Here is a 57,066-nt window from a genome sequence, read left to right on the forward strand (position 1 = left end):
GGCTGCGGGAGAGGTCGGTTGTTCGCCCTGCGGAAGGGATTGGGAAACAGCCGTAAGCCAACCCGCAAGCGTCCCGAGAAGCGTCAGAAGCGGCGGTTCGAGCGCCTCGCGCAGCGTTTCGGGAAACGGCTCGCGCAACACGCGTCCGAGCATGGCGATATCGTGACGAAGTCGCCTCAGGGTGCGCACGAGCGATTCCGGATCGGGGCCATCGGCGAGGCGGTTCTGCCGTTCCACGCTGGCCTCCGCCGCGCGTGCCTCGGTCTGGGCGATCTGAACGCGGAGGTCGTTGTGAAGCACCCTGAGCGCCTCGACGGGCACGCCGCGCGCCCCGGAGGCCTGAAGCAGGCATACGATCGCCGCCATGTCCGCAATGGACTTGCTCGCCGAGCCAACGAGAAGCGCATGCGCCCGCGCGGGCAACACGACGAGCGCGACGAGGACGGCCGAGAGGCTGCCGACGCTGATTTCAAGGACGCGCTCGATCGCGGCGTCAAACGGGTCCGTCGGCGGCAGGGTCGATCCCATGAGCACGATGATGGCGGTGATGGGGGCGACGCGCCAGTCGGGACGGAACGCGGTCAGGAGCGCGAGCGGCGCCACTGCCGCAACCAGCGCCAGGGCGAGCGCCGCCATCGTGCCGTGCGGGATCAGGACCGCCACGACCGCGCCCCAGAACGCGCCGCCGACGGTGCCGAGCAGCCGGTACATCCCGGCGCGATACGAGCCGCCGATGCTTCCCTGAATGACGATGACAGCCGAAAGCGCCGCCCAGTAAACCTGAGATAGATTGAGTATCGCACCGACAAGGATGCTGAGCAGCGCAGCGATCGTCATGCGCAGGCTGAACTTGAACTTGCCCCTGTTTGCCAGAAAGAACGCCACCATCTCTTGCCGTCGCCTGTCACCCGTCGATGCCGCCGAAAAGACGCGAGCCGGAACCTCGGCTTCAGAGCGCCGCGACCGGCGAGACAGCACGCCGCTCGCATGCGCGCGTCATCGGTGGTAAATTGAAGTCCCTATAACCGGACCCGTACATCATTCCATGCACAGACTCATCGACGGCGTTCTGCGTTTTCAGACAGAAATCCACGGTAAGCGCAAGGAACTGTTCAGCGAACTCGGCGAGCGCCAGAAGCCTTTTGCCGTGTTCATCGCCTGCTCCGACAGCCGCGTCGTGCCCGAGCTGCTGACGCAATGCGATCCGGGCGATATCTTCGTGATTCGCAACGCGGGCAACATCATCCCGTCCTATGGCCCCGCGTCGGGGGGCGTTTCCGCCAGCATCGAATACGCCGTTCAGGGGCTCGGCATTCCGAACCTCATCGTATGCGGCCATTCGGATTGCGGCGCGATGAAAGCCATCCTGCGCGAAGACAAGCTCGACAAGATGCCGGCTGTGGGCGCCTGGATCAAACACGCAGCCGCCGCGAAAGAGATCGTCGAAGCGCGTTTTTCGCCCGAGGAGGCCGAAAAGAAGCGCCTGGATGCCCTCGTGCATGAAAACGTGCTGTGCCAGCTCCGCAATCTGGCGACGCACCCCGCGGTAGCGGCGAAGCTTGCGGCGGGCCAGCTCAGTCTGCACGGGTGGGTCTACAATATCGACAGCGGGACCGTGGACACGTTCGACGCCGAAAAGCAGGAGTTCGTGACGTTGACGAGAGATTCGACCGCGCAGGCGACGCCGAAGCTCATCGTGCGGTACGCGCAGTCCGGGAAATAGCGAAAGGGCATCGGCCCGAAGCGGCTACCTTTGCCGGGTTGTGGGGTGATCCCACAGCCCGGCCGGAACGTTTAGGCCACATCGCCCTTGTCGAGGCCGCCGATGTGGTACTGCGAGTAAAGCTCAAGCCCGAGCTTCTCGACGAGGCCGAGCTGCGTCTCAAGGAAGTCGATGTGCTCTTCCTCGTCGTGCATCAGTTTCTCGAACAGATCGCGCGACACGTAATCCTTCACGGAGTGCGAGTATGTTGCGGCTTCCTGATAGAGCGCGCGCGCGCCGATTTCGGACTGAAGGTCGGCTTCGAGAATTTCCTTCACCGTCTGGCCGATCCGCAGCGGATCGAGAACCTGCAGGTTCGGGAAGCCGTCGAGGAAAAGGATACGCGCGGTGAGCTTGTCGGCGTGCTCCATCTCCTCGATCGATTCCTTGCGCCAGTACTTGGCAAGGGAGAGGAAGCCCCAATTGTCGAGCATGCGATAATGCAGCCAGTACTGATTGATCGCGGTCAGTTCGGATCTGAGGCCCGCGTTCAGATATTCGATGACTTTTGGGTCGCCCTTCATTCTGTTCTCCGAGTGTGAGGCAGGCTGGCTGCGGTGGGAATCGCGACGCGATCATGCAGCAGAATCTCGGAAGGGCCGTTTCAAAATCAATGCTGGAAATGGACTAATTCTAAAGAGCTCACAGAAAATTCAACGGCGTGGCAAATACCTAGCCGCGCAGGAAGCCCGATCAGGCGACTTTCGCGACTGCCGTTTGCTCCATCGCATGACGCTCGGCCTTGCCTTCGTCCATCGCATCGCGGAGCGACCGCGTGCAGCGACCGCACTTCGCCGTGCAGCCGAAATGCCGATGGACCTGACATGGCGTGCGCGGCGGGTTCGGACTCGACATCGCCGACCGAACCGCTTCATCACTCAACACGTTGCAGGAACAGATGATCATTGTGCCGGTTAACTTCGTTTTCACTTGCCCATACCGATTAAATACGCAAGCGATCCGATCTTCGCAATAAAAATCAGCGTTTATAATCGTTCTAAGAAATCAATACTCCGAACACGGCGAAACAAGACTGCCGGTCGAGACAGAAGAAACGAAATTATAATAATTCTAAGTTGGGAAAGCTGCCGACATCTTCACTGTAGCCTTCGCGACAAAAGCCGACAAAAGCCATTCGACGGCGCAAGGCGGGCGTCCACCCGCAGACATGCAAGGGCGGCACCGCGCCCGCGTCGGCGTAGGAAGGCGGTGTCTCGGCATAAGGGACAGGGCGGCGTCGGAAAGGGCGATCCCGCGCCCGCCGTCAAGCGTCGGCGGCCGCCTCTTCATAGGCGAGCGATGCCTCGAACCAGGCATCCTCGGCGGCCTTGAGATCCTTCAGCAACGCCGCGCGGTCGAGCGTCAGCGCGCGGGCCTTGTCCGGCTCGCGTTCGTAAAACGTGTGATCGGCGAGGCGCTCGTCAATCGCGGTCATCTTCTTCTGGAGATCGTGAACCCGCTTTTCGAGATCGGTCATCTGCTTCTTGAGCGGCGCCAGTTCGGCGCGGCGCTGCGCGGTCTGGCGGCGCTCTTCCTCGCGGCTTTTCTTCGCCTCCGCCGGGCGTTCGCCGCCGCTGGCCTTCGCGGCCTGCTTCGCCGCCGCGAGGCTTTCCGCGCGATAGCTTTCGAGGTCGCCGTCGTAAGGCGCTACCGTGCCGTTGCGGACCACCCAGAGGCGATCCACCGTCGCTTCCAGCAGATGCCGGTCGTGGCTGATGAGGATAACCGCCCCTTCGTAATCGTTCAGCGCATGGATCAGCTCCTCGCGGCTGTCGACGTCGAGATGGTTCGTCGGCTCGTCGAGGATCAGGAGATGCGGCGCGTGGAAGGTAGCGAGCGCGAACAGGAGCCGCGCCTTCTCGCCACCGGAGAGCTTTTCCGACGCCGTGTCGGCCTTGTCGGCGCCGAAGCCGATGGACGCCACCCTCGCGCGCTTCTGCGCTTCGGTCGCGTCGGGCATGAGTTCGGCGATGTGATCGTAGGCCGAGAGCTTCGGCCGAAGCTCGTCGAGCTGATGCTGCGCGAAATAGCCGTATTCCAGCTTGTTCGACGCGCGCCGTTGGCCGTCGATGGGCGCGAGCTTGCCGCAAAGCAGCTTCGCGAGCGTGGACTTGCCGTTGCCGTTCGATCCGAGCAGCCCCACGCGGTCGTCGGCGTCGAGGCGCAGGTTGATGCCCCGCAAGATGGGGCGCGCCGGATCGTAACCGACGCTCGCGCCCTCGATGCGGATCAGCGGATTGCCGAGCGGGCGCTCGGGCGACGGGAAGCGGAACGGTACCACCTGCGCGTCGACCTCGGCGGCGATGGGCTGTAGCCTCGCCAGCGCCTTGAGGCGGCTTTGCGCCTGTTTCGCCTTCGTGGCCTTCGCGCGGAAGCGCTCCACGAACGCCTCCATGTGGCGGCGCTGGTCGTCCTGGCTTTTCTTCAGCTTCAGTTGCAGGCGTTGCTGCTCGCGGCGCGTCTCCTCGAAGCGGTCATAACCGCCCGTATAGAGGGAAAGCCGCTTGTCGTTGAGATGAAGGATGCTGTTGACCGCGTTGTTCAGCAAATCGCGGTCATGGCTGACGATCAGCACGGTATAAGGGTAGCTTGCGATGAAGTCTTCGAGCCAGAGCACGCCTTCGAGGTCGAGATAGTTTGTCGGCTCGTCGAGCAGAAGGATGTCGGGCGCGGCGAACAGCGCGCCCGCGAGCGCGACGCGCATACGCCATCCGCCCGAGAATTCGCTGCACGAGCGCTGCTGAGCCGCCTCGTCGAAGCCGAGCCCCGAAAGGATGCGCGCCGCGCGCGAAGGCGCGGAATGCGCGTCGAGGTCGGCAAGGCGCGTGTGGATTTCGCTGATGCGATGCGGGTCGTGCGCCGTCTCGGCCTCGGCGGTCAGCGCCGCAAGTTCCGTATGCGCGGCGAGCACCGTATCGAGCAGCGTTTCCGGGCCGCCCGGCGCTTCCTGCGAGACATGAGCAAGGCGCGCGTTCCTTGGCAAGCCGATGCTGCCGCCGTCGGGCGCGATCTCGCCGGCGATCAGGCGCAGAAGCGTCGTCTTGCCGGTGCCGTTGCGCCCGACGAGACCGACCTTGTGCCCTTCCGGTATCGCCGCCGTCGCGTTCTCGAACAGCGGCCGTCCCTCGATGCGGAATGATAATTCATTGATATGCAGCATGCGCAGACCATGCTGCGGTTACGGCGCTTGTGCAAGCGCCGAGATTGGGCATTTCAGCCGGAAGCAATGTCAAATAAATCGCAGAAGAGGTGCGATCCAATAAGGATCGCACCTAAGACCCTCTGCACATTGTAGCGCAGTCAGTTTTTTCCCGAACTGATGGCCCGTAGCGTGATGGCTCTCTCGCGGTCTTTGGTGCTCTCGCCGGCTCTGTACGGTTACGGGCGGAACGGATGGCAAAGTATCGCCTTGATGGCAGCACCGCCTTCCATCGGCTTGTGTTCCGGTGCTGTTGATGTGGCTCGTTCAGCAATCTCGTCAAGACGTCTGAGGGGGCGGGAGGATGCGGGGGCTTGAACTCCCGAGCGAGAAAGTGGTTTATTGGCCACAGCTAGAAGCCCACAACACGCAAGTTTCGCCGCCGGGCGAGCAAAAACGTCCGGCCCTCACAATATTGAGCGGCATGTTATCTCAGTCTCTCCCCATAGAAACCACCTCCCGCCGCGAAACGGCATCCAGCGGCGACAGTTGGAAAAGCTTCGAGGTTTCGCCCGGCGATCCGCAAACGCGCCTGCTTGTCCTTTGCGATCACGCGACGAACCTGATGCCCTCCGAATACGGGACGCTCGGTCTCGACGACGTGCAGCTCAACCGGCACATTGCCTATGACATCGGCGCGCTCGGTGTCGCGCGCGAGATCGGCCGCCGCCTTGGCGCCACCGTCGTCTCGACGCGCTTTTCACGGCTGCTCATCGATCCCAATCGCGGCGAGGACGATCCGACGCTCATCATGCGCATTTCCGATGGCGCGCTCGTTCCCGGCAATGTGCGCGTCGACGAAACCGAGAAGGAGCGGCGCATCCGTGCCTTCTTCCGGCCCTACCATGCCGCCGTCGCCGCCGAGATCGACGCCGTGCTCGCGCGCGGGCAGATCCCCGTCATCTTCTCGATGCACAGCTTCACCAATGTCTGGCGCGGGGTGCCGCGCAAATGGCACGCGGCCGTCTTGTGGGACAAAGACCCGCGCCTGCCGGTTCCTGTGCTGAAGCAGCTTCGCGAGCGGACTGGCCTCGAAATCGGCGACAACGAGCCCTATTCCGGGCATCTGCGCAACGATACGATCTTCCGTCACGCGACGCTGCGCGGCCTGCCGAACGTGCTCGTCGAGGTTCGCCAGGATCTCATCCGCGAGGAGGCCGGGCAGATCGAATGGGCCGCGATCCTCGCCGACAGTCTCGCCGCCATTCTTGCCGATCCGGCGCATGCGGAGCCGCTCTCGCGCCTCGAATATCATGAATCGCGCTCGGACGCGGAAGCCGACCGCGTGATGGAGCGCGTCGAAAAGGGCGACGTGGAAGCGGCAAGCGGCGAGGAAACCGCAGGCGGAGACTAGCTGGCCTGCTGAGTCGCCCGATGACGCAACCCTGTATGTTGCGCATGTCCACAGCCGCGACCGGGAGGTGGACGGCTGGCGCTGCCACGTTGAACGCAAAGTCTCACGGCTATAGTGTCGCGCCTCAAAATCGGTTCGGGCGCGCGGGGCGTCCCGGGCCTTGAGACAATGCGAATTTCGCCGTGACCGAATGGCTTCGGCGGGAAGAACAGGAGAGCGGCGTGGACGACGCATCAGGGTTCGACGGCGGAGCGGATATCGGGTTGAGCGGCGGCAGCATCGACAAGTCGGCGAAGGAGCAACTCCGTACGGTCGTCGAGCGCATCGAGCGCCTTGAAGAAGAAAAAGCCGCGCTCGCGGGCGACATCAAGGACATCTATGCCGAGGCAAAGGCAAACGGCTTCGACACCAAGGCGCTGAAGAAGATCATTTCGCTGCGCAAGAAGGACGCGCAGGAGCGGCAGACCGAGGAAGCCATCCTCGCGACATATATGCACGCGCTCGGCATGCTCGAATAAGCTGCGCGCGGGCTTCGGTCCGCGCTTCAGAGCGAGGATCGTCTGGAGTGCGTCCGGTAGAACGTGAAACGATTTCGGTCGCGCGTCGAACAGGGAGATGGGTCGCGCTTTCGGTTCCATCGAGGGCCGATTCTATGGCCGCCGTTCGCCGCCGGAGAACACGGCTTTCGCGATGATGCGGCCCGCATTCGCCGCCTGCGTTCGGAGTTTCCGCCAGTCGAAGCCCTTGTCGATGTCCTGAAGCGTGCGCACGAGTTGTGCGCGCTGCGCCTCGGGCATCTTCTCCGTGATCGCGGCCCAGATGGCATCGACATTATAGAGGCCCACCCCGGTATCGAGGCAGGCGGCGATGGTGTCCTCGTCGGAAAAGCCAAGGTCGGCGTCCGCCGCTTCGAGCGCGCCGCGGATCGAGGCCGACTTTGGGTTCGACGCATCGTCGAGATCGTAGGGCGGTGACCACGCGCGCGCGGGCCGCAAGCGATCCACGTGGCTCAGCACCAACAGCATCGGCGGGCGGCGGCGGTTCGGCCGTTCGGCGAAATGTGCCCGGATGGCTTCGAGCGCGCGCGCGTCGAGGTCGCGGTCGGGGCGCATCGCGCTCGCCACCCAAACGACGAGATCCGCGTTCGCCGCTTCCTCCACCAGCACCTGCAAGGGCTCGGCGGTGCTGTCGAGGCCGGGGCTGTCGAGAAGCAACGCCTGGGGCACGCCCTCGCGTTTCAGTTCATAAGCCGTGAAGCCGTTCGTGAGCGGAAGCACGTCCGAGCCCGCGCGGATTTCGGAAAGAAGCGCGTTCACGAGGCTCGACTTGCCCGCGTTGACCTGCCCGCCGATGAGGAGGCGCAACGGCTCGGCCTCCACCTTCGCGGCGGCGCGGCGGTCGCGTTCCGTGGCCTCGGTCACATGCGCCTGAAGGTCTTCCGGTTCGACACGCAGGCGTCCGCCGTAAAGGTCGATGGCGGCGCGTCCAACCTCTTTGACATAGGCCCGCGCGAGCCGCTTCGCGAGTTCCTCGCGCCCCCAGCGATACATCTGGTTCGACATGCGCTCGCGCAGTTCCTGCGTGACGGCGGTCGCCGGGTTCAGCATGCGGATGATGCGCCAGATGTCGTAACCCTTCTGCGCCACATCGATCAGGGAGCGATACTCATAAATGCGGATCATCTGCCCGATGGTGAGCTTGTCTCCCAGCGGGATGTTGTTCGCCACCACGGGCTTGAGGCGCACGGCAACCTGCTCAACGATGGTCAGGGCTTCCGGCGCGGTAAATTCCCACAGCGGTTTTTCCTGCTCGGGGTGGAGTTTCCGCGCGACCGCGTCGATGGTCCGCTTGCCGAGCGCCCAGAATGCGGACCAACTCGTCAGATCGTCCACCTTCACCGTGTCGGCGACATCGAGCACCGCATCCCACGCCTGCGTCTCGCGCGGGCTCCAGCTATCGGCTGCGGCGTCCTCAGGAAGCTCCACGTCGCGCGGCCCGCGCAGCGGAATGTCGAGGCGACGGAACATGGCGAGCTGAAACAGAAAGGCGAGGCCGACAAAGGCGAAAGCGCCCGCGACCCAGTAAAGCGCGTATCCCTTTTCCCACAGCCACAGGCCGCCAAGCGGGATCAGCGTCAGCGAGGGCAGCGCAAAACACAGCGCGACGAGGGCGACGCGAAGCCAGAGCAGATTGTCCTTGCCACCGCTCATGCGCGAGCGCCTTCCGGCTTGCGGTCGTCCTCCGACTTCGCACGAAACCGGAAAGCTTCCGACAGCGCGGCGGCATAGGCTTCGGCCACGCCTTTCGGGTCGCTCTGCCCGAGACGGCGACGCGCGAGGAAATAGCAGGCCGCCTTGCCGATGGCGAATGTCGTGGCGAAACTCGTGGCGGCTGCCGCCGCCGCGCCCGCCGTCTGCCCGTAGCCCGGAATGAGTTTCGCGAGCTGGCGCGCGCCGAACGCCGCCGCCATGCGCGTCACGACCGCCGCGCCGAGGCATGCGCCGAATTCCGACAGCGTGCGGCGATTCCATTCCACATCGTAAATCCGGGCAAGGCTGTGCAGCATCTTGGCCTGGACCACGGGAACGGCGACCGCGCCTGCCAGCGGAACCACATCGGCGGCGGCAGCGGCGCTTGAATAGCCGACGATATGAGGATGAGCCTCGCGCGACAGGGTGTCTCCGGCCCTGCTGCTGCTATCCTTCAGGGCCGCGACGATGCTGGCGGGCGCGGCTTTTTCGAGCGCCGCCAGAAGCTGGGGCAGGCCGTAATTCACCGGGTCGAAACCGTCGTCCTGCTGTGTGAAATCGATGGGCACGAACAGCACGAGACCGTCGCCCGGCAGACCGGCAAACAGCCCGCGCTGGTGAGCAAGGCTTCTGGCGAGGTCCGGGGGCACCGGACCAAGCACCTCAAGCGCGGCGCCCGGCTCGCCGTAGGGATATGCAGCAGGATGGCCTTCACCCGTCTTGTAGCCATCGTGCAGCGTGGTCTGCGCGACGACGACGGGCCAGCCGGGATGACGCGCGCGCGCCGCCGTCACCGCGCTCAAGACCGCATCCTGCTGCGGATCGAGCGCCTTCATCACCGCAAGAATCAGATGCGACTGGCTCTCATGCACCGCGATGTCTTCGGCGGGATCGTACCCCGTTTCACCGAGGCCGCGCGTATCGAGGAAACGAATCACCGGGGCATCGGCGGGGAAGTCGAAGATCTGCGCGGTCCTCGTGCAAGGCTTGTAGCCTTGCCCGACCTCCGCCGCAGTTACGCCCGTGAGCGCGCGGACGATGGACGTCTTGCCGGACTGTACCTTGCCGATGAGCCAGATGACCGGTGCCCGGCTCTTCGCAAGCTCCGCCACCCTCTCGTCGGACGGGCCACCCGCTGCCTGCGGCGTGAGCACATTGTCGCGCACGACATTCCAGCTTCGCGCCAGGGTGCCTTCAAATTCTTCTCGCCAGGTCATCGCCGCCGGTTCCGCTCATGAAACGAGCTATCATTTTGCCCCGTGAAACACCGGCGAAGCGGTGTTTTCTCAAGGATGCGCGATATTATATAGGGACTAACGACGCCGTTACAGGTCCGGCCGCATCGGGTCGCTGGCCGGTCGTTCGCCCGCTGGCGCGGCGGAGTTTCGCCAGCCTTGCGGGACATTGCAGACTTGTCACGGTTCTAAAATTCTGGCACGCTTCAACCCGTTGGCGCGATAGCCTGGGCAATGCTCGGCCCGTGAACCATTTGTTCAGGAAACAAATGCGTTTCGGGATCGGGCTTTTGCGTGCCTGAATGACAACTGGGCAGGGGACGACACGAAATGACTACGGGCGGCATTGACAGCGGAAAATACGGTAGCGAAGCGGCAAAGACCGCGACGCGAAAACATCGCCGCTAGAAGCCGCGCGCGCGGTACGGTTCGATAGCGCGCCCGACGAACGATATAGAACCGACTCCTCATTAAAAATCCCTTGCGAATTCCTAGAGCCATGACCGATACCGCGATGCCTTCTTGTAACAGCTCCCATTCCGCCCACGGCTTTCCCGAGCCGCAGGGGCTCTATCATCCCTCGCGCGAGCACGACGCCTGCGGTCTCGGCCTCATCGCCAATATCAAGGGCGTGAAGAGCCACGCAATCGTGCAGGACGCGCTCAAGATCCTGCTCAACCTCGAACATCGTGGCGCGGTGGGCGCGGACCCGCTCGCAGGCGACGGCGCGGGTATCCTCGTGCAGCTCCCGCACGATTTCTTCGTCGCGGAAGGCGAAGGGCACGGCTTCAAGCTGCCGGAGCCCGGATATTACGGCGTCGGCCAGCTCTTCATGCCGCAGAACCCCGAGGTTCGCGCGAAGTGCGAAACCGTTGTCGAGACGGTGCTCGCCGAGCAAGGCTTGCCGTTCATCGGCTGGCGCGATGTGCCGGTCAACAATGAGTCGCTGCCGGAGATCGTGACCGCGACCGAGCCGTTCCAGCGGCAGGTCTTCATCGGCCGCCCGCATTGCATCTCGGACGAAAGCGCCTTCGAGCGCGCGCTCTACGTTGCGCGGCGCATCATCTCGAATCGCGTGCGTGCCGAAATCGGTGCGGACATCAACTTCTATCCCGTGTCGTGCTCCTGCCGGACCATCGTCTACAAGGGCATGTTCCTGTCGTATCAGCTCGGCGAATATTACAACGACCTGCATCATCCGCTGTTCGCGTCAGCGCTCGCGCTCGTGCATCAGCGTTTCTCCACCAACACCTTCCCGTCCTGGAAGCTCGCGCACCCTTACCGCATGGTCTGCCACAACGGCGAGATCAACACGCTGCGCGGCAACGTGAACTGGATGGCGGCCCGGCAGGCGAGCGTCTCGTCGCCCCTGTTCGGAGGCGAGATCCAGAAGCTCTGGCCGATTTCGTATGAGGGCCAGTCCGACACCGCCTGCTTCGACAACGCTCTCGAATTCCTGACGCAGGGCGGCTACAGCCTCGCGCACGCCATGATGCTGCTGATTCCCGAAGCCTGGGGCGGCAACACCCTCATGGACGAGAAGCGGCACGCCTTTTACGAATATCATGCCTCGCTCATGGAGCCGTGGGACGGCCCGGCAGCGATCGCGTTCACGGATGGCAGGCAGGTCGGCGCGACGCTCGACCGCAACGGCCTTCGCCCGGCCCGTTACGTCGTCACGACCGACGACCGCGTCATTCTGGCTTCCGAGGCAGGCACGCTGCAGGTGCCGGAAGAGAAGATCGTCCACAAGTGGCGGCTTCAACCCGGCAAGATGCTGCTGATAGACCTCGACGAAGGCCGCATCATCTCCGACGACGAGATCAAGACCGAACTCGCCAGCATGCGTCCGTATCAGGAGTGGCTGAAGCACGGGCAGGTGCGCGTCGAAAGCCTGCCAGCCGTTACGTCGTCGCAGCCGAAGACGAACGTTTCGCTGCTCGACCGTCAGCAGGCGTTCGGCTACACGCAGGAAAGCTGGAAGTTCCTGCTCGCGCCGATGATCGAGACGGGACAGGAAGCCATCGGCTCGATGGGCACCGACACGCCCATCTCCGCGCTGTCGTCGCGACCGAAGCTGCTCCACACCTATTTCAAGCAGAACTTCGCGCAGGTCACGAACCCGCCCATCGACCCGATCCGCGAGGAATTGGTGATGAGCCTCGTGTCGTTCATCGGCCCGCGCCCGAACATCCTCGACCTTCAGGGCACATGGAAGCTGAAGCGGCTTGAGGTCTCGCAGCCGATCCTCACGAACGAAGAGCTGGAGCGCATCCGTCACATCGCGGATCACCCCGACACGCCGTTCCGCACGGTCACGCTCGACGCGACCTACGGCGCGGACCTTGGCGCACCGGGCATGGAGCGCGCGCTGGACCTCCTGTGCAAGCGCGCGGAGACTTCAGTCCTTCAGGGCTGGAACATCATCATCGTATCCGACCGCGAAGCCAGCGCCGACCGCATCCCGATCCCGAGCCTGCTCGCGACGAGCGCGGTGCACCATCACCTTATCCGCAAGGGCCTGCGCACGTCGGTCGGCCTTGTGGTCGAAACGGCCGAGGCGCACGAGATCCATCAGTTCGCGGTGCTCGCGGGCTTCGGCGCGGAGGCCATCAACCCTTATCTCGCCTTCGAAACGATCGAGGCGAAGCTCGGCGAGCTTTCAAAGCCGATATCGAAGAAGGAAGCCGAGAAGCGCTATGTGAAGGCCATCGGCAAGGGACTGATGAAGGTGATGTCCAAGATGGGCATCTCCACCTATCAGTCCTATTGCGGCGCGCAGATCTTCGATGCCGTTGGCCTTCGCTCTGACTTCGTGAACAAGTATTTCACCGGTACGCAGACAGCCATCGAGGGCGTCGGGCTGGAAGAGATCGCGCGCGAAACCGCCGAGCGTCACCGCCTTGCGTTCTCCGACGCGCCGGTCCTCAAGGACACGCTCGATGTCGGCGGCGAGTACGCCTATCGCGTGCGCGGCGAGGATCACGCCTGGACGCCCGACACCGTCGGCGACCTTCAGCACGCTGTGCGCGGCAATTTGCCGGAGAAATATCGCTCTTTTGCGAAGAACCTCAACGAACAGGCCGAGCGCCTGATGACCATTCGCGGCCTGTTCCGCATCAAGGAAGCGGCCGAACTCGGGCGCGCGCCTGTGCCGGTCGACGAAGTTGAGCCGGCGAGCGAGATCGTGAAGCGCTTTGCCACGGGCGCGATGTCCTTCGGCTCGATCAGCCGTGAGGCGCACACCACGCTCGCCATCGCGATGAACCGCATCGGCGGCAAGTCGAACACGGGCGAGGGCGGCGAGGAAGCCGACCGCTTCAGGCCGCTCCCGAGCGGCGACAGCATGCGTTCGGCCATCAAGCAGGTCGCCTCGGGCCGCTTCGGCGTGACGACGGAATATCTCGTCAACTCCGACATGATGCAGATCAAGGTGGTGCAGGGCGCGAAGCCGGGCGAAGGCGGCCAGCTTCCGGGCCACAAGGTGGACGAAACCATCGCGAAGGTGCGCCACTCGACGGCGGGCGTGGGCCTCATCTCGCCGCCGCCGCACCATGACATCTACTCCATCGAGGATCTGGCGCAGCTTATCTTCGACCTGAAGAACGTGAACCCCGAAGCCGACGTCAGCGTGAAGCTCGGTTCCGAAGTGGGCGTGGGCACGGTTGCGGCGGGTGTCGCCAAGGCGCGCGCGGATCACATCACCATCGCGGGCTTCGAGGGCGGCACGGGCGCGTCCCCGCTGACATCGATCAAGCATTGCGGCAGCCCGTGGGAAATCGGCCTCGCCGAAACGCAGCAGACGCTGGTGCTCAACCGCTTGCGCGGCCGCATTGCGCTGCAAGTCGATGGCGGCATCCGCACGGGCCGCGACGTGCTCGTGGGCGCGCTTCTCGGCGCGGACGAGTTCGGCTTCGCGACCGCTCCGCTTATCGCGGCTGGCTGCGTGATGATGCGCAAGTGTCATCTCAATACCTGCCCCGTGGGCGTCGCCACGCAGGATCCGGTGCTTCGCGCGCGCTTCAAGGGCACGCCGGAGCATGTGATCAACTATTTCTTCTTCGTGGCGGAAGAGGTGCGCGAATACATGGCGGCGCTCGGCGTCCGCTCCTTCAATGAGCTTGTCGGCCGCACAGACTGGCTCGACAAGGAGAGGGCGATCCAGCACTGGAAGGCGCAGGGCCTCGACTTTACGAAGATGTTCCACAAGCCGGAAGTTCCGGCGGGTGTCGCCAGCTATCACACCGAGCGTCAGAACCATCCGATTGCGCATGTGCTCGACCGGAAGCTGATCGAACTTGCGAAACCCGCGCTCGAAGAGGGCAAGGCCGTCAAGCTCGAAGTGCCGATCGTGAGCGCCGACCGCTCGACGGGCGCGATGCTGTCGGGCCGCGTCGCCAAGGCTTACGGATATGCGGGCCTGCCGGAAGACACCATCTGGATTTCGCTCAAGGGCACGGCCGGGCAGAGCTTCGGCGCGTGGGTCGCGAAGGGGGTGACGCTCGATCTCGAAGGCGAGGGCAACGACTATGTCGGCAAGGGGCTTTCGGGCGGCAAGCTGATCGTTCGCCCGCCGTCGAACACGTCGGTTGTGCCGGAAGAAAGCATCATCGTCGGCAATACCGTGCTGTATGGCGCGATTTCCGGCTCGTGCTACTTCCGTGGCGTCGCGGGCGAGCGTTTCGCGGTGAGGAATTCGGGCGCGGTGGCGGTCGTCGAAGGAACCGGCGATCACGGCTGCGAATATATGACGGGCGGCTGCGTAGTGGTTCTCGGCAAGACGGGCCGCAATTTCGCGGCGGGCATGTCGGGCGGCATCGCCTATGTGCTCGACGAGGATGGCTCGTTCCCGAAGCGGTGCAACATGGCCATGGTGGAGCTTGAGCCCATCGATCCCGGCGACGTTTCGCCCTTCAACCAGGCGAGCGGCGACACGCTGGAGCGCTTCAACTTCGTGCATCTCATGCAGGACATGACGCTCGACGACGAACTTCGTCTCGTCCGCCTCATCGAGAACCACCGCCGTTATACGGGGTCCGAACGCGCCAAGACCATTCTCGAAAACTGGTCCTTGTACCTGCCGAAATTCGTGAAGGTGATGCCGACCGAATATCGCAAGGCTCTCGAAAACCAGAAGCGGCTTAAGGTTGCGCCGACGCCGCCTGAGCAGGCGGAGATCTCCATCGGCGTGACCGCCGCAGGTTAGCAACGCGTAGCGGGCGCTTGGCGTTGCCCGCCTGTACGTTCGCACGATCGAGACTGTCGCGAAGGCCTCATCGCCGGACGACGACACAGGACTTCAGGATTTCGGCTGTTTTCGCATAGGCAGCCGAAATTCATCACCGCAGCGCCGGCGCCGGGTGGCGACGGAAGTCTGCGACGGGGCGGCGGCAACGCCGGGCAACAGGATAGACGGCTGGCGCGTGCGCGCCGACAGCATGCAGCGCGGGTAAGACAATGGGAAAGATCACCGGTTTTCTTGAGATTGAGCGCGAAGAGCGCGATTACGCACCCGTCGCGGAGCGCACGCGGCATTTCCGCGAATTCGTGCTGCCGCCGACGAGCGAGGACGTAAGCCGCCAGGCCGCGCGCTGCATGGATTGCGGCGTGCCCTATTGTCATCGCGGCTGCCCGATCAACAACCAGATCCCGGACTGGAACGATCTCGTCTATCACGACGAATGGGAAGCGGCGGCGAGAAACCTCCATTCGACGAACAATTTCCCCGACGTGACGGGGCGCATCTGCCCGGCGCCTTGCGAGGCTGCCTGCACGCTCAACATCGACGACGTGCCCGTGACCATCAAGAGCATCGAGTGTGCGATCGCCGACCGCGCGTTTGACGAGGGCTTCATCGTGCCGGAACCGGCCGAGGTGAAGACCGGCAAGCGCGTTGCCGTGGTCGGCTCCGGCCCTTCGGGACTTGCCGCCGCGCAGCAGCTTGCGCGTGCAGGGCACGATGTGCATGTCTACGAAAAGAACGCAATGCCGGGCGGGCTTCTGCGCTATGGCATCCCGGATTTCAAGCTTGAGAAGCAGGTCATCGAGCGGCGTGTCGCGCAGATGCAGGGCGAGGGCGTGACCTTCCATTGCAGCGTCCATGTCGGCGTGACGCTTTCCGTTGCTGAACTCGAACGTGACTTCGACGCCGTGCTGCTGGCTGGCGGTTCCGAGCGCCCGCGCGATCTTCCGGTGCCGGGGCGCGAACTGAAGGGCGTCGAGTTTGCCATGAGCTTCCTCACGCAGCAGAACCGGCGCGTTTCCGGCGAGCCGCTCGGCGATGTCGAGCCGATACTCGCCACGGGAAAGCGCGTTGTGGTGATCGGCGGCGGCGACACCGGCTCTGACTGCATCGGCACGTCGATCCGGCAGGGCGCGGCCTCGGTGACGCAGATCGAAATCATGCCGAAGCCTCCGGTCAAGGAAAACAAGGATCTGACCTGGCCGCAATGGCCGCTCAAGTTGCGGACCTCTTCGAGCCAGGAAGAAGGCGCCGTCCGCGACTTCAGCGTGATGACGACCCGCTTCGAGGGTAACGACAAGGGCGAGGTCGTGCGCCTTCATTGCGTGCGCGTCGACGAAAAGATGAAGGCCGTTCCCGGCAGCGAGTTCGTGCTCGATGCAGACCTCGTGCTGCTTGCCATGGGCTTCGTTTCGCCTGTCAAGGAAGGGCTGCTCGCCGACCTCGGCGTGGAGCTCGACGGGCGCGGTAACGTCAAGGCCACCGACCGCGACTACGCGACGTCGCGCCCGAAGGTCTTCGTGGCGGGCGACATGCGGCGCGGGCAATCGCTTGTCGTCTGGGCGATCCGCGAGGGCCGTCAGGCTGCGCACGCGATCGATCTCGCGCTGATGGGAACGACGCTTCTGCCGCGATAGGGAGTTGATCCGGGCCTCTCTCGGTTGAGGCATTCGCGGCGATCTGATCGGATCACAATCCGGTCGGTAAGAGGGTCGTTGTTGACGTTTTGAGGCGGGTTCAACCCGATCGGATCCGGCTCCGATCTGTCGGTCGCCCTCCCGGAAACTGCGACGCCGTTTCAAGCCGCCGCGGCTCGCCGAGCGGCGGCAACCTCGCCCCTGAGGCTCAGCGCTTCGGCGACGTGAATTGCATGAACGCCCGCGCTTGCATCGAGATCGGCAACGGTGCGGGCAAGCCTGAGCGTGCGGTGATAGCCGCGCGCGGAGAGACCGGCCACGTCCGCAGCCTTCTCGAGCAGCGCAAGCCCCTCCCGGCTCAGGGCGCAAAAATCGTCGAGCAGGGCCGCCGGACAATCCCCGTTTATCGCGATCGCGTCATTGCCAATGATGGAATAGCGCTTGATCTGGATGGAGCGGGCCGCAGCCACGCGCGCCGCGACCTCCCGGCTTCCTTCCGGTGCCGGCGGCAAGGCCAGGTCGGTGGCTTTGACCGGTGCAACGGGAATCTGGATATCGATCCGGTCCCAGAGCGGCCCGGAGATGCGCCCTCGGTAGCTCTCCTCGCAACGGGGCCCCAGCTTGCACGTCATTCCGGGCGTCCATGCGTGGCCGCAGCGGCAGGGGTTCATTGCCGCCACAAGCTGGAAGCGCGACGGATAGCGAATGCGATGGTTGACGCGCGCAATGATCGTCTCGCCGCTTTCGATGGGTTGCCTGAGCGCATCGAGCACATGCGGCGGAAATTCGGGCAACTCGTCAAGAAAGAGCACGCCGTGATGGGCGAGCGCGACCTCTCCCGGCTTCGGCTTCGCACCGCCGCCTACCAGCGCGGCCATGCTCGCCGAGTGATGGGGTGCCCTGAAGGGTCTGGTCGCCGTCAGCGCCCCGTTGACAATGGTCCCCGCGATGCTCTGCACCATCGCGACCTCAAGGAGTTCGTGAGGTTCGAGAGGCGGCAAAATGCCGGGCAGCCGTTGCGCCAGCATGGATTTGCCCGCGCCCGGGGGGCCGATCATCAGCATATGATGTCCGCCAGCAGCCGCAACCTCCAGCGCTCGTTTGGCGCTCTCCTGCCCTCTCACGTCCTTCAGGTCGGAGGAGGAGCCGGCGCCACGTTCGAGATAGGGTCTTGGCCGCGCGAGCGCGGAGGTGCCCTTGAGATGATTAACAAGTTGCGTCAGATGCGCGGGGGCGACGATGGGCATGTCTGCCGACGCCCATGCGGCTTCGGGGCCGGAGGCGGCGGGGCAGATCAGTCCCTTGTCGAGGCCGCTCGCGCCGAAAGCCGCCGGTAACGCGCCTGCGATCGGGCCGAGGGAGCCGTCGAGGCCGAGTTCGCCGATAACGATGAAATCTTTCAGCAGGTCACCCGGAATAGCGCCGGCCGCAGCCATCACACCGAGCGCGATTGGCAGATCGTAATGCGTGCCCTCCTTTGGCATGTCGGCGGGCGCGAGATTGACGGTAATGCGCTTCGCCGGCAGGCCGAGACCGATGGCGGTCAGGGCTGCACGAACCCGCTCGCGGCTTTCACCCACAGACTTATCGGGTAGGCCAACGATGGAAAAAGAAGGGAGACCCGGCGCGATCAGCACCTGGACATCGACCCGTTTCGCGTCGATGCCCTCGAACGTTACGGTCGAAACTTGCGCGAACATTTACGCCACCCACTCGCCTACCTTCAACAAGTGGAATGGATATTATCGCCAGAATTTACGAAATCAAGAACATTCAAGGAACTTTAGCGGAACAAACCTTTTCTTCCACAACATCCCATATCAGCGCCGCGATGTCGGCTCCGCCGAAGCGTTTCACCTCGCGGATGCCGGTTGGAGACGTGACGTTGATCTCGGTGAGATAATCGCCGATGACGTCGATGCCGACGAAAATGAGACCGCGCCTTTTCAGTTCAGGGCCGATGGCGGCGCAGATATCGCGCTCGCGCGGCGTCAGCTCGGTCGCTTCGGGACGGCCGCCCACATGCATGTTGGAGCGCGTTTCGTTGGCCGCCGGCACGCGGTTGATTGCGCCCACCGGCTCGCCGTCGACGAGGATGATGCGCTTGTCGCCCGCCCGCACGTCGGGAAGGTAGCGCTGCACGACGAAAGGTTCGCGGAACACCGTCTGGAACAGCTCCACGAGCGAGCCCGTGTTCGTGTCATCCGGCTTGATCCGGAACACCGCCGCGCCGCCATTGCCGTAAAGCGGCTTGACGATGATGTCTCCGAACTCTTCCCGGAACGCCGTGACATCGTCGAGCGTGCGCGCGATGAGGGTGGGCGGCATGAGGTCGGGGAACTGCGTGACGAACAGCTTTTCCGGCGCGTTGCGGACGCTTGTCGGGTCGTTCACCACGAGCGTCTTCGGATGGACGCTGTCGAGGATGTGCGTTGTCGTGATGTACGCCATGTCGAACGGCGGGTCTTGCCTAAGGTGGATCACGTCGAGTTCGTCGAGCGCAAGCTTCTGCCTTGGGCCGAGTTCGAAATGCGCGCCCTCGATATCGTGCACGCGCAGTTCATGCCCTTCGGCAAAGGCGCGGCCTTCGCGCAGCACGAGTCGATCCGGCGTATAATAAAAGATGGAGTGATGGCGGTTCTGCGCTTCGAGAAGGAGCGCGAAAGTCGAATCGCCCCTGATGTTGATTTTCTCGATCGGGTCCATCTGGACCCCGGTTTTCAGACGCATCCGGTCCTCGCTGAAAGAGGGTTCGGAGGAGACTTAAAGGGCAGGGACGATTTAGGCAAGAAAGGCTTGCTCGATATGCGAAAGGCCCTGCGTCGGGCTCACCAGAATGACGTCGAAACTGGCGGAGTCATGAGAAAGCCCCGGGTTCTCTCCGAGAAAAACTTCAGCGGCGGTCGCAATCCGCGCCTGCTGTCGAGGCAGCACCGCATAGGCCGCTTCATCCTGCGTGCGGCGGCACTTCACTTCCACGAAAGCGAGATGATCCCCGCGCTGGGCCACGAGGTCGATCTCGCCGCCCTTGGTCTTGTAACGCTCCGCGATAATTCGATAGCTCTTCGCCTCGAGAAGCTGCTTCGCGCGTGTTTCTGCGGCGACGCCGATCTTGTAGGAGGTTGGCGCACCCCTGGCATGGCTGGCTGCGATCATGACGCCTCACCCTTGATCTTCAATGCCAAGTTGTAGACCGTTTTCCTTGCGACCCCAAGCCCTTTCGATACGTCTTCAACAGCTTCCTTGAGCCTCGCCGTCTTCAAGGCGGCGCGAAGCGCGCTTTCGATGTCGGCTTCGGTTGCGGTCGCGGCTTCGCCGGGAGCGATGAGGAGTACGATTTCGCCCTGGGGCGGATCGACCTCGAAGGATGCCGCCAGCTCGCGCGCGGTGCCCTTCATGATCGTCTCATGCAGCTTCGTCAGCTCGCGGGCGACCGCAAGCGTCCTTTCCGGATAGACGGTTTCGATTGCGGCGAGCGCGGCTCCGATGCGGGAGGGCGTTTCATAGAAGACGAGTGTCCCCGGCACCGTTCGCACGGCTTCGAGAACATCCAGCCGCGCGCCGTCCTTCGGCGGCAGAAAACCGCCGAAGAAGAAGCGGTCGGTCGGCAGGCCGCTCGCCACGAGCGCCGACAGGATCGCCGATGCGCCCGGCACCGGAAAGACGCGTATACCCTCGGCGGCTGCATCGCGCACGAGCTTGTAGCCGGGGTCGGCGATGAGCGGCGTACCGGCGTCCGAGATGAGCGCGATCGCCTTTCCCTCGCGCAGCGCGTTCATTATGCGCTCGCGGTCCGCCTCGCCTGAAAAGTCGTGATAGGTTTCGAGCTTGCGGCCGATATCGAACGCTGAAAACAGCTTCCGGCTGTGGCGTGTGTCTTCGCAGTAGACCCGGTCGGCGGATGTCAGCACGAAGAGAGCGCGGATCGAGATATCGGAAAGGTTGCCGATGGGTGTCGAAACGAGGTAGAGCCCGGGATCGAGAGGGGAGGCGTCCAGCCTGTCGAACTGCCGCGACACCGCGGCCAGAAGCGCCGCAGCGCGTTCCTGCCCGATTGTCGATGTCTCGTCGCCGACTGCATCGGTTTGTGGAATTTTCGGCGCCCGTCGCTTCGTCATCACCAATCAGCCACAGTTGCCGAACACGGTAAGCGTGCTCGAAGCGCTTCGCGTCAGACGCGACTCGTAACAAGGTGGTCTTGCCTCCATAACCGGCGCAGGTCAACGGAAAGCTGATATTCGATCCCGATGAAACTAACGAGTGAACACGCCTTCGCGCGATCCCGCATCTTTCTCGGATTCGCTTTTCTGATCATGTGCCTGGGGCTCGCCGCCTGCTCGGTCGGCGGCACCGGGAGCGGCAGTCTTGCAACCTCCACGCCGCCGCGCGGCGCACCGGCGGGCGGCACGGTGAAGGTGGCGCTGCTTCTGCCGCTCACGGGCAACGTGAACGCGCAGCAGGTCGCCAAGGCCATGAAGCAGGCGGGCGAACTCGCGCTCTTCGATTTCGACAAGCCGAATGTCCAGCTCATTCCCAAGGATACGCGGGGAACGCCGGACGGTGCGCGCCGGGCGGCGGATGAGGCCATCAGGGACGGCGCCGAACTCATCATTGGCCCGCTGTTCGCCAACGAGGTGACAGCAGTTGCGCCCGTGGCCCAAGCCGCCCGTGTGCCGGTGCTCGCCTTTTCGAGCGACCGCAACGTTGCCGGAAACGGCGTCTATCTCCTCAGCTTCGTCGCGGGCAGCGACGTGCCGCGCATGGTGTCCTACGCCGCCGCGAACGGAAAGAAGCGCTTCGCCGCCTTGTTCCCGCAAAACGACTATGGCCGTATCGTCGAGCAGGCGTTCAACCGCGCCGTGCAGGCGAATGGCGGCCAGGTCGTGCTGACGAAGTCTTTCCCGCCCGAAGCGAACGGCATGCTGGCCTCGGTGAAAGACCTTGCGCCGCTTGCGAAGAAGGGCGCCGCGCCGCAGGTCGATGCGATCTTTGTGCCCGCGGGCGGCGACACACTGCCTTCGCTCGCGCCGCTTTTCCCCTATTACGAGATGGATACGCAGGCGGTGAAGATGATCGGCCTTTCGGGCTGGGATTATGTCGGCGTCGGCAAGGAGGCCGCCTTGCAGGGCGGATGGTTCCCCGCGCCCGATCCGAAGGGCTGGGAGGATTTCACGCGCCGCTATTCCGAAACCTATGGGGAGATGCCGCCGCGGCTCGCAAGCCTTTCTTATGACGCCGTCAGCCTCGCGATCTCGCTCTCCAATAACCCACCCGAGCGGCGCTTCGCGTCCTCCGAGCTGATGCGCGCCAGCGGCTTCAACGGCGTCGACGGGCTGTTCCGTCTTCGCGCGGACGGCACAGCCGAACGCGGCTTCGCGATCATGGAAGTGCGCTCGACCGGCAACCAGACCATCGATCCCGCGCCTGCAAGCTTCGGGACCGCCGTTGCGCAGTATTAGCAGCCGCTGAACGGGAGACGGCTCAAATCGTTTCGAGGCTCGACGCGACGGCCTCGACCACGGCGTTCAGCACGAGGCGGCCCGCCGCCGTTGTGATGATGCGGCCATCGCCGCGCACAATCAGCGCCTCGCCTTCGAGCATCTCGATCACGGATGCGGCGGGGCGAAACCCGGTACGCGCCTCCATTCGGCGGGCGTCTAGGCCCTCGCTGAGGCGAAGCCCCATCAGCACCGCCTCTTCGGCTTCATCGCGGGCTGAAAGCTCGACATGCTCCTCGCGGCCATGCCCCAACGCTTCCACTTTCTCCGCCCATGCGAGCGGCGACTTCAGCGCCGCCGTGGCGATCTTGCGCCCTGACGCCCCGCAATATCGCCCGTGCGCGCCGGGCCCCACGCCGAGATAATCGCGATAGCGCCAATAAGCGAGGTTGTGGCGGCTTTCCTCGCCGGGCGCCGCGTGGTTGGAGACTTCATAGGCGCGAAGCCCCGCCGCCTCGCAAAGCTCCTGCGTGAGCGCATAGAACTCGGCCGCGAGTTCCGCCTCGGGAAGGCGCAGCCGTCCACGGCGTTGCAGCGCGAAGAAAGCCGTCTCGGGTTCGACGGTGAGCTGGTAGAGCGAGAGATGGCCCCGCGCGAAGGAAGACGCCTCCGCCAGCTCGGTGCGCCAGGCGTCGAGCGTCTGGCCGGGGCGCGCGTAGATCAGGTCAAAGCTCATGCGATCGAAGGTGCGGGCGGCGATGCTTAGCGCGGCGCGCGCTTCGGCGGCGTCGTGGATACGGCCAAGCGCTTTCAGCGCCCCATCGTCGAGAGACTGGATGCCGAGCGAAATGCGGTTCACCCCCGCCGCGCGATAGCCCGCGAAGCGGCTCGCCTCGACGCTCGACGGGTTCGCTTCGAGGGTGATTTCGCAGCTTTCGGAGACCGGCCACAGCGCCGCGATGCGGTCGAGCACCGTGCCGGCCGTTCGCGCCTGCATCAGCGATGGCGTGCCGCCGCCGAAAAAGACGCTCGCGACCGGTTGACCGGCGGTTTCGTCCGCATAAGTCTCAAGCTCGCGCAGGATTGCGGCAAGCCAGCGGGCTTCATCGATGCTGCGGGCGGCGTGGGAATTGAAATCGCAGTACGGGCATTTCTTTTCGCAGAAAGGCCAGTGAACGTAGACCGCAAGCGGCTCGGCGGCGCGCGCCTCAGAGCGGGGAGACGAGGGCGGCCTTGAAAGCGGCAAAAGCGTTGGCGCGGTGGGAGATCGCATGTTTCGCGGCCGGGTCCATTTCGCCGAAGGTCAGATCGCGGCCATCGGCGACGAACATGGGATCGTAGCCGAAACCGTTCGTTCCGCGCGGCGGCCACACAAGATGGCCCGCGACGGTTCCCTCGAAGAATTGGACCTCGCCCGCCGGATTGGCAAGACAGAGGACGCAAACGAAGCGCGCGCGGCGTGCTTCGGGCGCGGTCGCGCCGCGAGCGACAAGCTCGGCCTCGACCTTCCTCATGGCAGCCCCGAAATCGCGAGACTCGCCCGCCCAGCGCGCCGAATAGATGCCAGGCGCTCCGTCAAGCGCGTCGACGGCCAGCCCCGAATCGTCGGCGAGCGCAATCTTGCCCGTCGCGACAGCGGTCGCCACAGCCTTCAGGCTCGCGTTTTCCGCGAAGGTCGTGCCCGTCTCTTCCGGCTCCGGCAAGCCAAGCGCCGCCGACGAGACCACGCTCACGCCTATCGGCGCGCACAGGTCTTCGAACTCGCGGACCTTGCCCTTGTTGTGCGTCGCGATGACGAGGCAATCGCCGTGTTTCAGCGTGAGGCTGGTCAACGAACCGCCCTCCTCGTTGCGTCGAGGCAAGAGACAGCTTTCGCGCGGCAGCCGAAGCGCGCGCGGAAAACCATCGGGCGGAGGCCGATCAACCCTGGCGAGCCTTGTAGCGGCGGACCTTCTTGTTGATGATATAGAGGCGGCCACGGCGGCGAACGACGCGATTGTCGCGATGGCGCGTGCGAAGCGTCTTGATTGAATTCTTGATCTTCATGGTCAAATTCCAAGCGCTCCACTCAGTCGCCATCAGGCCGGTGGCAAGCGCAAGCCAATAAGGTTGAGGTTTACGAACGCGCGAAGACGAAATGCGCTGTCGAAGGCTTTTGCTAGCATGCTTTTTTACGCTTTCCAACCCCTCTCCGGCGTTGGACAATAGGAGAAGCGCCCGTGTAACCGGCAAAAGGCCGCGAAAGCGCCAAAAAAAGAACCCGCGTTGGCCGGTCGTTTAAGCGTTCAGTGAAGATTTTGCGTGAATTCTATGCGTATGATCCATTTTCGTGTCCTTGCCATCAGCCTGATTGCCGGAGCGGCAACCGCGCCGGTCGCTCTTGCCTTCCCGGCGCATTCGATTCCCGGGGTGCGTTCCGTCGACGGCGGGCTTCTGCAACACGTTGCCATAGGCTCGGGCGCGAACGCCGCCATCACTCCGTGCCCAACCGCGCTCCCGGCGTTTCAAAATGAGGGACTCAGATCCTCATATGGCGGCGAAGGCGCGCAGCTTCCCGGTGCGGGCCTCGGTCCGGCGGCGGGTATCACCCGGTATGTGGTGAGAAATCCCTTCCTTGCGTTCAACGGCGCGCATGTCGACGCCGCCCCGGACAGCGGATGGAGCGTCCGGGTCATCTCCGTCAAGGGCAACGCCTGCACGCGATAGGCTACCGGCGTAACGTTCTTTACCGGTCGTCTCCTACGGCTCCGCCTTGTTCGGCGCACGCTCGCGGAGCGTCTTGCGGCGGATGGCGCGCGTCACGAGCCGCCCCGATTGCCGCGCGGCATTCTGAAACTCGGCGCGGAATTCGTCGCGCATGTCGTGAATCGACGCGATGGCCAGACCCGCCGGAATGCCAAGCGCCACGAGCGACGCCTCCGAAAGCTGAAGGCTTGCTTCGATCGTCTCCGGCACGGCATCGGTCACGCCGATGGCGTAGAGCTGATGGGCATGCGTCGCGTCGCGAGCGCGCGAAAGAATGACAAGGTCGGGCCTGAGCTTGAGCGCGGTTTTCACGATTTCGATGATTTCGTCGCCTGCCGTTATGGTGATGATGAGCGCGGAGGCTCTTTGCAGGCCGCAGGCGCTCAGGAACGCGGGATTACCGGCGTTGCCGTAATAGACTTCGCGGCCGAGGCGCCTGTGTTGCGACACGACATCCGGATCCTTGTCACTCGCGATGAACGGAAAACGGTGCCGTTCGAGGAGCGAGCAGAGCACCTGTCCGACGCGGCCATGGCCGACGACGATGGCGTGGTCCTTCAGTTCCGTTTCCGGCAGCGCGAGAAGAGCTTCGTCGATGTGCGGCCGCTTTGCCGACGCGCGCTCCGCCAGTCTGCGCCCCGCGAAGTCGAGAATGGGTATGAACGCCATGGAGAGAGAGACGACGGCCAGCGCGGGGCCGGAGATCTCCGTTGGAATCAGTTTCAGTCCGGCCGCAAGCCCGAGGCCGACGAAAGCGAACTCTCCCGCCGGGCCAAGGAGCAGCGCCGTTTCGAGGGCTGCCGGGCGGGGCACGTTGAAGAGCGGCGCAATTCCGAGGACGATCGCGGCCTTCACGATCACGAGAGCGACGATCGCGCCGAAGACGAGGCCCGGGTAGTTGAGAATCTCGCGGAAATCGATTCCCATCCCGACGGTGAAGAAGAACAGGCCGAGCAATACGCCCTTGAAGGGCTCGATGGCGATTTCGACGGACTTTCTGTATTCCGTTTCCGCAAGCAGGAGTCCGGCCACGAACGCACCGAGAGCCATGGAAAGCCCTGCGCGGCTCGCTGTAACGCCTGTGGCCACCACCACGAACAGCGTTGCCGCCATGAACGGCTCGCTCGACCCCGCCGACGCCACGAGGCGGAACAGCGGCCGCAGAAAAAGCCGCGCCACGATCAGGATGAAACTGAGGCCGAGGGCCGCTTTCATGAGCGCCAGCGCGAGCGCTTCGTAAACGGACGCTTCGGCGCTCGAACCGAGGATCAGCAGGAAAAGGAGAAGCGGCACGACCGCGAGATCCTGTGCGAGGAGGATCGAAAAGCTCGCGCGGCCGGTTGCGGTGGAGAGGCGGCGCTGGCAGGCGAGGACATCGACGACTATGGCGGTCGAGGATAGCGCCAGGCACCCGCCCAGAATGATGGAAAGCCGGAGGTCGAGCCCCGCCGCAGCGCAGATCGCAGCGATGACCGCCGTCGATGCGACCACCTGAAGCGAGCCAAGCCCGAAGACGAGGCGGCGCATCGTCAGCAGGCGATTATACGAGAGTTCGAGCCCTATGGTGAAGAGCAGGAACACGACGCCGAGTTCGGCGATGCCGCCGAGCGCCTTCGTGTCGGTAATCGTGATCCACGGCAGCACGCCATATTCCGCGCGCAGCGAGCCGAGGCCGTAGGGGCCGAGGATGGCGCCCGCGCCGAGATAGCCGAGCACGGAACTGACTCCCAGCCGACGGAGCAGCGGCACGACGATACCCGCGGTGCCGAGCACCACGAGAGCATCGCCGTAGATGTCACCGCCCATGGGCGTGGTCATGCCATGCCTTTCAACCTCGTCATCAGGAGCTTCCGAACAGCCAGCCGACGAAGGACGCGCTTGCGTTCTGCTTTCGGTAAACCCTTGCAAAGGCGAGCATAGCAAGAAACTTGCCGATCCACGAGCGAGGGATAAGGGATTGTTCCGATGCGGATCTTGAACCGCTACGACGGTCTGACGGCATTCAGCGTGCGCTATGCCGATATCGTGGGCTCGGGCTCTGGTTTCGGCGCGCTGGCGAAGCCGCTCCGCACATTCGGGCCGTACCGCACGTTGAAGAGGCGCACGAAATTCGGCTCCTGCGAGGAATGCTTCGGGACCGTGACGCCGAGCGCCTCGCGCACATAGCGGTCGTGCATATGCTTGAATTTCATCGGATAGCTGCAAATTTCGCCATCGATATGCACGACGAGCCCGTCGCCCTGGATGAGGTCTTCGTCCGAATCCTCGATGGCGAGGCGCGTATAGCCCGAGACGCCGGAATTGCTCTTCCACATGAATTCGATCTCGGAATCCTTTTCGGACGGGAAGCGCACATAGGACGAGCTGAAGGAGGCCAGCTCCGTCCCATCGGCTGCGTAGGCGCGGCCAGCGGCCTCGTAGCGACGCCGCCGCCAGTTGAAGAAGATATTCACAAAGGCGTAGCGCAGGTCGCCTTTTTGCCAGACGGCCTGAAAATAGCGGCCCGCATAACGCTCTTCGGGCTTGAGCCTGCGGCGGATCGTGCGGGAGCGATAGGCGAGGTCGCGCCAGTAGAGGCTGATCCAGGTGGCAAACACTGAAAAGCCGATCAGGAACAGCAGCCTGAACGCCTCGCCGCCCTGAGGCGGTTTGTCCAGAACCCAGCTCATGAGCCAGATGAGCGCGTCGCGGATGACTTCGAACATGGCGTCCCCAAAAGTTGAGACGGATTTTCTTAAAATTGGAGAAGCACGCAAGCGCAATTTGCGCAGGTCGGGTTTTCGTCCCGCTTTCGATTCACCGAAGGTTAAAGCGCTTTCTTCTATTACCCGTATCAGTTGTTACGAGTTCGGGAGACACTCCGTGGGCGTGACGAATGAGTCCTTCGACGCGGAGGAGATGAAGCGGTGCAAGGCGCTGGCCTATCTTCTCGGCATTGGCGAAATCGAGGCGGGCGACACCAGCCTGAAAGGCCGTCTGTCCATCATTGCGCAGCTCAAGGCGGCGCGGAAGGTCGAAATTGCGCGTGGGCATGCCGGTTCGTGGCTCTACGACGTCAACCGCCACCTGAATATCTGCGCATTTCTGCGCCGTGAATACGAAGCGCTGGAAGCGATGATTGCGGCTGAGGCGGGGGAAGCTGCACCTTCGAGTGGCGCCATCGCCCGGAGCGCGTTCGACAAGCGCATCTCGCGAGCGGGCAGACCGTGAAGAAGGCGATGATAACCGACCGTCAGTTGATGAATGCCATCAATTTCGACGGAAAGAGCGCCGCCGAGCTTCGTGCGCGTACCGAGCGCGCGCTCATCGCGGAAGGCAAGGTGCGCCGCGTGAAGGCGCTCGCGATGAAAGCCGTGTCCGATCTGCCGATTGCGGGGCAGGAGCGCGAGGCCTATGCGAGCGAGGCTTACGCGGAAGCCGTGGCGGAGGAGGCGAGCGCAGCGGCCGCCCTCGAAGAACTGAAGGCGGCGCGGGCGCATGCGCGGCTCACGATCGACATCTGGCGCACGCTCGAAGCGTCGCATCGCGTGGTGTCGAGCTATCCGTGACCTGCCGGACGGAGGCGCGCACCTGTCGCGCCTCACCTGATCAACCGCTTGGGAGCATGAGAGGGAAGGCCCCTTTATGCGTCGTGCCGCAAATCGAGCGCGGCTCGACGCTTTTTGTTCAGGTGCCGGTCAGCCTGTCTCGGTCAAATCGATGCCGATGCTGCCGAAGCTAATGCCGGTGGTGGTGGCGAACGCGATCTTCGAGGTCATAACGGTTGAGGCCGATGTCGCGAAGCGCGCGGTCGTCGAGCTGTTCGAGTTCGGCGACGGCGTTGCGTATCTCGGCTTCCGCGTTCCAGCGACGTTTGACGGACGACAACAGGCCGAGCGCCTTATCGAAGAAGCCGCCCGTCGCCATGGTGGAAGCCGCATCGCCAAGAGGTTGAGCGTGTTTCATCGTTGTCATCGTACTCGTCTCCAGTATCCCGCGCCGCTATGCCGCCGACGCTGGCGGACACCAGATATGCTCCCCTTCCTTCGATAAATGAAATCGATTATCGTTTGCGTAACGATAAGCATTCCTTTGGTTCCAAAAATGCGCGATCTCAATCTCGATCAGGTGCGGACGTTTCTTGAGGTCGTGAAGCGCGGGAGCTTTACGGCGGCGGCGCGCGCGCTGAATTTGACACAGCCCGCCGTAAGTCAGCAGATCAAGGAGCTTGAGGCGCGGCTTGGCGTGCAGCTCGTGGCACGTCTCGGCAAGCGCGCCTTTGCGACCGACGCCGGAAAGGAACTCGTTGCGCGCGGGGGTAAGCTCATCGGCGACGCCGAGGAAGCCGTGCTTGCCGTGGGACGCTATCGCGACGGCTGGATGAGCCCGATCCGGCTCGGCGCGACCATCACCGTCTGCGTTTACCTTCTGCCGAGGCTGCTTGGCGAACTGCGCCTGACGCATCCCGAACTCGAAATTTCCATCGAAATCGACCTGTCGCATGTCATCGTGGAAAAGGTGGCGGCAAACGAACTCGACATCGGCCTCGTTGCGCTGCCCATCGACAAGGCGGCGCCGGTATCGGTGACGAAGGTCCGCGAGGATCCGCTCATGGCCGTCTTCCCGATGCATGAAGGTGCCGGCTTGCCGTCCGCGATACCAGCGGACTACCTCAAGAAACGCGCGCTCCTTCTGGACCTGCCGACGACGCAGATGCACCGCCTCGTGGTCGGCTGGTTCGAGGCGCAGGGCATCCACCCGAAACCGACGCTCTATCTCGGCAATTCAGAGGCGCTGAAGGCGATGGTGGCGGCGGGGGTCGGGGTCGCCATCCTCGCCATCGAGAACAGGGAAGACCTCTATCTCGGGCGCAGCATCGTGGCGCGGCCGCTTTCGCCTCCGCTTGTGAGGCAGCTCGGATTGATCGTGCACAAGGACAAGCCACCACATCCGGCGATGCCGGAAATCCGCGACCGGCTGACGAACATCAGTGCCTGAGAGAAGGCGCGGCCTGCGCGTGCGGCGATACCGTTGCGGCTTCAACGAAAGCGGAAGAGCGCGCGATCAGTGCGCGCGCTCCGGGTTCGCCTCGACGGCGGCATCGAGCCAGCTTGCGGATTTGTCGTCGAAATCAGGGGCGGCAAGCACCTGCTGCTCGCCCGCCGAAGCCGACCTTTCGAGGTAGCGAACGCATTGTTGCTCGCGGTCGTAGCCGAGGAGAATGCCGAGCATGAAATCATGCTCGGGTGAGAGATCGCAAAGCGGCCGGGTCAGGAACCGTCGCGCCGCTTCCACAGCCGCCGGGCGCCCGAACACGACGTTGAGTTTCGTAGGGCAGGCTTCGTGCACGTAATACGCAACACCTTCACGGACGAGCCGTGCCTCTACGAAAACCGACGCCGCCTTCGTCATGGTCAGCATGCTGAGCGGCCTGATCCCTCTCGATAGCTCGTAGAGGTGGTGATTGAAGACGCGGATGACGCCCTCGTTCAGGTCAGACGGCTGATCCAATCCGTGATCCTCTTGTCTGTCTTGGAAGATTGCGTGTCCTGGTCGAGGGGCAGGCCGACGAACTTGCCGTCGCGCTCCGCGGTCGATCCGGAATAGTTGTAGCCCGCCGTGTCGGTGAACCCGACGATTTCCGCGCCCGCGTCGACCGCGTAGTCGTAAAGGATGCCGATCGCATCCACGAAGCTCTCGGGATAGCCTTCCTGATCGCCGGTGCCGAAGATGGCGACCTTCTTGCCCGCGAGATTGGCGGAGGTCAGCTTTTCGATGTTGTCTTCCCAGTCGGTCTGAAGGGTGCCGTTGCCGTAGGTGGGCGAGCCGAGAATAAGAAGGCTTGGGCTTTCGAAATCAGCCGCCGTCGCGTCCTTGATGTCGATGGCTTTGCCGGAAAGCTTTTTGGCGATCTTGGAGGCAACCGCTTTGGTAGCGCCGCCGTCGGAGCCGAAAATGACGTTCACACTCATGGTCTGGACTTTTCACCCTGTCGCAAAGCAGAAGGAAAGCGGCAGCAAGACCCCGCAGCCGCGTGTGTTCAACCGCGAACACCAACGCCTAAGAAGTTAGCGCATGGCGAAAGGCGCATCAAATATAAAACCACGATATTGGGCGGATATCTGCGATTATTTCATCGAAATATAACAGTTCTAATTCGCATTCTTTAGAAGTGCACTGCGCCCGCATAATCATTCTAAAGAACAGCTCTGAAGAACAATTCTAAATTGGCGCCGTTTTCTCCCGTCGGACAGGATATAAGGGGAAGGGCGAGTGCGGTTTTCCAAGCCGAAGGGACATTCCCTTTCACATGCGCAGGCATGCGGGGAACGGCTTTCGCGCGCCGCGCGCCGGCGGAGTGCATCGCTTTTGGTGGACGAAATCGTGAGCCGGTCAGGCTGCCACATCCCGGCAGAAGGGACGCAGGCGCCCGCCTTCCAGGGCATGACTGAGCGCCTTGTCGAGGGACGCGAAGCTGTGCACGAGGACATGCGCTCCCGCCCTCGTCAGTTCCGTCACGGAGTGATAACCCCATGTGACGCCGACGCCGGCGCAGGCCGCCGAGCCCGCCATTTGCATGTCATAGGATGTATCGCCGATCATGATCGTCGACTGCGGCGGAATGCCTGTTTCGCGCATGGCCTGGAACAGCATGGCAGGGTGGGGCTTGGAGGGGGCGTCGTCGGCAGTCTGCACCGTCGAAAACATCGCCGAAAATCCGTTTTCCTCGATGAAACGGAGCGCGCCGCGGCGGGATTTGCCCGTTGCCATTCCGAGAACCACGTCATCGCGCGCGGCAAGGCTGCCCAGAAGCTGCGCCGCGCCGAGGAACATCGGCTCGCTCTGGCGGGCATTGCGAAGCTGCATGCACTTGTTGCGATAGGCGGCGATGACGTCGTCGCGCGTGGCCTCACACAGGTCCGGGGCGAGACAGGCGATGGCCTCCGACATCGAAAGGCCGACGGTGCGCAGGATCGCATGGCGCGAAGGCAGGGCCAGCCCGAGGTTCTGGAAAGAAAACCTCATCGCCTCGACGATGATATGCTGACTATCGGCAAGTGTACCGTCACAGTCGAAAACAATGAGCGTAGGAGTCGATGCCATATTTCGCACCTGCGAAGGTTCGGTTTCCGCCCCGTTCGGATAATCATTCCCACAATGCACGATCTACATTATGCCGGGCTAACGCCGCGTGAAGCTAAACGTTAGACTCATGTCTGTTATGCACAATTATTCCCCGTAACGGGCTGAATCGAATCCGAGAAGCTCGAACGTCTGCGCGATATGCGACGGAAGGGGCGCGGAAATATCGATTTCGCCGAGCTTCGGATCCTTGAGCGTCAGCCGTCGCGCATGCAGATGAAGCTTCCGTTCGATGCCTTCGATGGGGATTTCGGTCCCGTCGCCATATTTCTGATCGCCGAGAATGGGCGTGCCGAGAATGTCCATATGCGCGCGAAGCTGATGCTGGCGGCCGGTCACCGGCTTCAGCGATACCCACGCCATGTTCGCGGCGCGGTCGATGACGGAATAAAACGTCGTCGCGTGCTGGGCGAGATCCTGCTCGCCGGGACGCGCCTTGCGCACGCGGTCGCCCTCCGGCCCCGCTGCCTTGACGAGCGCGGCCTCGACCTTGCCCTGTGGCGGCTTCGGGATGCCGCGCGTGATCGCCCAGTAGATCTTCTGCACCGAGCGTGTCTGGAACAGCCGGCCGAGGCGGGCCGCGGTCTGGCGGTCTTTCGCGACAACGAGAATGCCGGTGGTATCGCGGTCGAGCCGGTGCACGAGGCGCGGACGTTCGCCGCCGAAGCGGTCGGCCATGCCCGCGAGCAGTCCGTCGATGTGACGCGTCGTCTTCGTGCCGCCCTGAACGGCGATGCCGAAGGGCTTGTTCAGAATGAACATCTCGTCGTTCTCGAACACGATCATCCGCTCGATGAAATCGCGGTCGGCCTTGGAGAGCCCCGGAGGCGGTTTCAGCGAAGGCTGCGGTGCGTTTTCAGGCTCGGCGAAATGCGTGGGCACGCGAACTTCCTGCCCTGCCGAAAGGCGGCTGTCCGCCTTCACGCGTCCGCCGTCGACGCGGACCTGTCCGGTGCGGACAAGTTTCTGCACGAGCGTATGGGGCAGTGCCGGGTAATTCTTTTTCAGCCAGCGATCGACACGAAGGCCGTCGTCGTCGGTGCGGACCGCACGCTTTTCGATGGTCATCTGAAACTCCTCGCGCGCATTTGGCCGCGCAGCGGGGATAATGTAAAGCGGCAACTTGGGTCAAAGGTCAGGCGCATGAAGGCGGATGATGGCGACGCCGCTAATCGTATTCGACTGGGGCGAGCACGTACGAGCCGCCAGGCTTGACCGCGCGGGCCCACGAGCGGCAAGCGACGGTTGCGCCATGCGATCGCAAGCCGCTTCGGCGAAGAGTCAGCGACCGCGTCCTGAAATGCCGCGTTAATGATCCATCAACGCTACAACTCGACTTTTATTGAAATTGTATCAAAGGCAAATAGGGTGGCTTGGCCCCATCCCCTTCCTGAAAACGGGCTTTCGCCCCTAGGATAATGACATTGCTCCGCACCCTGATTTTGACCGCGCCTTTCGTTCTGGCCTTGGGTGAGCCGGTGGCTGCCCAAGCCTTGCAGGCAGCGTCCGGCGGGGGCAACTGTGCGTTTGGAGCTTGTTCTCCCGCCACGGGTGAGGGCGCGGAGGCCTACCGGTCCCGGGGCTACGACGCGTTCAGCCGTGCGCCACTGTATCATGAGGACTTTCGCAGCGATGCGGACGAGCGAAGGCGGTTCGACAGGCACGGAAGTGATCCCGTGGACGATGTCGTGGTGGAGGCTTCCAGGCGCTTTGGCATTCCGACCGTGTGGATCCGCGCCGTGATCAGTCAGGAAAGTGGCGGCGACGTTTACGCGGTTTCCTCCAAGGGCGCGATGGGGCTGATGCAGATCATGCCGCAGACGTGGCGCGAATTGCGCGCGCGATACGGTTTCGGGCGCGATCCGTTCGACCCGCGCGACAACGTTCACGCAGGGACTGCTTATCTGCGTGAACTCCACGACCGCTACGGCATGCCGGGGTTTCTCGCGGCATACAATGCAGGGCCTGCCCGCTACGAAGATTATCTGACGGCTGGCAGGCCGCTCCCGGCCGAGACGGTCAATTATGTTTCGGCGATCACACCCCGCCTTGGTGTTTCGGTGTCGCGGCGGCGCGCGACGGGGTGGGAATAAGGGAGACAAGGGTCAACGCGTCTGCTGGAGCGTCCTGCCGACCGCTCACTCGTTTGAATCCGCAGCCCCTCGCGCGCATCATATCGGGCGGCTCGCCGCGGGCAGCGTGTTGCGTCCGTGCGGCGCGGCATAATCGATTTCTGGCCCTACCGGCACGATGCCCGTCGGGTTGATGGTCTTGTGGCTTTGATAATAGTGCCCCTTGATGTGCTGAAAATTGACCGTCTCCTTCACACCGGGCCACTGATATAGTTCGCGCGTAAAGCCCCAGAGGTTGGGGTAATCGGCAATGCGGCGTATGTTGCACTTGAAGTGACCGACATAAACGGGATCAAATCTGAGCAGCGTCGTGAACAGCCGCCAGTCTGCCTCCGTTATTCGGTCGCCGCACAAATAGCGATGTGTGGCGAGCCGCGCTTCCAGCTTGTCGAGCGTCTTGAACAGGGGCCGCACGGCCTCCTCGTATGCCTCCTGCGACGTTGCGAAGCCTGCCTTGTAGACGCCGTTGTTGACGCGGTCATAGATTTCCGCGTTCAGCGTATCGATCTCTTGCCTCAGTTCTTCCGGGTAGTAATCGCCAGGCTTCGCGCCCAGACCGTCGAAGGCCGAGTTGAACATGCGGATGATCTCGGACGATTCGTTGCTGACGATGGTTTCACGTTGCTTGTCCCAGAGCACGGGAACGACCACGCGACCGGAATAGGACGGATCGGCCTTCGTGTAGATTTGATGGAGGCGTGTGGCGCCGTTGACCGTGTCGGGGATGACGCCCGGACCAGGTTCGAACGTCCAGCCTTCCGCGCCCATGTACCAGTTCACCGCCGATATCGGGATGAAGTCTTCGAGCCCTTTCAGCGCCCGGAAAATCAACGTGCGGTGCGCCCAGGGACAGGCGTAGCACACATAGAGGTGATAACGACCGGCCTCTGCCTCGAAGCCCGCCTCACCACTTGGCCCGGCGCTTCCATCGGGCGTGATCCAGTTGCGAAACCGGCTTTGCTGGCGCTCGAAGCGGCCACCGGTCGACTTGGTATCGTACCACTGATCCTGCCATACGCCGTCGACCAGAAGCCCCATGGTTCACTCTCCTCCGCCGCCGCGTTTCCCATTTCACGCCGATCGATTCGACCCAGTACGGAACAACGTCCTCTTGTCTTCACATTGGATGCGTACGCGTCCCCGCTCGCTTGAGAAAACCACCGGGGTGCGCCGGGTTCCTGACGTCGGCGGTCGAGCTTTATAAGGCCCGGTTGTCGAGCCGCTTCTCTGCGTCAGATCGAGGCGGGGAAGTGATTTAATTGGCATCTCGTCTGCGGTTTGGAGGCTTCGACTGCGGCTTTGCCTTTTCTTTTTCTTCCGCCTGACGGGCCGCGACGACACGCTCCATGCGTTCGAGACGTTCCAGCGCGGCGAGGCGGTTTTTCACTTCCGTCATGAACCTGCGAACGCGCTCGGCATTGCGGCCGAGGTCGTGCTGGCCGAAACGCGACGATGAGCGAATATCCACGCGCGCCGATTTCGCGTTACCGGTCACGCGGATCGCAATGTCCTCCACGAAGCCGAACAGGAGGGTTTTATCCACGGCCTCGATATGGCCGGCCTTGGTTGCTTCGGGGGCCTGTTCCTCAAGGATTTTCCAGTTCAGCGTCTTCACGACATCACGCACCGAGGTGTAGACGTCGATGAGCGGGCGCTGGACCACAAGGGGTTTGAGGTCAGGATAGGCTTGTGCCTGAAGCGGCGCGAAAGCGGCGTCGTAACGTATCGGGTTCGCCTGTCCTTGCCGAATTCGGGCGACACGATCGAAGGCCGGAGGTGCGCCCGGATCGCTCGTCACTTCATAGATGCGGGGAAGGGTAAGCAATGCGGGAAGCGACCAAAGCGGAACCGCGAGCACGAGCGCGGCCAGAAAAAGCGCGGCGGCCGCGCGCTCGGCGCCCCGGTCGCCATTGTTCCAGATCGCGACGAGCCCTGCGATCGCGACAAAGACTGCGATGATGGCTCCCGCAATCGCCGCCCCCATGATCTTGAGCGCGAGCGGTGTCGTGAGGCCGAAGAAGCGATGCCAGACGAATGCGCCTCCAAAAACGAGGACAGAAAGGACGGCTATCCGGTAGCTCCACGCCGCCCGCTTCGAAAGATTTTCGTAAAGACGCAAGGTTCTCTCCGCCGTGCCGCCCCAGATTGGTCCGGCTGAAGCGCGGCCGCTTCGCCGTCCTTCTTACCATCGCTCGCGCCTGCCTCCGCGATCTTCGGCGTCGCAACACGCCATTACGCAAAAGCTCAGGCTAGTAGTCCGATTCCAACATTGCATCCGTTTGCAGTCGCTCGCGAGCGAATGCCGGGAGCTGTCATCTTATCGCACCATGGTTCAAGTGCCTTAGACTGCGTCTGGAAAAAGTGTGAAGCGGTTTTCCGACAAGACGCACGATAAAGGCTGAAGCACGCTTTTGATGACATAAAGATAGATACGTCCTGCAGCATCATGCCGCAATCGGATGCACCCACGCTCTATATTTCGGATGTCGGCAATGCAACGCGCCACGGAAAGACAGATCCGCCATCCAATTGCGCCGCGCGATCTGCACACGTCTTTCGAAAATGTAACAAGAATTTCGCTTGCACTGTCGCAATTATGACGACGAATCGACAAACACTGATCGGACAATATGAGTGTGACGTAGTTTAGTAAACGACGGAGTACGACTGTGGCTGAAGAAATTCAATGGCGGCAGCTTGGTTCAATCGTCAATACTGTGCTTCTCGACGCCAGGGCGAAAGCTGTCCGGAACGGCGCCATGTCGAAGCCCGCGCCTCGTTCCAGCATGACCGCTGCGCCGGAAGCAGTCGCGAACCTCGCCCGTGAGGAAAGCGGCAATGGCTTCCTGTGCAGGCCCGCTGAGCCCGCGACGGCCGAACAGCTCGAACTGCCATTTGGTCTCACCGACATGCCGCCAGCCGTGCCTCTGCGCGTCCGGTCGCGCGTCCGCCTGATGTAGGATCTGCTTCGGCGCCGATTTCCCGGTCTGCGCCGCCTCGGCTTCAGTCCCACATTGCGTTCCGCAAGAGCGCTGAAGACTCGCCGAAATCAAGCCCGGCACCGGGGCGGTGTCCGCTTTCGCATCGTGCTGCCGTCGCGTGCCGGAACGCGCGCCAGATCAGCGTTGCGTATAGCCCAGCATGATCGGGGGGGAGGCGGAAATCATGTTTTCCGGCGCGTCAGGCTGAGAGGCCAGCTTTCCGCCCTTGCCGGAACGGTTGGTCTTCTGCAAAGCGTCGGGATCGGTTGCGGCGGCTGTCTGCTGACCTGCGGTTTGCTGCGCGGAAGCCTGTTGCACAGCGGGTGCCGTAGCCGAAGCCTGCGTCGTGGTGCCAAACTGATATTGCGTCGGCTGTGCGCCGCTGTCGGGCTCCTTGCGAGCGGAGGCGAAGGCCTGCCCCGATGCGGGCGCTGCGCCGGAAGCTGCGGGGTGCGTTGCCTGCATGCTTGCTATCGACACGGGCCTGCTTGCCGGTGTCCGTACGACCGGCGACGCGGACATCGAGGCGAACGCGGCGGTTTCAGCCGGTTGGGTCGGGGCGGCTGAAGCGGTCGCCGGCTGTGTGTAGGTTGGCGTATACGACCGCATTGGCGGTTGCGGTGCCATGGCGGCCACGGCAACCGGCTGGCTGGTTTGCGGCTGGGCGGTGTCGGGTGCGCGGTTCAGATTCGCCAGAACGGTCTGCGGCACACCATCGACCCCCGGAAGCATCCTTGGATCGACCTTGGCGAAGATCGGGCACGGACCGTCCGGCGCGGGATCGCCGGGGAGGCCGGGAAACTGGACGTTCACCTGATATTGCTTGCCGCAAACCTTGACGATCGGCGGCTTGCCGGTGGCCTCGAACGAATCGTAGCCCTCCTTGAGGCGCCCCCAGAACGAATACCACGGACTATCGCGATGCTTCGCCATGTTGGCTGCCGTCATGCGAAAGGGCAGGGCCTGCACGTGAAATTTCGTCTGGCCCGCGTCGAACGCCTCACGCGCGAGGATATAGATCTCCTCGATATAGGCATCGGTCATCGCGTAGCAGCCGACAGACTTGCAGTTGCCGTGCACCATGAGCGCCGACCCCGTATGTCCGTTCACCTGATCGTGCGTGTTCGGGTAGCCGAGATTGAAAGCCAGATAGTAATTGCTGCGCGGGTTCATCTGAGCGCGCGTGACGGTGTAGAAGCCCTCGGGCGATTGCCGGTCCCCGGTCTGAATCTTGGGGCCGAGTGTGCCGGACCAGGCGCAAATCGGATAGGTGCGGAAATGCTGGAACCGGCCTTCCTTGAACTTCCAGACCTCCAGCTCCGACTCTTCCTTGAAGATGCGGATGAAGATCGGCGCGTCGGGCCTCATGCCCTTGATGGCGAGCATCGCCTGGGTCGATGCTGGAAGCTGGCGCTCGGCCGGGGGCACCGTGTTTTCTGGATCGCCACCGAAACCGAAGAGGTTAAGACACCCTGTCAAGCCCAGCAAAAGCGGAGCGACCGACGCGAAACGCAACACAACTCTCATCAAGCCTTTCCTCTGCGCGGTGGCGCTGTCGGGGGAGCATCGGCCGTCTGGGTTAAAAAGAGGTTGCATTTCGCGAGTGCTTTTTAGAGATCGCATCCTCAAGTTGTAAGCCTTCGATTCCTTTTCTGCAACAGAGACTTGGCCGCGCTATTGAGGCCAAAATGCGACCCATTGTCGTGACGATCCTACCGCGCGGCCGGCAAGGTGCGGCCGATAGCCAGGAATTTGTCCTGACGCTGCTTCTTGATCGCTTGCTTTTCCTGCGACTCGAATTCGGAAAGAGCGCGTTCGAGCGCTTCGCGCACGTTGCCAATCGCGGCCTCCCGATCGCGATGGGCGCCACCGACGGGCTCGGGAATGATCTGATCGATAACCCCGAGTTGAAGAAGATCCTGCGCGGTGATCTTCATGTTCGTCGCGGCATCGCGCGCCTTCGAACTGTCGCGCCAGAGGATCGAGGCCGCCCCTTCGGGCGAGATCACGCTGTAGATGGAGTGTTCGAGCATCAGCACGCGGTTTGCTGCGGCGATCGCGATCGCGCCGCCGGAGCCGCCCTCGCCGATCACGACTGCGATCATCGGCACGGAAAGCGACAGGCAGCAATCCGTCGAGCGCGCGATAGCCTCGGCCTGACCGCGCTCCTCCGCCTCGATGCCGGGATAAGCGCCCGCGGTGTCGACGAGGCTGACGACCGGAATGCCGAAGCGATCGGCCATCTGCATGAGACGCACGGCCTTGCGGTAGCCTTCGGGCTTCGCCATGCCGAAATTGTGGCGCAGGCGGCCCTGCGTATCGGCGCCTTTTTCGTGTCCGAGCACCATCACGGTGCGGCCGTTGAACCGGCCCAGGCCGCCGATGATGGCAAGATCCTCGCCGAAATAGCGATCCCCGCCCAGAGGCGTGAAATCGGCGATAAGCTCGCGGATATAGTCGACGGAGTGCGGCCGCGCGGGATGGCGCGCCACCTGCGTCTTCTGCCAGGGATCGAGGCTCTTGTAGGTTTCTTCGAGCGCCGTTTGCGCCTTCTCGCGAAGCTTGGCGAGTTCATCCTTGATGGACACGCCGCTGTCTCCTTCGCCGAGCGCGCTCAATTCCGCGATCTTGCTTTCGAGTTCAGCGATAGGTTTTTCGAAGTCGAGATAGGTGCGCATGGCCTTTGGAGCTTGGAACGGGATCGGGTTGTTTTGCCCTGCCTAGCATGGGCGGCAGGCAAGGGCTAGTGCGCGTTCCGGCGCTCCCTTCTCATTTCCGGGGACTGGGCGCGTCGAGAACCCCGTAGACGATGCGCCATGTGACGCAGCCTCCGTGCCGGCGGTCGAATACCGCCAGCGCGCGCCGGAGCGCCGTCGCCGAAAGCGGTCGATATCCGGGTCTCGGCTGACGCGCCCCGGTGTCGCGCAGCGCCCTTAGAAAGCCCGTGGCATCGCCGTATCTGGCGGTGATGGACTCCTCGCGCACCACGCCGTCGAGCGCGGGCACGTCCAGGAGCCCGACCGGCTCGCCGAGGTTTTCGAGCGTTTCGCGCCATTCGGGAAAATTGCCGGGGCCGATGGTGGCGAACACGACGTGGCCGCCCGGATTCAGCAGCCGCCGCCAGTTTTCGAGGGTTCGGCGCGGATCGTCGCACCATTGCAGCGTCATGCTCGACGCCACGAGGTCGAAGCCGTGCGCAACGGCGGGGCGGTCGCCGTCCATCGTGGCGAACGTCGTTTCCGCACCCCGGCCGCCCGCAGCCGCCAGATTTTCACGGCAGCGGGACACCATATCGAGGCCGATGTCGGTGAAGAGGAACCGGCCCCGAGGGTATCGCGTGAGGACATGGCGCGAAAACAGTCCCGTGCCGCAGCCGATTTCGAGCAGGCGCGGCTCGCCTGCGCCGGGCAGGAACTCGGCAAGGCGTGCCGCGACCGTCTCCTGAAGAGCTGCGTTGGCATCATAGGTCAAGACGCTGTTTGAGAAGCGGCGCGCGATTATGTCCTTGCGGGACATGCGAGTTTCACCTGATTCCTGAAGAGATGCGCGCTTCGCCGCAGGGACGAGCGCGCCAGACACGCCCTGTTTCCCCCTCTCGGGGCCAAAGCGCAAGGCTCCTTGCTCGTTCATCGCCGTTGAGCAAAATGCGCGGGAAACCAGCGCGCCCGGTTGCTTTTCACCCGACGCCTCCAGATGACGCAAGCTGGACTGCTTCTGATTGTCCGTCGCCCAAGGTTGCGAAACGGCTGATTTTCTATTTAATTCGCAGATATTTTCGAGGGGTGTTTCTTGGATTCTCGTATCGGCTCGATTGCCAATGAACTTCGCGCGGGGCAGACCCCGCCCGAAGTCAGCGTCCGCACGTTTCTCGGCTGGTTCGACGCCCAGCGTCGCCGCTACCGGATCGTGCAGAACATCCGCGATGAACTCGCGAAAGAGGGTGTGCGCACGGTTCCTGATTTCGAGACGGTCTGGATCGACGCGCCGATCAGGTTCGTCCTTTCCGAAGGCAACGGCGTTTCCGCCAATTTCGAGCCGAAGACGCCCGGCGAGAACCCGCCGAAAGCACCGGAGACTGTCGCTCCCAACCGATGGGAATCCCGCGAGGCGACCTACAAGGTCGGCAGGCTCGCCGCCGCGAACCAGGGCATCGTCTCCGTTCCGCCTGACAAGCCCGTCGCCCAGGCTGTCACGATCATGATGCTGCGCGGCTTCTCGCAACTCCCGGTGATGACGGACGATGGCGCCGTGCTCGGCATGCTGAGCTGGCGGTCCGTTGGCACCCGCATGGTTCTGAACAGGGCGGCTCCCCTCGTCCGCGACGCGATGGAGCCGCATCATGAAGTGCGGTCGGACGTCTCCATTTTCGATGCGATCCAGGCTATCGTCGCGAACGATTACGTTCTCGTGCGCGGCGCGGACGCACGCATCACCGGCATCGTCACGGCGAACGATCTGAGCCTTCAGTTTCACGACCTGACCGAGCCTTTCCTGCTCCTCGGCGAGATCGAAAATCTCGTCCGCAACTTGATCGGCAACGTGTTTTCGGCGGACGAACTGAAGACGGCCTGCAATCCGGCCGACGCGTCGCGGGTCGCCTATGTCGAAACCGTCGCGGACCTCTCCTTCGGCGAGTATATCCGTCTTCTGCAATTGCCGCCGAACTGGAGCAGGCTCGCGATCAACATAGAGCGCGACGTCTTCTGCCAGTCGCTCGACGCGGTGCGCAAGATCAGGAACGACGTGATGCATTTCGATCCGGACGGCATCGAACCGGAAGAACTCCAGCAGCTTCGCCAGTTCACGCGCTTCATGCGGCAGTTGGCGAGCGCACGTGGATAGTTCGGCGATGCCCAGGACCGGACGGGCGGGCATCCATCCTGATCATCATGTTCACGTTAATGTAACCGTCAGCGCACGTGCGATAACGGCAAAGTTGGAACGTTCCCTTCGAGGACAGGTTAAAATCATTTAGAATGATGCAAAGCGGCCGATGAAGACGCGGTCCGGGAGAAAGGCACTCGCGGCCCGCACAAACAGCGTCCGGCTTGCTGGCTAACCTGTTCGACCGGAGTTTGACTTGGCTGCGCATCCCCTTTCCCATCATGAAATACTGGGCCTCGTCGCGCCCTTCACGCGGCGCGGACTGCATCCGGACTTGCAGGCCACCAACCGACAGGAACGGCGCCTCGTTTTCAAGACCGTCGAACGCGTCGGCGAGACCGAGGACGCGCCCACCTATACGGAGACGCTCGAACTCCATTGCGCCAGCGGGCCCGCAACCACGCACAAGCTGAAACGCACGACCGTCTGCTCCTGCGCGCCGGAGAATTTCGAGGCGCGCCTCGAAATCGAAGGCCGGGATCTCTCCGACATGCTGGCTTGCTTCGACACAGTGCCGTCGGCAAGCCAGTTCCGTTTCGGGCCCGGATTCAAGATGGTGAAATGCTGGCGCCTTCTCCGGGGCAGCGGCCTGACGCCAGCCGGTATGCCCGCGACGCAGAAGGCCCTGACCCACATGGCCGCGACGCTCGGCGACCTTACCGTGACGGCGACAGCGCCGACCGTGAAAGCCGATCCCGAAACGGTCATCGAGATCCTGCCGCCCGAAGGCGCGCACATGCGCTTGCCGGACGATCTGCTCGCCGTGCTCGGCTGGAACTGGAGCCTCATCCGCAGGCGGCGGGACACATGGCGCGGCATTCTGAAAACATCGGGCCGCGAGCCAGACCGCAGCCGCCGCGCCGAGCTGAACCTCGACAGGATGGTCGAGCATCTTGTGCAGACCTTCGGCGATGCGCCCGCGCGCTTCCACGACCGGCTCTACAGGGCTCGCTGGGGCGTCGCCTTCCGGCGCTCGCTGCCGTTGCTGGTAAGCCTCACGCTGATCACGCTTGCGGCGCTGTCCTCGCGGCTGGAACTGTCGGAAGACTCCGTGCTGCGCATGCTGATCTTCAACGCGCCGCCTCTCCTCATGGCTTCGGTGTTCTGCATGCGAAGGCTGCCGCAGATCGAGATTCCGCCGATGCCGCGGCGCTTGAAAGCCCCCCGATGGATTCAGCTTGACCCCGAGCCAGTCTGACCTCGCGATAAGAAACATCAAGTCATGAAAACCAGGCGTTAAGTTTTTTAAATCCGGCGGAACAAGAAAACCATTCGCGCATTGCGGGTATACTGAACAACATTGTGCTGAAGGGTGAGGAATGGCCGGAAACCCGATGAACGTGCCCCCCGTCTCGATCGCGACCGCGAAAGCGGCGTTGATCGAGCAGTTCGCGAACCCCGTCCTGCGCCGCAGGGCGACGATGCTGTGGGGGACGCGCGGTGTCGGTAAATCGTCCATCGTGCGCCAGGTCGCCGCTCACTACGGCGTGCCGCTCGTGGATCTTCGTCTCACCACCATCGAGCCGGTGGACATTCGTGGCGCCATCTACGCGGACGACTCGCTCGCGAAAACCGTCTGGTTCCCGCCCGAGTTCCTGCCCGGTCGCGACCAGCCGCAAGGCATCCTTTTCCTCGACGAACTGACGGCTGCCGACCAGCGTCTGCAAATCTCGGCCTATTCCCTTATCCTCGACCGCCGCGTGGGACATTACGAACTGCCGGACGGCTGGCAGGTGATCGCGGCCGGCAATGCCAGTTTCCACGGCGCCGTTTGTCACGACATGGGCACCGCGCTCGCCGATCGCATGTTCCACTTCCACGTGCAGACTGTGATCGACGCCTTCCTCGATCATGCGATGGCGAACGATTTCGCCCCGGAGGTGATGGCCTATCTCAAGGTGCGCCCCGACAAGCTCGACGACACCGAGGCGCAGCTTTCCAACGATCACCTCATCGGCTCCAGCCCGCGCGGCTGGGAAGACATCTCGAACGTGCTGAAGTCCGAGATGTCCGAGCACGCCAAGCGCATTTTCGTGCAAGGGCGAATCGGAGCCTCGAACGCGGCGGAATTCTTCGGCGTGCTGCGCGAAATTCAGGCGAGCGTCGACGTCTTCAAGCTCATGGAGGCCAGGCCAGGCGCGGAGACGGCGGCGCTGCTGCCGCGCTCGCTCGACGGGCTTTACGGCATGACCTATGGGCTTCTCGCGGCTTGCACCGACAGCGACAGCGTGGCGCGCGCACTCGAAATCGTGGAGCAGCTGCCCGAGGTGAAGGCGGAAATCCGCCTGCCGCTTCGCGAGGTGCAGACGCTGGCCATGGAACTCATCATGCAGAAGGCGCTTGCGACCGGGCTCGAGGGCGCGATCCTCGAAAGCCCGGCCTATGGCCGCTATGCCGAGGCGCGCGCCAAGGAGCCTAGCTATGCCTGATGGCAGTGCCGCAATCGACTTCGGCGCGGGCGGCGGTCTTCCGCCCGGCCATCGCGGCACGCGGGCCATACAGCGCATGGTGGAGTTCGCGCCCTCGACCGGCGGCCTCGCGCTTTGGGTGAAGCATCTCGACGTGGCCGACCCCGCAGCACCGGTCGTGTCGACGGATGGGACCACGCTTCGCTATGGGCCGTCCTTCACGGAAACGCCGCTGGCGGAACAGGTCGGCCTCGTGGCCCATGAGGTGCTGCATATCGCGCTGCGGCATCCGCAACGCTTTCTGGAATTGCAGCAACTCGTCGGAGACGTCGACCTCGACCTCTTCAACATCTGCGCCGACGCCATCGTCAACAGTTCACTGTCGCATCTCACGTGGCTCAGGCTACCGCACCGCTCGGTCTATCTCGACGAGCTTCTGCGCAACGCGCTGAATATCCGCGAGGACGTGCAGAAATCGCTGCTCGAATGGGATGTGGAGCGGCTTTATCGCGCCGTCGACGACCGTCAGCAGGCGGAGAAAGGCGGCAAGCGCGACCAGCGCCGCGAGAAGCAGGGCGGCTCGGAAGAAAGTCGCGACGGCAAGAACGGCCGGGAAACGCAGCAGGCGCAACAGACGAAGCCCGACGAGCGCAAGGATGGCCCCAAAGCGGCGACGGCCCGCGCGATGGGCGCGGGCAGCCTTCGCGACCTCGTGCCGATGCCCGATCCCGAAGCGCCCCCCGAAGCGGAGGCGCAGGCCGCGCGGCAATGGAGCGAGCGCATCCAGCGGAGCCACGCCAGCGACGGCATGCACTCGATGCTGCGCGCGCTCATTGCCGACCTGCCGAAGATCAAGACGCCGTGGGAGCGCGCGCTTCGCTCGCAGCTGGCCCGCGCGCTCTCGAAAAAGCTCGACCTGTCATGGTCGCGGCCCGCTCGGTCCTACATCGCCAATCAGGGCCGCATGGGCACGCGGCGCATGCCTTTCGAGCCGGGGTTCAGCCTTGCGAAGCCCGTGCCGCGCCTTGTGGTGGTGGTGGACGTGTCGGGCTCGGTCGACGAGAAGCTGCTCGACCGTTTCGCGCTGGAGATCGAGGCCATCACGCGGCGTCAGGAGGCGGGGATGATGCTCATCATCGGCGACGACCGCGTGCGGAAAGTGGTTCGCTACGAGCCGGGGGTGTCGAACCTGCGCGAGATCGAGTTTGACGGGCGCGGCGACACCGATTTCACGCCGCTGCTCATGGAAGCCGACAAATACGCGCCCGACATCGCGGTGGTGCTGACCGACCTCGATGGTCCCGCGCGCTTTCGGCCGCGCTTTCCCGTGGTCTGGGCCGTGCCGGAAGCCTTCGCCAGCGCCGCCGCACCGTTCGGGCGAAAACTCGTGCTGAGTTAGCCCCGCCCTGCATTGCTCCTACGGCACGAAGATCAGGAAGATATACGTCGCGAAAATGATGAGGTGCAGGAAGCCGAACAGGATGTTCGTGCGCCCGGTGCCGAAGGTGTAGACGCTCACGAGCAGCGTCAGGAACAGAAGCACCATCGATTCCGAGCCGAGGCCGAGGATCAGATCCTTGCCCGTGAAGATGGTGATGACGGCGACGGCAGGCACCGTCATGCCGATGGTGGCGAGCGACGAGCCGAGCGCGAGATTGATCGACCGCTGAAGCTCGTTCATCCGCGCGGCCCGCACCGCCGTAATGCCCTCGGGCGAGAGGATCAGCAGCGCGACAAGGAAGCCGAGGAACGGTTCCGGCGCGCCGAGTTGCGTCAGAATGCCTTGCAGCGAGGCGGTGAACGTCTTCGACAGCAGGACCACGGCCAGAAGCGAGGCGACAAGCAGGACCGGTGCGCGGATGCGAAGGCCGTGCCCCTTTTTCCCGGTATCGTCATCCTCGATTTCGACTTTGAAAAACTCCGTGTGCCGAACCGTCTGGATGTACAAAAACAGCGCGTACAGCAGCAGCGTGATGATCGACACGAAGATGAGTTGCGATGAGGTCAGGACCGGCCCGGCTGAAGAAACGGTGAAATTCGGCAGCACCATCGTCAGCATGGAGAGCGCGGTCAGCACCGCGAGATAGACGTTCGCACCCTTCGACTCGAAATCCTGCTGGTAATAGCGGAGCCCGCCAGCCAGCATGCAGATGCCGACGAGGCCGTTGGCAACGATCATGACAACGGCGAAAACCGTATCCCGCGCCAGCGTGGGATTGCCCTTGTCTTCGAGCATGATCGCCATGATGAGCGCCACTTCGATGACCGTCACCGAAATGGTGAGCACGAGTGTGCCGAACGGCTCGCCGATTTCGTGCGCGATCTCCTCGGCACTGACGACCGCCGCGATGACGGTTGCGAACAGGATGGGAAAGACGACGAGCGACAGCCACAGCGGCGGCTGATCCTTGATCGCCTGTCCGCCGAGGAAGGTGATGGCTGCGTAGAGCGCCAGCGCCGCGACGGGGACCACGATCCGCATCACATCGACGACGCCGATGCGCTGGGCCGTTGCGGGCGGCCTCATGAGCGGCCCTTGAGCGCGTCGAGCGCCTCGCGAACCGCGAGCAGGTCGCGCCAGGCGAGCCGCTTGGCGATGGGGGTGCGCAAGAGATAGGCCGGGTGAAGCGTCGCCATCGCTCGCGTTCCGGGGTGCCCCGGCAGATCCAGCCATTTTCCGCGCAGCTTCATGATTCCCTCGGTCGCTCCAGTGAGCTGCTTGGCCGCAGCATTTCCTAGAAACATAACGATCTTGGGCGCAATGAGTTCAATTTGTCTTTCTACAAACGGTTGGCAGACCTGCACCTCTTCCGGCGAGGGCGTGCGGTTGCCGGGCGGACGCCAGAACACGATATTGGTGATGTAGAAGTCGGCTTCGGTGAGACCGATGGCGGCGAGCATGCGGTCGAGAAGCTGACCCGCGCGGCCAACGAAGGGCTGGCCCTGCCGATCTTCATCCTTGCCGGGCGCTTCGCCGATGAGCATCAGCGGCGCCGAGGGCGATCCGCGCGACAGGCAAAGACGGCTCGCGGTGGCCTTGAGGCCGCATCCCTCGAAGTTTTCGAGGATCGCGCGCAAGTCGCCGAGACTTCGGGCGCTGCGGGCGAGTTCCCGCGCCGCCATCACGTCGTTGGAAATCACATCACGCGATGGGACGGCGCTCGGGCTCGGCGCATGCTCATGGGGCGCTGCGCGGGAATTCGCTTCGGGCTGCGGCAAATCCGCCCGCTCGCGGGGGAGTGGTTTCCGGTTGACGTTAGCGTCAACGTCTATACCTATAGGGAAAGAAGCCGCGCGCGGAATTTCGCTGAACCAGTCGCGTGTTTCCTCGGCGATGGTCTCCTCGACCCCCATTGCCCGATACCATTCGAGCAGAATTGCAGCATTCTCGGAAGACGCGCGCATGCCGGTGAGATTGCCCATGATTTAGACGAATAATCAAGTTGGCGGGGAAGCACTTTTCCCGTAGGACACCAATCTCAGTGCGGTGCAACAAAGATCTGCTCTAACTCTTGATACCAGTCGCGCCACGGCGGGTTCGCCTGATGCGTTGAGCGCGCGATGGAGCGCGGGGCCGCTTCGGCCGGGAGGAACCCATGGAAGAGAACGAAGTCGCGGAAGTCGCAGAAGAGGAAGCCCTTCCCGAGCGCGAGACGATGGAATTCGACGTCGTCATCGTCGGTGCCGGCCCGGCCGGGCTGTCTGCGGCGATCCGGCTGAAACAGCTCGCCGAAAAGGCGGGCAAGGAAATTTCCGTCGTCGTTCTCGAAAAAGGCTCGGAGGTCGGCGCGCATATCCTTTCGGGCGTGGTCATCGACCCCATCGGCCTCAACGCCCTCATCCCGGACTGGAAAGAGCAGGGCGCGCCGCTCGAACAGCAGGTGACGAAAGACGTCTTCCTCCGCCTTACGGAGACGAAGTCTTCGGGCTTCCCGCATCACCTGCTGCCGCCCGCGATGCGCAACGAAGGCTTCTATATCGGCAGCCTCGGCGCGCTGGTGAAATGGCTCGGCGAGCAGGCCGAGGCGCTGGGCGTCGAAATCTATCCCGGCTTTCCGGCCGCGGAAGTGCTTTACGATGACGACGGCAAGGTGATCGGCGTCGGCACGGGCGATCTCGGCATCGGTCGCGATGGCAAGCCGAAGGACGACTTCGTGCGCGGCATGGCGCTGCTCGGCAAGTATACGCTCATCGCGGAGGGCGCGCGCGGCTCGCTCGCAAAGCAGCTCATCGGCAAGTTCAAGCTCGACGCGAATTCTGACGTGCAGAAATACGGCATCGGCCTGAAGGAGCTGTGGCAGGTCAAGCCCGAGCACCACAAGCCGGGTCTTGTGCAGCATACGCTTGGCTGGCCGCTCGACGACAAGACCGGCGGCGGCTCGTTCATGTATCACTACGGCGACAACCTCGTATCTGTCGGCTTCGTGGTGCATCTGAACTATCAGAACCCCTATCTCAGCCCCTTCCAGGAATTCCAGCGCTACAAGACGCATCCCGCCATCGCGCCGGTCTTCGAGGGCGGCAAGCGCATCGGCTACGGTGCGCGCGCCATCGTGGAGGGCGGCTGGCAGTCGATCCCGAAGCTGACGTTCCCCGGCGGAGCGTTGCTCGGTTGCAGCGCGGGCTTTGTGAACGTGCCCCGCGTCAAGGGCTCGCACAACGCGGTGCTGTCGGGCATCGCGGCGGCGGAAGCGGCCTTCGCGGCGGTCGATGCCGGTCGCGCCGGCGACGAACTTACGGCTTACGAGCACACGGTGCGTACCGGCCCCATCGCGAAAGACCTGAAGCCGATCCGCAACGTGAAGCCGCTCCTCTCGCGCTACGGCACGATGCTGGGCTCGTTCCTTGCGGGCGTCGACATGTGGCTGAACAAGCTCGTGCCCGCGCTGTCGCCGACGCTCAGCCACGGCAAGCCGGACTACGCCACCCTCAAGCCCGCGAAGGACAGCAAACCTATCGTCTACCCGAAGCCGGACGGAAAGCTGACCTTCGACATCCTGTCGTCGCTGCCGCTTTCGGGCACGAACCACGAGGAAGACCAGCCGGTTCACCTCAAGCTCGCCGATCCGGGCATCCCGATTGGCAAGAACCTGCCGCTCTATGCCGAACCCGCGCAGCGCTATTGCCCGGCGGCGGTTTACGAGGTGGTGACGAGCGCCGAAGGGGAGGCACGCTTCCAGATCAACGCGCAGAACTGCATCCACTGCAAGACGTGCGATATCAAGGACCCATCCCAGAACATCAACTGGACGACGCCGGAAGGCGGTGGAGGCCCGACCTACGCGGGGATGTAAGGCAATCGCCCCATCGAGGCGGGGCCTTCATGGCCCTTTTCGCAAGCGCAGAAGCTCAAGTCAGCGGCTTGGGCTTATCGTCGAGGCCGAGATTATACCAGGTGTCGGCCTCGATCACGATCGGGTTTTCGCCGATGGCGTAGACCCAACTGTCGACGGCCCAGCGCGACCTTGTGTCGTTCTGCGTGAGGATCGCCGTCCAGTGCGGCCAGCGGTTCAGCCCCTTGAGGGTATCGCCCCTCGCGAACGGGCGGCCGACGGTGTGATGCTTCAGGAGGCCGTGATACTGGAGCACGAGCAGAAAGCTCGTCGTATTCGTGGAGTGGTCCACGCAGTCCATCTGCGTCGGATCGCCGGACCCGTCGTAATCCATCCCCGGCCGGTCCTTGATGGTGCCGACGACGTTGCCCGTCCATACGTACATGGAAGCGATGGCGTAGGCGATGGCGCGGCGCTCCTCTTGCGGCGTGTCGGCCTTTTTCGTTTTCGCCATCAGCGCGGCGATCTCGTTGATCTGCCTTCCGCCGAAAGTCACCTTCGTCTTCTGCTGGCAGCCATAGGCGTGACACAGCCAGACAGAGTTCTTTCGCGGCGGTTCGCTCCTGAAGTCGGCGAAGTGAAGTTCAGGTGAGCCCTCGCGATCGAACGTGCAGGCGGAAAGGCCGCCAAGCATCGCGAACGCAAGAGCCATGGAGAAGGCGCGCATGAAAACTCCATTCCGCCGATGGCCGCAACCTAACTTATGGCTCGAACGGAGCAAGGCTCGCCGTTGAGTGGCGCCGGGTTTTCACCTAGGTTGTCGCGACACAGCCACAAAAAAGAAAACATGACCTCGAAATCAACATTACACATCGTCGGCGCGGGCCTTGCCGGCTCGGAAGCGGCATGGCAGGCGGCGGAGCGCGGCGCGCACGTGGTGCTGCACGAGATGCGGCCCGAGCGGCAGACGCAAGCGCACAAGACGGGTGGCTTCGCGGAACTCGTGTGCTCGAACTCTTTCCGCTCGGACGATTTCGAGACGAATGCGGTCGGCCTCCTGCATGAGGAGATGCGGCGCGCGGGCTCGCTCATCATGGACGCGGCCGCGCGGCACAAGCTGCCCGCGGGCGGCGCGCTGGCGGTGGATCGCGATGCGTTCTCCGCCGAGGTGACAGAGCGGCTGCGCGCGCATCCGAATGTCGAGATCGCGAGCGGCGAAGTGGATGCGCTGCCTCCCGCCGAATGGGGAGCGACGATCATTGCAACCGGCCCGCTGACCTCGCCCGCGCTTTCCGCCTCGATCATTGCGGCGACGGGCGAGGACGCACTGTCTTTCTTCGACGCCATCGCGCCCATCGTGCTGGCAGACAGCATCGACATGGACGTGGCATGGATGCAGTCGCGCTACGACAAGCCCGGCCCCGGCGGCACGGGAAAGGACTACATCAATTGCCCGCTCGACCGCGACCAGTACGAAGCGCTGATCGACGCGCTGCTCGCCGCCGAGAAGACGAGTTTCAAGGAATGGGAGAAGACGCCCTATTTCGAGGGCTGCCTTCCCATCGAGGTGATGGCGGAGCGCGGGCGCGATACGCTTCGCTATGGGCCGATGAAGCCCGTGGGCTTGATGGATGCGCGCACCGGCAGGCAGCCATGGGCGGTGGTTCAGCTTCGGCAGGACAACGCGCTCGGCACGCTGTGGAACATGGTCGGCTTTCAGACCAAGCTGAAGCACGGCGAACAGACGCGCGTATTCCGCATGATCCCCGGCCTTGAGAACGCGGTTTTCGCCAGGCTCGGCGGGCTTCACCGCAACACCTTCCTCAACAGTCCGAAGGTGCTCGACGGAGCGCTTCGCCTGAAGGCCGCGCCGCATGTGCGCTTCGCGGGGCAGGTGACGGGCGTTGAGGGCTATGTCGAATCGGCGGCCATCGGCCTTCTCGCGGGCCGCTTCGCCGCCGCCGAACTTGGCGGAAGCGATCCGCTTCCCCCGCCGCAGACGACCGCGCTCGGGGCGCTTCTCGCGCATATCACGGGCGGGCACCTCTCCGACACCATAGAAGGCGGACCGAAAAGCTTCCAGCCGATGAACGTGAATTTCGGTCTTTTTCCGCCGCTCTCGGAGCCGCAGAAAAAGGTACGAGGCGAAGCGAAAGGCGCGGCCCGCAAGAAAGCGTTATCGAAACGCGCGCTCGCCGAGCTTGATCTTTGGCTTGAGAAGGATATGGTCGCGGCCCGTGGTGGGCACGCGGCTTGATTTACTCTAATCCGATGGTGCATAAACCAAGCGGCAGCTTGGCCGTGCGGCATATGTAGACCTTGCCTCTCGCGGCGTTGGCTGCCACATATCACCAACCGCCGAAATTTCGCATCCCGTCTGGAGCCGCCATGGTTCAGCTCACGCTGCCGAAAAACTCGAAAATCCGCAAAGGCAAAACCTGGAATTCTCCGGGGGCGAACGCGAAAGACTGGAAGCGGTTCGAGATTTATCGCTGGGATCCGACCACGGGCCATAATCCGAGCATGGACACCTATTGGGTGAACCTCAAGGAATGCGGCCCGATGGTGCTCGACGCCATCCTCAAGATCAAGAACGAGATCGACCCGACGCTCGCCTTCCGCCGCTCCTGTCGCGAGGGCATTTGCGGGTCGTGTGCGATGAACATCGACGGCACCAATACGCTGGCCTGCACGAAGCCCATCAAGGAAATTTCCGGCACCGTGAAGATCTATCCGCTGCCGCATATGAGCGTCAGCAAGGATCTCATTCCCGACCTTAGCCATTTCTTCGCGCAGCATCGCTCCATCGAGCCCTGGCTCCAGACCGATTCGCCGCCGCCGGAGACCGAATGGCTTCAGAGCCGTGACGACCGCGCGGTGCTCGACGGCCTCTATGAATGCATCCTTTGCGCGTGCTGCACGACGTCGTGCCCGTCCTATTGGTGGAACGGCGCGCGCTTCCTCGGCCCCGCTTCGCTCCTTCAGGCGCGCCGCTGGATCGCGGACAGCCGCGACGAACGCACCGGCGAGCGTCTCGACAACCTCGAGGATCCGTTCCGCCTGTATCGCTGCCACACGATCTTGAACTGCGCGCAGGTCTGCCCGAAGGGCCTGAACCCGGGTGAGGCCATCGCCGAGCTGAAAAAGCTCATGGTCGAGCGTCAGCTCTAGAACCACGCACTTCAAGTGCGCCCCGCCGATGAGTCGGCGGCCTTGGCGGCTTGAGGTGCGGAAGGGTACGACCAAGATGGAGTGCGCTTTTAATCCAGCCAAAAGCGCACCGTTCGCCTGTTAAATCGGCGTCGATCTGACGACACGAATCCATAGCGTCGTGCCGCGCTTCGAGTCGCTGCGACCGGATTGGGAATGCCGCCGTCGCGATCAGGAGACGGAGGGGCACAAATTCATCAAGCGGATGGGATGCGCGGCTTTTCAGCAAGCTGGCGGCTCAGCGCGCGTTTGCGTGCCATAGGTCGGGCTTTTCTTCCCGCCGCGCCACAGAAATGCCCGGCAAGGTCAAAGCGTCCATGATCCATGGATAGTCCGGCGCGATTTTTTCGCTCATGCGCCGGGCAATCGCCGCCTTCGCGGTGTGAGCCACCTGGCGGGGAATATCGCCAAGCTCTCTTTCCCGAGCGAGAACGTGAATCTCTCGGGACGCGATCATGCTCGGCATGGGGGCGAACGTCACGCTCCGCCAGAAAGCCTGCCCTCGCAGCACGCAAAGCGGGGTCAGGATCGACCACCCCATTCCCGACGCCACCATGGCAAGCACGGTTTCGGAATCGTCGAACTCCGCGCGCCCGGTGGTCTCGATGCGAAGGCGGCGCAACAGCCGGTCCACCTCGCGTCCGAGCATGGTTCGAGAACTGAGACGGACGATGTCCCGCTCGCGGGCGAGCGCACCGAGATCATCGATGTTGGTATTGATGCCGCGCGGCACCGCGAGAATGAGCGGTTCGCGCAGAATTTTATGCCGTTCGAGATTGGATTGGTCTTCGAGAGGGTCCGGTGAAATGATGACATCCACCTCGCGGCCGAGAAGCGCACGGCGATGCTGGCTATGAAGGCCGATCTGCACGGACCAGAGCGCGGCGATGCCGCGCAGACTCGAAACCAGTTCGAGCCCGATGGTGCCTGCGAGCGAGTCGACGAGACCGATATTGAGCTTGGGCAACGCCGCCATGGCGGGCGCCCTTGCAGCCTGAATGGCCTCTCTCGCCCCAAGGAGCACGCCCCGCGCCTTTTCCAGAAGGACCGCGCCCGAGGGCGTCAACGCGATCGGCCGGACCTGACGGTCGAAAAGCTGCACGCCGATCGACTGTTCGAGATTAGCAACGATCTGGCTTACCGCCGACTGGGTAAGTTGCGCTCTGCGCGCAGCCTCGCTTATGCCGCCGCATTCCGCGACTAGGACAAAAATGTCCAACGAGCGAAGATTGATTTCCAGAGTATCATGTCGTCCCCGCTCCGTCTGCGAAGGGTTCGGCCTGCGCTCTATCACATCTAACCCGGCGATTGATTGTCCTGCGGGATTGGGCCGCACGGATGGTCTGCCCCCAAGGTCAATGTCATATTACAACCTGGGGCGCAACGTAAGAGATTTCATGTATCTGAATGTTCCACGTCAGGATTTCCACGTATGATTGAGCAGGTGGCGCTTTCTGCACCTCGCCAACAAAAAATTAACGATAAACTAACACTCGACTCGGCATATGTGCGAATTGCCAGTCCGTCCCCGCGGGAGAAAACGATGCGAGATTTCCGGGTATGGTACCGGCGGGCAGCGGGGGTAGCCGCGGTTACCTCGTGCTGGCTTGCGCTGTTCCACGGTGCCGCGACGGCCGCGACTGACGCGGCGCCCGTGTCCTGTCCGTTCGGAAGCGCGGATCTGCTGCTGATCGTCGCCCTGCTCGGCGGCGTTGCCGCCGCCTTCGGTGTTCTGGCTTTCGTCTTCCGGGAACAGTCGCGCCACCGCGCGAAGCAGCTCCTCCGCCAGAGCGCAAGGCTCGACGCGCTTTTCACCATCGAGGGAAATTTCCGGGCGCTTGCGGCGCTTGAACCGCAGGTGTTCGTGATCTGGAGCGACAGTCACGCCCGGCTCGCGCTGCATACCATGCAGGGGACAGTCGGCGTACCGTCAAAGCTCGCGCAGTTGCTCAGATTCGGTTCGTGGCTGCATCCGGACGACGCGAGCCTCGCCGCGGAGAATCTGGCGCGGCTGCAATCGCGCGGTGAAGGGTTCGTTTCCAACGCAAGCACGCTTGAGGGCCATGTGATCGAGATCGCGGGCGCGGTTTCCGGCGCTGACACCGTCATGCGCATCCGGGCATTTTCGCCGGTCAACAAGGAACTCGTCCGGCTCATCGGGGACAACAAGCGGCTCAAGCAGGCCATCCAGGATCGCGAGGGCATTCTCGACGCCATCCAGACGCCCGTTTGGCTGCGCGATGCGAGGGGCACGCTGACGTGGGTCAACACGGCCTATGTCTCCGCCATCGACGCGAAGAACCGCGAGGAAGCCATCGACAAGCAGATCGAGCTTTTCGAGACGCGGCAGCGAACCGACTTGCACCGCATGAGCCAGGCCAAGAAGCCGGGACGCATCAAGCTTCAGACGATCGTCAACGGCGGCGTGCAAACCTACGAGGCGATAGCGGCCCCGATCGAACGAGGCAGCGGAGGCGCGGCGCTCGACGTCTCAATGCTGAAGACGCAGCGCGACGAGCTTGAACGGCAGATCGCCGCCAACGCCCGGACTCTCGACAAGGTGTCGACCGGCGTCGCGGTGTTCGGCGTGGACCGCTCGCTTTTTTACTTCAACGAGGCGTTCGCCAAGATCTGGGATCTCGAAATCGCGTGGCTCGCCGCGAAGCCTGCGGCGTCGGAGTTCTTCGATCAGCTTCGCCAGCGCCGCCTCCTGCCCGAGCAACCCGACTACCGCAAATGGCGCGACGGCAAGATTCTCGCCTTCGACCGCACCCGGACGCTCGACGAATTGTGGCATCTCCCCGATGGCCGCACCGTGCATGTGGTAAAGGATTGCCGCGACGATGGCGGGCTGACCTACCTGTTCGACGATGTGACGGAGAAGCTCGCGCTCGAACGCCAGTTCCATACGCTTATCGAAAGCCAGCGTGAGACGCTCGACCACCTGAGCGAAGGCATCGCCGTGTTCGGTGCAGACGGGCGGCTCGACCTCCACAACCCTTCCTTCCAGTCCATCTGGGCGCTGCCTGAGGAGATGCTCGGGGACCAGCCGCATTTCGAGGACATCCGCAAGGCGAGCGACACGCTCGCACCCGACCCCGATTTCTGGCACACGCTGCGCGAAGCCATCACGGGCATGCCGGAAGCGCGCGACACTTTCAGCGGCACGGTTGCGAAAAGCGACGGCGTCCATCTGGCCTATGTGGTGACGCCGCTGCCCGATGGCGGTACGCTCGTCACCTTCGCGGACGTGACCGACAGAAAACGCTTCGAAGAGGTGCTGCTTGAAAGGAACGAGGCGCTCGAAGCCTCCGACCGGCTGAAAACGGCCTTCCTCAGCCACGTGTCCTACGAGCTGCGCACACCGCTCACCACGATCATCGGCTTTACCGACATGTTGGCGGAACCTGCTTTCGGTTCGCTCAACAACAAGCAGCGCGAGTATCTCGACCACATCAAGACGTCGAGCGAGGTGCTGCTCAACATCATCAACGACATCATCGACCTCGCAGCACTCGACGCGGGCGCGCTCGACCTGAAGCTCGCGCCGGTGGAGATCGAGACCCTCATCGAGGCGGCGGAATTGGGTGTCCGCGAACGCCTAAGCCGCGCGAACGTGAATCTTGACGTGCATATCGCAAGCGGTGCGGGGACGGTTATGGCGGACTCGAACCGTCTCATTCAGGTCCTCTACAACCTCCTGTCCAACGCCATCGGCTTCTCGCCGGAAGACGGCACGATCACGCTCGCCTGCCGCCGGGAGCGGAACGGCGTTGCGATCAGCGTTCAGGACACGGGGCTCGGCATCCCGGAGGAGGAACAGGCGAGTGTGTTCGATCGCTTCGAAAGCCGCAGCAAGGGCTCACGGCATCGCGGCGCGGGGCTTGGTCTCACGCTCGTGAAAAGCATCGTCGAATTGCACAAGGGCCGGATCGATTTGCGTTCGACGCCGGGCGCGGGCACCACGGTCACGGTGTTCCTGCCGGACAATCACCCGGCACTGCAAAAGGGGAAAGGGGGCGCCGACCGGAAGGGCGCGCGCGCCATCCCCGCGCAGTAAGGAGCGCCGGTATAACTCGGCCACGTCCAGTTCTTTTCTTCGCGCCATCCCCGCGCAGTAAGGAGCGCCACCGCGCGGGCTCCCATCGCCTGCAAGCCAGGGGCATGAGCGAGCGAGCGCCAGCGTCATGCGGCG

At 63.4% G+C, this 57,066-nt stretch carries 49 protein-coding genes and 1 pseudogene (2 of these 50 running past the window's edge); 20 read left to right on the plus strand and 30 right to left on the minus strand.

What is annotated here, in order from left to right:
* Nucleotides 1-888 carry the 5' portion of an FUSC family protein gene (locus QM659_RS04615; RefSeq protein ID WP_415187543.1) on the minus strand. It extends 222 nt beyond the left edge of the window, so 888 of the gene's 1,110 nt are visible here — the first part of the coding sequence; the start codon lies at nucleotides 886-888; its stop codon lies beyond the left edge, outside the window.
* 157 nt (nucleotides 889-1,045) lie between these two features.
* On the opposite strand from QM659_RS04615, the gene QM659_RS04620 reads away from it, so the two are divergent.
* The gene (locus QM659_RS04620) at nucleotides 1,046-1,723 is read left to right on the plus strand and encodes a carbonic anhydrase (protein ID WP_127075277.1); all 678 of its coding nucleotides are present in this window, start codon (nucleotides 1,046-1,048) and stop codon (nucleotides 1,721-1,723) included.
* A 71-nt stretch (nucleotides 1,724-1,794) separates the two neighbouring features.
* Here the strand turns inward: QM659_RS04620 and bfr are convergent, their stop codons facing one another.
* The 3 genes from bfr to QM659_RS04635 form a co-directional block, all read right to left on the minus strand.
* Nucleotides 1,795-2,286, minus strand: a complete 492-nt coding sequence (gene bfr, locus QM659_RS04625; RefSeq protein WP_127075275.1) for a bacterioferritin — start codon at nucleotides 2,284-2,286, stop codon at nucleotides 1,795-1,797.
* Nucleotides 2,287-2,455: 169 nt separating this feature from the next.
* Complete coding sequence (locus tag QM659_RS04630; RefSeq protein ID WP_127075273.1) at nucleotides 2,456-2,668, minus strand: bacterioferritin-associated ferredoxin; 213 nt, start codon at nucleotides 2,666-2,668, stop codon at nucleotides 2,456-2,458.
* A gap of 358 nt (nucleotides 2,669-3,026) precedes the next feature.
* On the minus strand, nucleotides 3,027-4,922 hold the full coding sequence (locus QM659_RS04635) for an ABC-F family ATP-binding cassette domain-containing protein (protein ID WP_415187544.1): 1,896 nt from the start codon (nucleotides 4,920-4,922) through the stop codon (nucleotides 3,027-3,029).
* Between the two features lie 463 nt (nucleotides 4,923-5,385).
* Here QM659_RS04635 and QM659_RS04640 point away from each other — a divergent pair, with 463 nt between their 5' ends.
* Both QM659_RS04640 and QM659_RS04645 read left to right on the plus strand, forming a co-directional pair.
* Nucleotides 5,386-6,315 (plus strand): N-formylglutamate amidohydrolase, encoded by a 930-nt coding sequence (locus QM659_RS04640; protein WP_415187545.1) that lies wholly within the window; start codon nucleotides 5,386-5,388, stop codon nucleotides 6,313-6,315.
* A 257-nt stretch (nucleotides 6,316-6,572) separates the two neighbouring features.
* Nucleotides 6,573-6,833 carry a DUF2312 domain-containing protein gene (locus tag QM659_RS04645; RefSeq protein WP_181952103.1) on the plus strand — a complete coding sequence of 87 codons (261 nt, stop codon included), beginning with the start codon at nucleotides 6,573-6,575 and terminating at the stop codon, nucleotides 6,831-6,833.
* Nucleotides 6,834-6,965: 132 nt separating this feature from the next.
* Here QM659_RS04645 and QM659_RS04650 read toward each other — a convergent pair whose 3' ends face one another.
* A complete protein-coding gene (locus QM659_RS04650) occupies nucleotides 6,966-8,525 on the minus strand; it encodes a GTPase family protein (RefSeq protein ID WP_415187546.1) in 1,560 nt (519 codons plus the stop codon).
* On the minus strand, nucleotides 8,522-9,781 hold the full coding sequence (locus QM659_RS04655; RefSeq protein WP_415187547.1) for a GTPase family protein: 1,260 nt from the start codon (nucleotides 9,779-9,781) through the stop codon (nucleotides 8,522-8,524). The genes QM659_RS04650 and QM659_RS04655 overlap by 4 nt, the downstream gene beginning before the upstream one ends.
* A 517-nt stretch (nucleotides 9,782-10,298) precedes the next feature.
* Between QM659_RS04655 and gltB the strand changes: the two genes are divergently transcribed.
* Nucleotides 10,299-15,005 (plus strand): glutamate synthase large subunit, encoded by a 4,707-nt coding sequence (gltB, locus tag QM659_RS04660; protein WP_415187548.1) that lies wholly within the window; start codon nucleotides 10,299-10,301, stop codon nucleotides 15,003-15,005.
* A gap of 251 nt (nucleotides 15,006-15,256) precedes the next feature.
* Entirely contained in the window at nucleotides 15,257-16,678 is a 1,422-nt protein-coding gene (locus tag QM659_RS04665) for a glutamate synthase subunit beta (RefSeq protein WP_415187549.1), read from the plus strand.
* Between the two features lie 161 nt (nucleotides 16,679-16,839).
* Here QM659_RS04665 and QM659_RS04670 read toward each other — a convergent pair whose 3' ends face one another.
* From QM659_RS04670 to rsmI, 4 genes are all read right to left on the minus strand, one after another.
* A complete protein-coding gene (locus QM659_RS04670; protein WP_415187550.1) occupies nucleotides 16,840-18,378 on the minus strand; it encodes a YifB family Mg chelatase-like AAA ATPase in 1,539 nt (512 codons plus the stop codon).
* Between the two features lie 73 nt (nucleotides 18,379-18,451).
* Entirely contained in the window at nucleotides 18,452-19,408 is a 957-nt protein-coding gene (gene gshB / locus QM659_RS04675) for a glutathione synthase (RefSeq protein WP_303487758.1), read from the minus strand.
* Nucleotides 19,409-19,459: 51 nt separating this feature from the next.
* Nucleotides 19,460-19,834, minus strand: coding sequence for a YraN family protein (locus QM659_RS04680; RefSeq protein WP_415187551.1), 375 nt, complete (start codon nucleotides 19,832-19,834; stop codon nucleotides 19,460-19,462).
* Entirely contained in the window at nucleotides 19,831-20,796 is a 966-nt protein-coding gene (rsmI, locus tag QM659_RS04685) for a 16S rRNA (cytidine(1402)-2'-O)-methyltransferase (protein WP_415187552.1), read from the minus strand. Before rsmI ends, QM659_RS04680 begins: the two co-directional genes overlap by 4 nt.
* Nucleotides 20,797-20,925: 129 nt before the next feature.
* Between rsmI and QM659_RS04690 the strand changes: the two genes are divergently transcribed.
* A complete protein-coding gene (locus QM659_RS04690; protein WP_415187553.1) occupies nucleotides 20,926-22,137 on the plus strand; it encodes a penicillin-binding protein activator in 1,212 nt (403 codons plus the stop codon).
* Between the two features lie 22 nt (nucleotides 22,138-22,159).
* Here QM659_RS04690 and hemW read toward each other — a convergent pair whose 3' ends face one another.
* The 3 genes from hemW to ykgO all read right to left on the minus strand — a co-directional run bounded on the left by hemW (nucleotide 22,160) and on the right by ykgO (nucleotide 24,162).
* A complete protein-coding gene (hemW, locus tag QM659_RS04695; protein WP_415187554.1) occupies nucleotides 22,160-23,389 on the minus strand; it encodes a radical SAM family heme chaperone HemW in 1,230 nt (409 codons plus the stop codon).
* Complete coding sequence (gene rdgB, locus QM659_RS04700) at nucleotides 23,325-23,948, minus strand: RdgB/HAM1 family non-canonical purine NTP pyrophosphatase (protein WP_415187555.1); 624 nt, start codon at nucleotides 23,946-23,948, stop codon at nucleotides 23,325-23,327. Before rdgB ends, hemW begins: the two co-directional genes overlap by 65 nt.
* An 88-nt stretch (nucleotides 23,949-24,036) precedes the next feature.
* Nucleotides 24,037-24,162, minus strand: coding sequence for a type B 50S ribosomal protein L36 (gene ykgO / locus QM659_RS04705; protein ID WP_127075245.1), 126 nt, complete (start codon nucleotides 24,160-24,162; stop codon nucleotides 24,037-24,039).
* A gap of 255 nt (nucleotides 24,163-24,417) precedes the next feature.
* On the opposite strand from ykgO, the gene QM659_RS04710 reads away from it, so the two are divergent.
* Nucleotides 24,418-24,822, plus strand: a complete 405-nt coding sequence (locus QM659_RS04710) for a hypothetical protein (protein WP_415187556.1) — start codon at nucleotides 24,418-24,420, stop codon at nucleotides 24,820-24,822.
* A gap of 33 nt (nucleotides 24,823-24,855) precedes the next feature.
* On the opposite strand, the gene QM659_RS04715 is transcribed toward QM659_RS04710, so the two are convergent.
* Together QM659_RS04715 and QM659_RS04720 are read right to left on the minus strand one after the other, a co-directional pair.
* Nucleotides 24,856-26,679, minus strand: coding sequence for a cation:proton antiporter (locus QM659_RS04715; protein WP_415187557.1), 1,824 nt, complete (start codon nucleotides 26,677-26,679; stop codon nucleotides 24,856-24,858).
* A 194-nt stretch (nucleotides 26,680-26,873) separates the two neighbouring features.
* On the minus strand, nucleotides 26,874-27,566 hold the full coding sequence (locus QM659_RS04720; RefSeq protein ID WP_415187558.1) for a hypothetical protein: 693 nt from the start codon (nucleotides 27,564-27,566) through the stop codon (nucleotides 26,874-26,876).
* Nucleotides 27,567-27,723: 157 nt separating this feature from the next.
* On the opposite strand from QM659_RS04720, the gene QM659_RS04725 reads away from it, so the two are divergent.
* Together QM659_RS04725 and QM659_RS04730 are read left to right on the plus strand one after the other, a co-directional pair.
* The gene (locus tag QM659_RS04725; RefSeq protein WP_415187559.1) at nucleotides 27,724-28,071 is read left to right on the plus strand and encodes a hypothetical protein; all 348 of its coding nucleotides are present in this window, start codon (nucleotides 27,724-27,726) and stop codon (nucleotides 28,069-28,071) included.
* Nucleotides 28,072-28,079: 8 nt separating this feature from the next.
* A complete protein-coding gene (locus QM659_RS04730; RefSeq protein WP_415187560.1) occupies nucleotides 28,080-28,409 on the plus strand; it encodes a hypothetical protein in 330 nt (109 codons plus the stop codon).
* A 169-nt stretch (nucleotides 28,410-28,578) separates the two neighbouring features.
* Here QM659_RS04730 and QM659_RS04735 read toward each other — a convergent pair whose 3' ends face one another.
* A complete protein-coding gene (locus tag QM659_RS04735; protein ID WP_415187561.1) occupies nucleotides 28,579-28,815 on the minus strand; it encodes a DUF1127 domain-containing protein in 237 nt (78 codons plus the stop codon).
* A gap of 129 nt (nucleotides 28,816-28,944) precedes the next feature.
* Between QM659_RS04735 and QM659_RS04740 the strand changes: the two genes are divergently transcribed.
* The gene (locus tag QM659_RS04740; RefSeq protein WP_164729786.1) at nucleotides 28,945-29,838 is read left to right on the plus strand and encodes a LysR family transcriptional regulator; all 894 of its coding nucleotides are present in this window, start codon (nucleotides 28,945-28,947) and stop codon (nucleotides 29,836-29,838) included.
* A gap of 66 nt (nucleotides 29,839-29,904) precedes the next feature.
* On the opposite strand, the gene QM659_RS04745 is transcribed toward QM659_RS04740, so the two are convergent.
* The 4 genes from QM659_RS04745 to QM659_RS04760 all read right to left on the minus strand — a co-directional run bounded on the left by QM659_RS04745 (nucleotide 29,905) and on the right by QM659_RS04760 (nucleotide 33,051).
* Nucleotides 29,905-30,351 carry a DUF2023 family protein gene (locus QM659_RS04745; RefSeq protein WP_127075231.1) on the minus strand — a complete coding sequence of 149 codons (447 nt, stop codon included), beginning with the start codon at nucleotides 30,349-30,351 and terminating at the stop codon, nucleotides 29,905-29,907.
* Nucleotides 30,330-30,812 (minus strand): flavodoxin FldA, encoded by a 483-nt coding sequence (gene fldA, locus QM659_RS04750; RefSeq protein WP_303487736.1) that lies wholly within the window; start codon nucleotides 30,810-30,812, stop codon nucleotides 30,330-30,332. Before fldA ends, QM659_RS04745 begins: the two co-directional genes overlap by 22 nt.
* Before the next feature lie 421 nt (nucleotides 30,813-31,233).
* On the minus strand, nucleotides 31,234-31,944 hold the full coding sequence (locus QM659_RS04755) for an HAD-IA family hydrolase (protein ID WP_127075227.1): 711 nt from the start codon (nucleotides 31,942-31,944) through the stop codon (nucleotides 31,234-31,236).
* Between the two features lie 126 nt (nucleotides 31,945-32,070).
* A complete protein-coding gene (locus QM659_RS04760; protein ID WP_127075225.1) occupies nucleotides 32,071-33,051 on the minus strand; it encodes an RluA family pseudouridine synthase in 981 nt (326 codons plus the stop codon).
* A 620-nt stretch (nucleotides 33,052-33,671) separates the two neighbouring features.
* Between QM659_RS04760 and QM659_RS04765 the strand changes: the two are divergent.
* Nucleotides 33,672-34,037 (plus strand): annotated as a pseudogene (locus QM659_RS04765) (lytic transglycosylase domain-containing protein); the annotation flags it as partial.
* A 117-nt stretch (nucleotides 34,038-34,154) separates the two neighbouring features.
* On the opposite strand, the gene QM659_RS04770 reads toward QM659_RS04765, so the two are convergent.
* Both QM659_RS04770 and QM659_RS04775 read right to left on the minus strand, forming a co-directional pair.
* Nucleotides 34,155-35,153, minus strand: coding sequence for a glutathione S-transferase family protein (locus QM659_RS04770; protein ID WP_415187562.1), 999 nt, complete (start codon nucleotides 35,151-35,153; stop codon nucleotides 34,155-34,157).
* A gap of 217 nt (nucleotides 35,154-35,370) precedes the next feature.
* The gene (locus QM659_RS04775; RefSeq protein WP_415187563.1) at nucleotides 35,371-36,234 is read right to left on the minus strand and encodes a DUF1499 domain-containing protein; all 864 of its coding nucleotides are present in this window, start codon (nucleotides 36,232-36,234) and stop codon (nucleotides 35,371-35,373) included.
* Between the two features lie 550 nt (nucleotides 36,235-36,784).
* Between QM659_RS04775 and QM659_RS04780 the strand changes: the two genes are divergently transcribed.
* Nucleotides 36,785-37,075, plus strand: coding sequence for a hypothetical protein (locus QM659_RS04780; protein ID WP_415187564.1), 291 nt, complete (start codon nucleotides 36,785-36,787; stop codon nucleotides 37,073-37,075).
* Between the two features lie 159 nt (nucleotides 37,076-37,234).
* On the opposite strand, the gene QM659_RS04785 is transcribed toward QM659_RS04780, so the two are convergent.
* The 3 genes from QM659_RS04785 to QM659_RS04795 form a co-directional block, all read right to left on the minus strand.
* The gene (locus QM659_RS04785) at nucleotides 37,235-38,623 is read right to left on the minus strand and encodes a L,D-transpeptidase family protein (RefSeq protein ID WP_415187565.1); all 1,389 of its coding nucleotides are present in this window, start codon (nucleotides 38,621-38,623) and stop codon (nucleotides 37,235-37,237) included.
* Between the two features lie 185 nt (nucleotides 38,624-38,808).
* The gene (locus tag QM659_RS04790; protein WP_303487723.1) at nucleotides 38,809-39,774 is read right to left on the minus strand and encodes an acetyl-CoA carboxylase carboxyltransferase subunit alpha; all 966 of its coding nucleotides are present in this window, start codon (nucleotides 39,772-39,774) and stop codon (nucleotides 38,809-38,811) included.
* A 91-nt stretch (nucleotides 39,775-39,865) separates the two neighbouring features.
* Nucleotides 39,866-40,612 carry a methyltransferase gene (locus QM659_RS04795; RefSeq protein ID WP_415187566.1) on the minus strand — a complete coding sequence of 249 codons (747 nt, stop codon included), beginning with the start codon at nucleotides 40,610-40,612 and terminating at the stop codon, nucleotides 39,866-39,868.
* A gap of 273 nt (nucleotides 40,613-40,885) precedes the next feature.
* On the opposite strand from QM659_RS04795, the gene QM659_RS04800 reads away from it, so the two are divergent.
* From QM659_RS04800 to QM659_RS04815, 4 genes are all read left to right on the plus strand, one after another.
* The gene (locus QM659_RS04800) at nucleotides 40,886-41,938 is read left to right on the plus strand and encodes a CBS domain-containing protein (protein ID WP_415187567.1); all 1,053 of its coding nucleotides are present in this window, start codon (nucleotides 40,886-40,888) and stop codon (nucleotides 41,936-41,938) included.
* A 238-nt stretch (nucleotides 41,939-42,176) separates the two neighbouring features.
* Nucleotides 42,177-43,178: a hypothetical protein gene (locus tag QM659_RS04805; RefSeq protein WP_415187568.1), complete on the plus strand. Its 1,002-nt coding sequence runs from the start codon at nucleotides 42,177-42,179 to the stop codon at nucleotides 43,176-43,178.
* Nucleotides 43,179-43,299: 121 nt separating this feature from the next.
* On the plus strand, nucleotides 43,300-44,409 hold the full coding sequence (locus QM659_RS04810; RefSeq protein ID WP_415187569.1) for an AAA family ATPase: 1,110 nt from the start codon (nucleotides 43,300-43,302) through the stop codon (nucleotides 44,407-44,409).
* Nucleotides 44,402-45,787: a DUF2201 family putative metallopeptidase gene (locus tag QM659_RS04815; RefSeq protein WP_415187570.1), complete on the plus strand. Its 1,386-nt coding sequence runs from the start codon at nucleotides 44,402-44,404 to the stop codon at nucleotides 45,785-45,787. The genes QM659_RS04810 and QM659_RS04815 overlap by 8 nt, the downstream gene beginning before the upstream one ends.
* 18 nt (nucleotides 45,788-45,805) lie before the next feature.
* Here the strand turns inward: QM659_RS04815 and QM659_RS04820 are convergent, their stop codons facing one another.
* Together QM659_RS04820 and QM659_RS04825 are read right to left on the minus strand one after the other, a co-directional pair.
* The gene (locus QM659_RS04820; RefSeq protein ID WP_415187571.1) at nucleotides 45,806-46,915 is read right to left on the minus strand and encodes a calcium:proton antiporter; all 1,110 of its coding nucleotides are present in this window, start codon (nucleotides 46,913-46,915) and stop codon (nucleotides 45,806-45,808) included.
* Nucleotides 46,912-47,811 (minus strand): uracil-DNA glycosylase, encoded by a 900-nt coding sequence (locus QM659_RS04825; protein ID WP_415187572.1) that lies wholly within the window; start codon nucleotides 47,809-47,811, stop codon nucleotides 46,912-46,914. Before QM659_RS04825 ends, QM659_RS04820 begins: the two co-directional genes overlap by 4 nt.
* 173 nt (nucleotides 47,812-47,984) lie before the next feature.
* Here QM659_RS04825 and QM659_RS04830 point away from each other — a divergent pair, with 173 nt between their 5' ends.
* Entirely contained in the window at nucleotides 47,985-49,682 is a 1,698-nt protein-coding gene (locus tag QM659_RS04830) for an electron transfer flavoprotein-ubiquinone oxidoreductase (RefSeq protein WP_415187573.1), read from the plus strand.
* Between the two features lie 55 nt (nucleotides 49,683-49,737).
* On the opposite strand, the gene QM659_RS04835 is transcribed toward QM659_RS04830, so the two are convergent.
* Complete coding sequence (locus QM659_RS04835; RefSeq protein WP_415187574.1) at nucleotides 49,738-50,388, minus strand: hypothetical protein; 651 nt, start codon at nucleotides 50,386-50,388, stop codon at nucleotides 49,738-49,740.
* 120 nt (nucleotides 50,389-50,508) lie between these two features.
* Between QM659_RS04835 and trmFO the strand changes: the two genes are divergently transcribed.
* Both trmFO and QM659_RS04845 read left to right on the plus strand, forming a co-directional pair.
* Nucleotides 50,509-51,918: a methylenetetrahydrofolate--tRNA-(uracil(54)-C(5))-methyltransferase (FADH(2)-oxidizing) TrmFO gene (gene trmFO / locus QM659_RS04840; protein WP_415187575.1), complete on the plus strand. Its 1,410-nt coding sequence runs from the start codon at nucleotides 50,509-50,511 to the stop codon at nucleotides 51,916-51,918.
* A gap of 131 nt (nucleotides 51,919-52,049) precedes the next feature.
* Nucleotides 52,050-52,832 (plus strand): succinate dehydrogenase iron-sulfur subunit, encoded by a 783-nt coding sequence (locus tag QM659_RS04845; RefSeq protein WP_303487703.1) that lies wholly within the window; start codon nucleotides 52,050-52,052, stop codon nucleotides 52,830-52,832.
* 277 nt (nucleotides 52,833-53,109) lie between these two features.
* Here QM659_RS04845 and QM659_RS04850 read toward each other — a convergent pair whose 3' ends face one another.
* Nucleotides 53,110-54,090: a LysR family transcriptional regulator gene (locus QM659_RS04850; protein WP_303487701.1), complete on the minus strand. Its 981-nt coding sequence runs from the start codon at nucleotides 54,088-54,090 to the stop codon at nucleotides 53,110-53,112.
* Nucleotides 54,091-54,414: 324 nt separating this feature from the next.
* Between QM659_RS04850 and QM659_RS04855 the strand changes: the two genes are divergently transcribed.
* Nucleotides 54,415-56,931: an ATP-binding protein gene (locus QM659_RS04855; RefSeq protein ID WP_415187576.1), complete on the plus strand. Its 2,517-nt coding sequence runs from the start codon at nucleotides 54,415-54,417 to the stop codon at nucleotides 56,929-56,931.
* A gap of 125 nt (nucleotides 56,932-57,056) precedes the next feature.
* On the opposite strand, the gene QM659_RS04860 is transcribed toward QM659_RS04855, so the two are convergent.
* On the minus strand, nucleotides 57,057-57,066 hold the 3' end of the coding sequence (locus tag QM659_RS04860; protein ID WP_415187577.1) for a bifunctional riboflavin kinase/FAD synthetase. 950 nt of this gene lie beyond the right edge of the window; the window shows 10 of its 960 coding nt (coding positions 951-960); its start codon lies off the right edge, out of view — the gene reads right to left on this strand; the stop codon is at nucleotides 57,057-57,059.

The organism is Rhodomicrobium sp., assembly GCF_047605405.1.
In the GTDB taxonomy this organism is placed as follows: Bacteria; Pseudomonadota; Alphaproteobacteria; order Rhizobiales; family Rhodomicrobiaceae; genus Rhodomicrobium; species Rhodomicrobium lacus.

Coding starts and splice junctions, on each gene's coding strand:
- rsmI (WP_415187552.1), bottom strand. CDS start 20,796: ATGACGAAGCGACGGGCGCCGAAAATTCCACAAACCGATGCAGTCGGC.
- QM659_RS04760 (WP_127075225.1), bottom strand. CDS start 33,051: ATGACCATCGAAAAGCGTGCGGTCCGCACCGACGACGACGGCCTTCGT.
- trmFO (WP_415187575.1), top strand. CDS start 50,509: ATGACCTCGAAATCAACATTACACATCGTCGGCGCGGGCCTTGCCGGC.
- QM659_RS04640 (WP_415187545.1), top strand. CDS start 5,386: ATGTTATCTCAGTCTCTCCCCATAGAAACCACCTCCCGCCGCGAAACG.
- QM659_RS04785 (WP_415187565.1), bottom strand. CDS start 38,623: ATGAGAGTTGTGTTGCGTTTCGCGTCGGTCGCTCCGCTTTTGCTGGGC.
- QM659_RS04825 (WP_415187572.1), bottom strand. CDS start 47,811: ATGGGCAATCTCACCGGCATGCGCGCGTCTTCCGAGAATGCTGCAATT.
- fldA (WP_303487736.1), bottom strand. CDS start 30,812: ATGAGTGTGAACGTCATTTTCGGCTCCGACGGCGGCGCTACCAAAGCG.
- QM659_RS04815 (WP_415187570.1), top strand. CDS start 44,402: ATGCCTGATGGCAGTGCCGCAATCGACTTCGGCGCGGGCGGCGGTCTT.
- bfr (WP_127075275.1), bottom strand. CDS start 2,286: ATGAAGGGCGACCCAAAAGTCATCGAATATCTGAACGCGGGCCTCAGA.
- QM659_RS04835 (WP_415187574.1), bottom strand. CDS start 50,388: ATGCGCGCCTTCTCCATGGCTCTTGCGTTCGCGATGCTTGGCGGCCTT.
- QM659_RS04720 (WP_415187558.1), bottom strand. CDS start 27,566: ATGTTCGAAGTCATCCGCGACGCGCTCATCTGGCTCATGAGCTGGGTT.
- QM659_RS04670 (WP_415187550.1), bottom strand. CDS start 18,378: ATGTTCGCGCAAGTTTCGACCGTAACGTTCGAGGGCATCGACGCGAAA.
- QM659_RS04735 (WP_415187561.1), bottom strand. CDS start 28,815: ATGACAACGATGAAACACGCTCAACCTCTTGGCGATGCGGCTTCCACC.
- QM659_RS04790 (WP_303487723.1), bottom strand. CDS start 39,774: ATGCGCACCTATCTCGACTTCGAAAAACCTATCGCTGAACTCGAAAGC.
- QM659_RS04650 (WP_415187546.1), bottom strand. CDS start 8,525: ATGAGCGGTGGCAAGGACAATCTGCTCTGGCTTCGCGTCGCCCTCGTC.
- QM659_RS04740 (WP_164729786.1), top strand. CDS start 28,945: ATGCGCGATCTCAATCTCGATCAGGTGCGGACGTTTCTTGAGGTCGTG.
- QM659_RS04755 (WP_127075227.1), bottom strand. CDS start 31,944: ATGGCATCGACTCCTACGCTCATTGTTTTCGACTGTGACGGTACACTT.
- QM659_RS04635 (WP_415187544.1), bottom strand. CDS start 4,922: ATGCTGCATATCAATGAATTATCATTCCGCATCGAGGGACGGCCGCTG.
- ykgO (WP_127075245.1), bottom strand. CDS start 24,162: ATGAAGATCAAGAATTCAATCAAGACGCTTCGCACGCGCCATCGCGAC.
- QM659_RS04680 (WP_415187551.1), bottom strand. CDS start 19,834: ATGATCGCAGCCAGCCATGCCAGGGGTGCGCCAACCTCCTACAAGATC.
- QM659_RS04620 (WP_127075277.1), top strand. CDS start 1,046: ATGCACAGACTCATCGACGGCGTTCTGCGTTTTCAGACAGAAATCCAC.
- QM659_RS04730 (WP_415187560.1), top strand. CDS start 28,080: ATGATAACCGACCGTCAGTTGATGAATGCCATCAATTTCGACGGAAAG.
- QM659_RS04630 (WP_127075273.1), bottom strand. CDS start 2,668: ATGATCATCTGTTCCTGCAACGTGTTGAGTGATGAAGCGGTTCGGTCG.
- QM659_RS04715 (WP_415187557.1), bottom strand. CDS start 26,679: ATGACCACGCCCATGGGCGGTGACATCTACGGCGATGCTCTCGTGGTG.
- QM659_RS04655 (WP_415187547.1), bottom strand. CDS start 9,781: ATGACCTGGCGAGAAGAATTTGAAGGCACCCTGGCGCGAAGCTGGAAT.
- gltB (WP_415187548.1), top strand. CDS start 10,299: ATGACCGATACCGCGATGCCTTCTTGTAACAGCTCCCATTCCGCCCAC.
- gshB (WP_303487758.1), bottom strand. CDS start 19,408: ATGCGTCTGAAAACCGGGGTCCAGATGGACCCGATCGAGAAAATCAAC.
- QM659_RS04810 (WP_415187569.1), top strand. CDS start 43,300: ATGGCCGGAAACCCGATGAACGTGCCCCCCGTCTCGATCGCGACCGCG.
- QM659_RS04845 (WP_303487703.1), top strand. CDS start 52,050: ATGGTTCAGCTCACGCTGCCGAAAAACTCGAAAATCCGCAAAGGCAAA.
- QM659_RS04690 (WP_415187553.1), top strand. CDS start 20,926: ATGAAACTAACGAGTGAACACGCCTTCGCGCGATCCCGCATCTTTCTC.
- QM659_RS04795 (WP_415187566.1), bottom strand. CDS start 40,612: ATGTCCCGCAAGGACATAATCGCGCGCCGCTTCTCAAACAGCGTCTTG.
- QM659_RS04820 (WP_415187571.1), bottom strand. CDS start 46,915: ATGAGGCCGCCCGCAACGGCCCAGCGCATCGGCGTCGTCGATGTGATG.
- QM659_RS04770 (WP_415187562.1), bottom strand. CDS start 35,153: ATGGGGCTTCTGGTCGACGGCGTATGGCAGGATCAGTGGTACGATACC.
- QM659_RS04855 (WP_415187576.1), top strand. CDS start 54,415: ATGCGAGATTTCCGGGTATGGTACCGGCGGGCAGCGGGGGTAGCCGCG.
- hemW (WP_415187554.1), bottom strand. CDS start 23,389: ATGCGATCTCCCACCGCGCCAACGCTTTTGCCGCTTTCAAGGCCGCCC.
- QM659_RS04665 (WP_415187549.1), top strand. CDS start 15,257: ATGGGAAAGATCACCGGTTTTCTTGAGATTGAGCGCGAAGAGCGCGAT.
- QM659_RS04830 (WP_415187573.1), top strand. CDS start 47,985: ATGGAAGAGAACGAAGTCGCGGAAGTCGCAGAAGAGGAAGCCCTTCCC.